Source organism: Runella sp. MFBS21 (assembly GCF_029433105.1).
Lineage (GTDB): Bacteria > Bacteroidota > Bacteroidia > Cytophagales > Spirosomataceae > Runella.
Window position 1 is genome coordinate 1 of record NZ_JARNTW010000009.1, and the last position, 57,671, is coordinate 57,671.

The following is a 57,671-nucleotide window of genomic DNA, read 5'->3' on the forward strand; positions in this document are numbered from 1 at the left end:
CTTATTGAACATACTGACATTCAAAATGCCGCTAAATGCCGTTCTGATAAGGGTACTTTGTTACATATTTTTGGTAAAATCGCTACCGCTTTGTGCATTTACATCTTTTTCAACTCTTGATTCGCATTAATTGTTCATTAGTGGAATCTACCTGACTTAAACCAACCAACTTCCCATTTTTATAAATATTATATTGCTTAGAGATAGTTTGATTCTGAACAATTTTTAGTTGTTTATCTTGAAAATTGCTCAAATATTTCTCTAAAGTGGGAGTAGTAAGGAGAACTTGTACTATTTGAGTCGTATCTGATTCGGTAAGAGAATCATGCTCGTTACGATGGTTACAAGCGCCTAGGCAGCCCATGAAAGAGATGAAAATTAGGATAAGTGATGGTTTCATAAGATTTAGGTATGGAAGCTATATTTTATGGGTGGATTAGCTTTTTTCTAAAATGAAATTACTCACCATTTTATGGCTATTTCTATACACTATGCTTTTTGAAATCTACCAAAATTATGGCCAAGTATTGACAAAAAAATATATTTGAAGAAGTAATCCAAAAATTCGGCATTTTATCTGATTTTAGTTAATCCAAAATAATACTGCCGTTTGATTCTACAAATCTGTCCATTTCTTGATCATTTAAGAGATAGAAAAATGAAGTATTAATTGGCTGAAAACCAAAGACTATGATAGATACACATTCGTTTATTTTAACTTTGTAATAGGTGATTTTTTGAAACTGTGTTTTGTTTATTACTATTGGTTTTTTGTATAAATCTTTTAATTGGGTAGCAATCATTTTTGTATCATTGGTACTCCAATCCAAAAAACTAATACCATAAATTCCCTTTTCTAATAGTTCGTCTTTTTTTTGATTTTCATTCATAGTATATCTGTTATCATCATAACCCTTTCGATAATAAGCAACTATCTTTCTAGATTGTGCCAAAGCCGTATCAGCAAGTAAAGCTCTTCTTTTGAATTTTAAATCGTACGAATAAATAGCGTCTTTGGCTGAAATAGGAAAAGAAATAATGTGGCCTTTGTGTACTAAAGAAGTACTTGGGCAAGAATTAGCTGGGTCACAACTACTTATAAGTATAACTACTGATATACTTATTAATATATTTATGGAAACCAAGTTCATACAAATAAAAAAGTGAAATAATAAAATACCTACTTGCTACAAAAATATTTTGACTCGGCTTTTTCTTATCGTTTTATAAGGTTTCCAATGATTTATCATTTAGTGGACATCCTATAAAATTTATTTTTATCCGTAAAATCTAAAATTAGATTTTGCCAAAAATTCTATGGAAGATGTGGCAGCATTTCCAGAAGAAGGAATTTATTAGTCTATGAGCTTAAATATATTGTTTTTTGACTGTGATTTTACTTCTAAAATAAACAGCGATGCCAAAAAAACCTCATAATTCTAGCTGCTATCATAAGCCGTTCCATTTGATTTGCTTTACTCCATTTTTTGAGAAAGTTACCGACAATACGGGAGGGTCAAAGGCAAGTAAGGAAGTCTCTATTAAGTCTTTGCTAATCTTTTTGGCGGTTTGTTGGGGAACCAAATATTTCTTTAATTTTTTGGTGAGATACTTCGCAAACGCCTCATTTCCTTGCATTAGTTTTCCGAGACCATTGTCAACTAAGAAAAAGTAGCCTTTGTGCTTGAATACAAAAAAAGGCTTAAAACTTTCGGTAATTGCCTCAAACGTGGCGATAGCCTCCACCTGATAAAGAATAGTGTCCTGAACCACCGCCATAGACAGATGTACGACTCTGTGAGTAGGGACTTTTTCGGTATAGTGATTGAGAACACCTAAAGTTAACGTGTCGTTAAAGGTTATTTCTCTGGAAAAGAAGGGGTCTTTCTTACTTTGAGCAGAGCTATAAGAGCCTATAAAAAAAATAAAATAGCAAATCCAAAGTAGCGTCTTCATAGTCTGCACCATTGGCGGGGGCAACAATAAATACACGATAAAACTTTTGGAGAATGTTCAGAAACGTTGAGTGAATAGGACGCCCGAAAAAGTAAATTTGGGGAAGTATGATTACTTCAATTCCAATTGTTCACAAGCTTTTTCGGCGGCCGATTGTTCGGCTTTTTTCTTAGAATAGCCACTACCTTGGGCAAATACCTCGCCGTCAAGGGTCACTTGAGAAATAAATTCGCGGAAGTGGCGGCTGCCTTTTTCTTCCACAATCGCAAAGCGTACTTCTTTACCTTCACGCTGTGCCCATTCGATAAGGCGGCTTTTGAAGTTGGCGTTGTTGTTGATAAGTGCGTCTAAATCGTAGTGAGTGAGGAGTTCTTTGGTGATAAATTTCCGCGTAAAACGAAAACCTTTGTCCAGATATACCGCACCTACGAGCGCTTCGAGGGCATCGCCATACATAGAAGAATTGGGCGGCATTCCTTTGCGGTTGCCGTCAAACTCAATCAGGCGGTCGAGGCCGATTTTACGAGCGATACCATTGAGGGTTTCACGATTGACAATCCGCGAGCGGATTTCGGTTAAGAAACCTTCATCTTTGTAAGGGAATTTTTTGAAGAGGTACTCCGCTATCACCATACCGAGTACTGAGTCGCCTAGATACTCCAATCGTTCGTTTGATTCTCTAAAACCTTTGATATTGGTTTCTTTGGAAGCGGAAGTATGGCGAAAAGCTAGCTGATAAACCTCCAAATTTGAAGGTTTTTCGCCGATGATTAATTCTACGGCCTTTCTAAATTTCTTTTCGGGGGACATATTCCCCGGTTTAAAGAAATCAATAATGGGATTTAACACCGTAGCCAAAGGAGGTGAATTTAAAGTTTTTACAATCTACAGTTTTTGATTGAAAAAATCAATCCTTACTGTTAAAATTATTTACCCCTCAAATTTACGAAATACCACGCAGGTATTGTGTCCACCAAAACCAAAAGTATTGCTGATAGCAATATTTACCTTACGAGATTGTGCCTCATTGAAAGTCAAGTTCAACCGAGGATTGATATCAGGGTCATCGGTGACGTGATTGATGGTAGGAGGGATTTTTTGCTCTTGGATTGCCAAAATAGAAGCTACTGCCTCTACAGCGCCTGCTCCTCCCAACAAGTGGCCCACCATTGATTTTGTAGAACTAATGTTGATATTGTAAGCGTGGTCACCAAAAAGCCGTTCAATAGCCTTGATTTCTTGGGGATCTCCAATAGGAGTAGAAGTACCGTGAGTGTTGATATAATCAACTTGCTCAGGGGTGATTTCGGCATCTTCAAGGGCATTTTTCATGCACATGTAAGCACCTATACCGTCGGGGTGAGGAGCTGTAATGTGATAAGCATCCGAAGACATACCTCCGCCCAAAATTTCGGCATATATTTTGGCACCGCGTGCGATAGCGTGTTCGTATTCTTCCAAAATCAAACACGCACCACCTTCTCCTAAGACAAAACCGTCGCGGTCTTTATCGTAAGGACGAGAAGCGGTACTGGGGTCATCGTTACGTTCTGACATTGCTTTGAGGGCGTTGAAGCCTCCTACACCAGCTTGAGTAATAGCCGCTTCTGACCCACCTGATACGCAAATATCGATTTTGCCAAGGCGAATATAGTTGAAAGCGTCAATCAAGGAGTTGTTGGAAGAAGCGCAAGCCGATACCGTAACGTATGAAGGCCCTAACAGACCGTGCCGGATAGATAAAATCCCTGAGGCACTATCTGCGATCATTTTAGGAATAAAAAATGGGTTGATGCGGGGAGTGCCGTCACCTTTGGCGAAGCTAATGATTTCTTCTTCAAAAGTTTTGAGACCTCCGATTCCGCCACCCCAGATACAGCCTACTCGGTGTAGGTTGACTGGCAAATCGGTCGGAATACCTTTTTCGAAGTCAATAGGTTTGAGGTATTCATCCAAACCAGCATCTCTGATGGCTTCTGCGGCCGCAACTACCGCAAATTGGGTATATAAATCCATTTTACGGGCTTCCTGACGGGGAATAAACTGCGACATGTCTAGCCCCTTGACTTCACAGGCAAAGCGGGTTTTGAACTTAGTTGCGTCAAATCGGGTAATAGGCCCAGCCCCGCTGGTACCACTAAAAAGTCCCTCTTTGTATTCCGATAGCGTATTGCCGATAGGAGTTAAAGCCCCCATCCCTGTCACTACCACTCGTCTTAAAATCATAAAATGGATCTATAAATTAAGAAAAATAAGCTTACTTGACGTTTTCTTCGAGGTATTTGACAGCCTGACCTACCGTTCCGATGTGTTCAGCTTGGTCATCAGGAATCGAAACGTTAAATTCTTTTTCGAATTCCATAATCAATTCTACCGTATCGAGCGAATCAGCGCCGAGGTCGTTGGTGAAGCTAGCTTCTTCAGTCACTTCTGACTCATCAACGCCTAATTTATCAACGATAATTTTCTTTACTTTTTCTGCAATCTCTGACATTTTTTTGAGGAGTTTGGTTCAAAAACGCTGCAAAGTAATGTATTTCAAAGCAGATTGTCAAATATAAAATTTCTTCCTTTGTATCATCTCCTCCACAACATCCGCTACCATATACCGAATAGAACGTCTATTTTTGATGGATTCGCGAATAAAAGTAGCAGAAATATCTAATAAAGGTGCCGAAAAAAAACGTACCGCAGGGTGATTCCCAAATTCATGAGGAGGGACATTTGGGCGTGGATATACATATAATCCGTAATATTCTAAGATAGCTTCATAGTTTTTCCAGTTTCTAAATTGTGCTAAATTGTCTTCTCCGATGATAAGCTTAAAAGTATGCTGGGGGTATTTTTCTTGTAGTTTGGTCAGTGTATCAATCGTATAGCTTGGCTTGGGCATCGAAAATTCTACATCACTTACTTTTAGTTTGTGGTTGTCGGCGATGGCTTTGTCTACCATATCATAACGGTCAAACTCGTGCAGCAATCCTTTGTTCTTTTTAAAAGGATTTTGGGGAGATACCACAAACCACACCTGTTCTAAATCGGTAGAAGTTGCCATGGTATTGGCGATAATGAGATGGCCTACGTGAATAGGGTTAAAAGACCCAAAGAATAATCCTATTTTCATTGTTTTGAGTACCAAAATAAAGTGGCAAAATAGATTTTTAAGGAGCTAAACGGGTGGATACTGCGTCATCCGCATTCTATTTTGTAGTTTTGTCTGGTCAAAGTTAAGACTATTTAAAATGTTAGAAAAAATCAAAGTTTTATCTAAGGCTTATGCCGAAGATACGGTTGCTAATCGTCGACATTTACATACTCATCCCGAATTGTCGTTTCAGGAGTATAACACGGCTCTATTTGTAGCCTCAAGATTGAGAGATATGGGGCTTGCTCCCCAAGAAGGAGTAGCCGACACGGGGGTAGTTGTAATGATTGAAGGCAAAAACCCCGACAGTCGCGTTGTGGCACTTCGTGCGGATATGGACGCTTTGCCAATCATCGAAGCAAACGAGGTTTCGTATAAGTCACAAAACCCCGGCGTGATGCACGCTTGTGGGCATGATGTACACACGTCGTCGTTGCTCAGTACGGCGCGTATTCTGAATGAATTGAAAGACGATTTTGAAGGAACAGTAAAATTGATTTTTCAACCTGGTGAAGAAAAAATCCCAGGAGGAGCTTCTTTGATGATAAAAGAAGGAGTACTCCAAAACCCTACCCCTGCGAGTATTTTGGGACAGCACGTAGCCCCTAATGTGCCTGTAGGTAAAATTGGCTTTAGAGAAGGGATGTACATGGCTAGTACCGACGAACTTTACTTAACTGTAAAAGGAAAAGGGGGGCATGGGGCTATGCCTGATACGCTCATTGATCCTATCCTGATTGCATCTCATATCATCGTAGGGCTACAGCAGGTGATTAGCCGTAATCGCAAGCCAGCCGCACCGTCAGTATTGTCTTTCGGTAAGGTGATTGCTAATGGCGCCACCAATGTCATTCCCAATGAAGTATATATAGAAGGGACGTTCCGTTGTATGGACGAAGAATGGAGAGAAGAAGGCTGGAAGCGAATCACCAAGATAGCGCAAGGATTGGCCGAAGCCATGGGCGGAAGCTGCGAAGTAGAGGTTAGAAAAGGATACCCTTTTCTCAAAAATCATCCCGAACTTACTCGGCGTACCAAAGCTGCTGCCGTAGCTTACATGGGTGCCGAAAACGTGATAGATTTGGATTTGTGGCTCGCAGGAGAAGATTTTGCGTTTTATTCGCAAGTAACTGACGCGTGTTTTTATCGACTAGGAACCCGCAACGAGGCGCGGGGTATCGTATCGGGGGTGCATACGCCTACTTTTGATATCGACGAATCTGCGTTGGAAATTGGCCCTGGTTTGATGGCTTGGTTGGCATTAGAAGAATTAAAAATTAGCTGATATTTTGGCAATGAATAAAATCCTCCCTTTGATTTGTTTTTTGATTCCTTGGATGTCTTTTGCCCAAGAAAACACGGCAAAGCCTACGCCTTTTGCTGTTTCCAAACATCCCTTTACTTATACAGGGCGGCAGATGATTGTAGGTCAAGCCATCGGAGGATTAGAAAAAGAATACCGTTTGCTTGAAGACGGGGGAATTTATCGACGCATGAATACTTCTCAGGAGTTTGAAGTCTTAGGTGAACAAACCAAACAAAATATCGAGACGGCATTTAAAGCCTTAAAAGATGTGAATTTTGAGGAGATAAATTTTAAACACCCAAGTCGTAGTTCATACTTTATTATTCTGAAAACGGGTTCAAAAGAGCATAAGGTCATATGGGGAGATGCCAAGCATCCAGCCCCTGAATCAGTGCTGAAAGTTTATAAAGCTTTTATGGGGATGATTCCTGCAAGTATGCGATTATGAAAGCCTTTGCTTAAGTTCAAGAACTTTATTTATAAATTTCAATAGTAAACCTGCCTCTTCTCAGAGTAATATACGTATCAACAGTGACTAAAAACCTGCATTTTACTATAAATCAATTGATAACATCTAAATTATATTATGCGTCTTAAAGATAAAGTAGCCCTTATTACGGGTGGCAGCAGCGGAATTGGCCGCGAAACGGCATTGTTATTTGCACAAGAAGGAGCTGCAGTGGTGGTGGCTGATATCAACGAAGCTGCTAAAGAAACCGTAGAACTCATCGAAAAACAAGGTGGAAAAGCGGCCTATATTCGTACCGATGTTTCTAAAGCTTCTGATTGTGAAAACATGGTGGCTTTTGCTGAACAAACTTTTGGCAAGCTCAACATCATTTTCAACAATGCGGGTATCATGCACAGCGATGATGACAATGCCATCACAACTGAAGAATCAGTGTGGGATCTCACTATGAATATCAATGTAAAAGGAGTCTTTTTTGGATGTAAATATGCTATTCCTGCCCTTCGTCGTGCTGGAGGAGGGAGTATCATCAATACAGCCTCTTTTGTAGCATTGTTGGGTGCTGCTACTCCCCAAATCGCCTATACTGCTAGTAAGGGAGCGGTGTTGTCGATGAGTCGTGAACTGTCGGTGATTCATGCTCGTGAAAATATCCGTGTTAATGCGCTTTGTCCTGGCCCACTGCGGACTGAGCTTTTGATGAAATTTTTGAATACTGAAGAGAAAAAACAGCGTCGCTTGGTTCATATTCCTATGGGACGTTTCGGCGAAGCCAAAGAAATGGCTTATGCGGCACTCTACCTTGCCTCTGATGAATCTTCTTATGTGACGGGTACAGAGTTTTTGGTAGACGGTGGTATCACCGCTGCGTATGTTACGCCCGAATAACTTGCCACTTTTTCTTTTTATATAAACAAAGCCGCTGTCAATTGACAGCGGCTTTGTTTATATAAAACATTGTAAAATGTCGATTATTTATTTTTGCCCTTGCAAGATTTTAGCATGCCGTGATGAATCTTTAAACAACTCTAGGGCCGTTTTTACTTCTGGGTCGTTTCGAAACACAAATTCCCTTTCTCCTTTTTGGAGATAGTAATGAGATACGATTTCGCGTTCTAAAGTGTGTTTGATTTCTTTTTTGAAGTTGGCCAAATCGGCGTCTTTACTGTGGGTAAGTTTGGTTTTAAGGGCTTTGAACTGCTCTTGAATGGCATCAAAATATTTTTCTTTCTTAGCCGATGCTTCCAGCTCCGACAAATCTTTCTCTACTTGGGTTGTATAGTCATATTCCTTGTCTTTGAGCCAAGTTACGAAGTTTTGATAATCACTGTCGCTAAGTTCAAACTCTTTGGCGGGTTTGATAGTCGGATGGTCAGCACGGTATTTGAGAGCATAATCAAAAATAAGACCTTTGGCACTGAGACTAGTGACAATGGGTGAGCGACTGGGAAGCTCTGTCACTATATCTGGTTCTACGCCACCGCCATCATATACCACGCGACCATTGCGAGTTTTGAAGGCGACTTTAAGAGAATCTGGAATCTTACCAACACTACCGTCGGCATTGCGATGACTATAATCAATTGCCTGAATACATCTGCCACTTGGAATGTAATATTTAGCGACGGTTACTTTGAGCTTGGTATTGTAGGATAAGTCGCGGGTCGTTTGGACGAGACCTTTGCCATAAGTACGTTGTCCAATCAACACGCCACGGTCGTAGTCTTGCATTACGCCCGATACAATTTCAGCAGCTGAGGCACTACGGCCGTTTACCAATACTACCAACGGAATATCGGTATCTACGGGAGCCATGGGAGCCGTGTAGGTTTTGTTCCACTCTGTTACCTTCCCCCGGTTTGATACCACCTCTGCATCTTTAGGGATAAAGAGATTACAAATCAAAACGGCTTGGTCTAGCAGCCCACCGGGGTTTTCGCGTACATCCAAGACCAGTTTCTTCATCCCCTTGCCTTTCAGTTCGATTAAAGCTGTTTTTACTTCGCGAGCAGCGGTTTGGTTGAAATCTTTGAGGTCGATATAGCCCACTTCGTCGTTGAGCATTCCATAGTAAGGAACATTTCCTGTTTTCACAAATTCACGCGTCACATTGATGTCGATTGGCTCTTTGCTACCTACTCTTTTGACCGTCAATTTGACGGACGAATTCGCCTGTCCTTTCATGAGTTTGTCGGGGTTGGCATCTTTGCGAGTCGTTAGGTCTATCCCGTCGATTTTGACGATTTCGTCTCCAATGTGCAAGCCTGATTTTTCGGCAGGGGAGTCATCCAAAATTGAAAAAACGATATTTTTGCCTTTGACGCTCGAAATCACCGCTCCAATACCCGTGTACTGACCTGTGGTCATGGTACGATAGTCTTCTATCTCATCTTCGGCATAAAAATTAGTGTAAGGGTCAAGGTTTTTGAGCATCGACTCTATGCTCATTTTGGTAAGTCTGTTGGGATTGATTTCGTCTACATAATAGCGGTTCAGTTCTTTGAACAGGGTAGCGTAGATATCTAAGTTACGAGCGATTTCAAAAAAACGCTCATCGTTGCGGAAGGCAAAAAATCCCAATCCAGCAACACAAACAGCGGCTAAAGAGAATTTACGTAAATGTTTCATGGTTGTCAAATCCAAAGAAAAGTTTGTGGCAGGTCGATTGAGTGTTTATACTTCATGTTAAAATAACGAAAAATCACTACGAAGTTATGTATTTCTAACAAAAAAACGAGCGATGCCCCAAAAGACATCGCTCGCATACAAGCAAGGACCTAAAACCTTACTTTATAAAGTTTACTTACCAGCTTCAAACAATTGGAAGAATTGATCCAATTTTGGTAAGATGATGATTTCAGTGCGGCGGTTTACGCTACGGCTTTTGGTGTCAGAGTTAGCGACTTTGGGGACAAATTCGCCACGACCACCCGCAGTCATACGCTCAGGGGCAACTCCGTATTTTTTCTGAAGTGACCGTACCACTGAAGTAGCACGCTTCACGCTCAAATCCCAGTTGTCTTCCAATACTGAGGCACTGTTGTAAGGAATATTGTCGGTATGGCCTTCTACCAAAATGTCGAAGTCTTTGCGGTCGTTTACGACTTTAGCGATTTTACCCAACACACTTTCAGCTTGTGAAGTGATATCGTAGCTACCATACTTAAACAACATTTTGTCTGAAAGAGAGACATAAACAACTCCTTTTTTCACTTCGATGTTTACATCTTCATCGTTGATATTTTCCAAAGAGCGCTTAAGTGCCATCACGAGTGCCAAGTTAAGAGAATCTTTGCGGCGCAAGTTAGAGTTAAGGTCTTGGATATAAGAACTTTGGCGGTTAAGTGCATCCAATGATTTTTTGATACTTTCGGCACCATCTTTACTTACAATTGACAAGTCAGAAAGACGGTCAAGCAAGTTGGTGTTGGTACGCTTTAAGTAAGCGATTTCATCTTCAAGAGCTTTCAATTTTGCTCTTTCATTGGTGATGTCGCCATCTTTCAATTTGATTTGGCCTTGCAAATCGCTCACGTCATTTTTGAGTTTGGCAGTAAGCGCGTCACAATCAGCTTTGTTTTTGTCGAGCAAGGCTTGAAGCTCAGCTTTGTCTTTGGTTAATTGAGCTAATTGTTTCTTATTGCAAGATGCAAACAAAAGAACAGATAAGGAAAACAAAATAATTTTTCTCATTTTGTATGAGGTTAAAGTGGATGTTTGTAGTTAGGTTTTATTGAAAATTATTAGGATATTTTTACAAATTTACTGCAAAAGTAAGCCCATTTCTATAACTTTTTACTGTTAGTTGGGATAGATTTTTTAAAAACCCTCTTATTTCAATACCAATACGCCAATTTGTGCGTTTAGGGCTACGCCTATCTGGGCTTTTTAACGATTTGTTTAGCTCTTTTAAAGTAAATTTAAAAGAAAGTAAACTAATGAAGGAAGTATACGCCCCAAAATTACTAAAAAATGCCTTTTAAATGTTGTCAAAACAAAAAAAACTTCAAGCAGTCGCAGCGGCCCACAAGCTCCCTTGGGTAGGGCACACCTTGGCATTTGTTAAGAATCCACTTGGGTTTCTAGAAAAAATCCAAAGCCGTTATCATCATGAAAAGGTGGTAAAACTGAGCCTCGTCGGAAGGGAGTTTCATTTGGTACTTACTCCTGAGGACGTCAAACATGTGCTGCAAGAAAACAACCGCAACTATCATAAAAGTGAAGCCTATTCGGTATTGGCTATTTTTTTAGGGAATGGTTTATTGACAAGCGAAGGTGATTTTTGGCGGCGGCAGCGTAAATTGGCACAACCTGCTTTTTACAAACAACGCCTCGCTCTAATGGTAGAAATGATGGGGAGCGAAACGAAAGGTCTGTTGGATAAGTGGGTGTCTGAAAAAGAAAATATACCAATAGATATCACAAAAGATATACTAAATCTAACGCTAGGCATCGTCACGAAAGCACTCTTCAGTGCAGATGTCAAACATCGATTGGAGGGAATTTCGGAGGCTCTCAACGACATCATGCACTATGCCGATGATATTCTAAAAAGTTTTGTTCGCTTTCCACTTTCGTTTCCTACTCCCGCCAATCGGCGCTTTAAGCGTGCGGTCCAAAAAGTGGAGGGAATCATCTATGATATTATTGATGCACGTCGACAAGAATTGAAAAGAAACCCAAAAGTAAGATATGATGACTTGCTCGATATGCTCATTCATACCAAAGATGAAGAAACTGGCGAGACCATGACCGACAAACAACTCCGCGACGAGGTCACCACGATATTTATGGCAGGGCACGAAACTACCGCCAATGCTCTTTCATGGGCCTTGTATTTGCTAGCCCAGCACTCTGAGGTAGTAGCTAAGATGAGGCAGGAGCTAAACGCGGTGCTGGGTAAAAACGGAACGCCTACTTTCGAAAATATTCGTGAACTCAAGTACCTCTTACAAGTAGTACAAGAAGTGATGCGATTATATCCTCCGGCGTGGATCATGGGAAGGAAAGCTCTAAAGAGCGATTTGTTGAGTGGGTATCCTATTCAGGCCAACTCTTTTGTGCTCATTTCAATTTATTTGCTTCATCGCCATCCTGATTATTGGGAAAGACCCAATGATTTTGATCCAGATCATTTTTTGCCCGAACCCACCAAAAGTAGACCTACTTATGCTTACATTCCTTTTGGGGGAGGTCCTAGAATGTGTATCGGCAACAACTTCGCATGGATGGAGATGCAAATTGTGATAGCGGTATTAATTCAAAAGTATGATTTTGTTTTGGACAATACAGAAAAAGTAGAACCTGACCCCCTGGTAACGTTACGTCCCAAAAAGAACCTAAAAATATACCTAAAACCAATAGATGCCTAACTCTCTGAAAAAGGCCTCAATTTGGTACAAAATCAAAGATATTGTTATTTTAGAGGTGGTGATTTTGGAGTATCGCTGGTTTGGTTAGACCATTTTTGCAAAAAATTCCTATTTTTACGCCCGTTTTCAACTCAAATCCGAATTTTAGACATACAATGAGACAAATACTTTTCCGTGAAGCCTTGCGTGAGGCCCTATCTGAAGAAATGCGCCGTGATGCGAGCGTATTCTTGATGGGAGAAGAAGTTGCCGAATATAATGGAGCCTATAAGGTGAGTCAAGGAATGCTTGACGAATTTGGGCCAGAGAGAGTTATTGATACCCCTATCGCCGAATTGGGCTTTGCGGGTATTGGAGTAGGAGCGGGTATGAACGGACTGCGCCCTATCATTGAGTTTATGACTTTCAATTTCTCTTTGGTAGCTATCGACCAAGTAATCAACTCGGCCGCTAAAATCCTTTCTATGTCGGGTGGGCAATATAGCTGCCCTATCGTATTTCGGGGACCTACCGGTAATGCGGGGCAATTGGGAGCGCAGCACTCACAAAACTTTGAAAATTGGTATGCCAATACACCTGGCTTGAAGGTGGTCGTTCCTGCTAATCCATATGATGCCAAAGGCTTGCTTAAAGCGTCTATTCGTGACAATGACCCGGTGATTTTCATGGAGTCAGAGTTGATGTATGGTGACAAAGGCGAAGTGCCCGAAGAAGAATATATCATTCCATTGGGTAAAGCGGAAGTGAAAAAAGAAGGAAGTGATGTGACGATTGTTTCTTTTGGAAAGATGATTCCTCGCGTGGTAAATCCTGCTATCGAAGAGCTTTCTAAAATGGGTATCAATGCAGAACTTATTGATTTAAGAACTGTCCGCCCTATTGATTATGACACAGTTATCAATTCTGTAAAGAAAACCAATCGTTGTGTAGTAGTAGAAGAAGCATGGCCATTGTCGTCGATTGCTTCAGAGCTGGCATATATGATTCAGCGCAAAGCTTTCGATTATCTTGATGCGCCTGTCATTCGTGTCAACAGCATGGACGTGTCATTGCCCTATGCACCTACATTGATTGAAGCGATATTGCCTAATGTAAAGCGTACAATTGATGCGGTAAAAGCAGTAACTTACCAAAATTAATTGCTTTGAGTTCGATTTTAGAAATATCCCAAACGACTAAAATTTTTTGGTATAATAGAAGGCCCCTGTCCAAGGGGCTTTTTGTTTGGCACGATTTTTTTAGGAATTTAAATATCATAAACCAATATTTTTGGAGTTATTTATCCAAAAATCTTTTTACCTATGAAACATTACCTCCAAACTCTTTTGATTGTAGCGGCCACTCAAGTGAGTGTCATTGCCCAAACAAGCATTCCAGCCGACAGCATCTTTAACAAGTATTATACCGCTACGGGTGGTAAGGCACTTTGGGATGGCGTTCAGACCTATTCTATCAAGCAAGCTTATCGGGCGGGCACCGCCAATGACTACGATTTAGAAATAAGGGGCTCTATGCCACTTCAAGCAATGTCCAAAATTCGGACTATCATGAAGCGCGATTTTGTATATGGTATGAAAGGCACCGATGGCTGGGTAAAGATACCTATTGGAAGCCGTGACAAAGTGACCCAATTCCAAACAAGCGCCTTAAGCGATAAAGAAAAAGAAACAATGCGTCGGGAATTAGGCGACATTCTGGTTCCTTTTTACAATTATGCCCAAAAAGGTTACATCGCTACTGTAGTGGGCCAAGAAACCATCAATGGAAAGCAGGCTTATAACGTAGAATTGGAAGGCAAAGGCGTAAAATACAATCTCTATTTTGATGCTCTCAAAGGAGAATTAATTAGAGAAAAGCTGACGCTACCTACCAATGAAATCCAGACTAGAGACCATACTCAATACACTAAGTCAGCTTATGGATTGTCATATCCTTCTGAATCGACGTTTGTGAGTAGCATCGATAAAAAAACAATGAAAGTAACTACTACAATAGAGTTCAACGCCAAACTCCCCGATGACTCTTTTGTGAAGTAGTAGAATAATTTATTTCCCAAATTATCCACCTTAACTATGTGCTTTTAGAAGCGCAGTGTTAGCATTTTATAGCATTTTGAGAAAAGTCGGTAGAATCCTCCTATTTATTTTCCTTGGGCTATTGCTAGTTTTTGGGACTGCTATTGTTTGGTTGCAAACGGGAGCAGGCCAAGACTGGCTTACGCGTCGGGTAGTGTCCTATTTGCGACAAAAACTCCAAACGCGGGTAGAAGTAGCTCAAGTGAGGTTTCAATTGCCCGACTGGATAGAGTTAAAAGAGGTGTATTTGGAAGACAAACACCGGGATACGTTGTTGTCGGGAGGGCGTTTGTTTGTGGATTTGGATGTTTGGGGGCTGCTAAGAAATAAAGTGGGTATCAATGAAATACAATTGGAAAATATTGTACTGAATGTCCACCGAACTTTGCCTGATACTACTTTCAATTTTGCTTTTATTACGCAAGCTTTTGCAAGTCCAGATGCTGCTCCTGACACGGCATCGACCCCTTTGGAGATGCGTCTTGATGCTATATCCCTCAAAAACGTCAACTTACAATACCGCGATGCCCTCATCGGGACCGATGCGAAGCTGTGGCTCAAGGATTCAAAAGTGACCTTTTCGGCTTTCAATCCTTCTTATAATCGTTATCATTTGAGTACTACAGTGCTAAATGAAGGCAAAGGCTCCGTGAGAATGTATGCGCCGCTTCGCACCGGTCCGGTAGCATCCGATAGTGTGGTGGTCATCTCTTCGCCTTCTGATTCTTTAGATATAAAGCTGGGCAAAATCCGGGTGGAAAACTATGAGTTAAATTATGTGGATGAAACTCAAAAACTCAAAACCGGGGCAAGAATTGGGACTTTGGAGCTTGAAAGTGAACAGTTGTTTTTAGAAAAATTAGCCGTATCACTCAAAAAACTAGCCTTAAACAATTCAAGTTTGGTGTATAAAACCGATAGCTTGGATGTAGACCTTAGCCAAGTCAATACATTACTTGAAGATTTTAAATTTACCCCAAATTTTATCGAAGGTAAGCTCAAATCTGCTAGTATGGCCGAGAAAAGAGGGTTTGTGTTACGGCAGTTTCAAACCAACTTTGTGTATTCGGATACGCAAGCGTCTCTTCAAAATCTGTTGGTACAAACCAATGAAACAACCCTTCGTAACAAAGCCATACTCCGCTATCGTTCCCCTGAAGAATTATCAAAAAATATCGGAAATGTAGCTTTAGAAATCAACCTTCAGGATAGCAAGCTAGGTTTTAAGGATGTGTTGACTTGGATGCCGTCGCTTCGTAAAACTCCTCCCTTTGACAAAAATCCTAATGCCGTGGTTCAACTCAATGGCGTGGTAGAAGGGAAAGTGAATAATTTTATTTTGAAAAAAATAGATATAAGCACTTTGCAAGGGACGCGTCTAAAAATGGAAGGTAGAATAGCGGGATTACCTGAGCCTACAAAAGTGGTATTAGACTTAAAACTAAGCGAACTAGCTACTACCAAGGCTGACATCGAACGACTTTTGCCTAAAGATGCGCTGCCTACATCGATTGACATACCAGGCCGATTGGCCATGAATGGTACGGTCAAAGGTAAAGCCGATGACCTCAATATCAATACTCAGTTGGAATCAGATTTGGGAGGAGCAACTTTTGACGGCAATTTGAAAAATTTTGCAAAAGCCAAAAATCAAGCTTATCAAGGAACCTTAGTTTTAAAAGAATTTAATGCAGGAAAATTGCTGAAACAGCCCCCAGAGCAGTTGGGCAAGTTGTCGTTGTCGGTAACTGTAGATGGACAAGGCATTGATCCAAAAACGCTGCAAGCTGATTTGAAAGGGACCCTTGAGAGTGCTGATATCAAAGGATATACTTATAATAACCTTAATCTTTCGGGCACTTATCGGCAGCAAGTGGCAGATTTTAAAGCCGACATAGAGGATGCAAATGCTACCCTACGGCTTTCGGCGCAGGCTGATTTGAGCACAGAATTTCCGGTCGTAAAATCGGAAGTAGAGATTGAAAAGCTACGCTTCAAACCGCTGAATTTATACACTGAGGATTTGGGAATAAAAGGAAAGATTAAAGCAGACTTTTCATCTACCAATCCAGAGGACCCTCGCGGAACTTTGAGCGTAGAAAATGGCGTGCTGATACAGGACGGTAAAGAAATACCTCTTCAAGAGGTGCAAGTAAGATTAGAGAATCAAAATGGACAACGTTTAGCTCTCATAGAAGCTCCTTTTGTGAAAGCAAAAGCTACTGGACAGTTTCGCTATGCCGAATTGGCGGATATAGTGTTGACCGAAATCAATCGGTATTTTGCAATTCCTGATGTCAAATACAAACCTATTACAGCACCTTACCAGCTTGTATTGGATGGAAAAGTAGCCAACCACCCTGCTATTAAAGCTTTTGTACCAGAGCTTACCAAAATGGATACCGTTAGGTTTTCGATGCAGCTCAATAGTCAGCAAGATACTACTTTAAAAATAAGCCTCGTGGCGCCTTTGATAGAGTACGATAGCTCAACCGTCGAAAAGGCTACCTTTAACATAGCAGGCGCTAACAATAAAGCCCAATACCATACTCACATTGACAAAATTACGTATGATACCTACCAAATAAAACGTACCGACTTAGAAGGACAAATTGCTAATAACATCGTAGGTTTTAATCTTGTGCTCAAAGATTCGCTTGATAAAGACCGGCATGGAGTAGAAGGAGCACTTGCGGCGGTGGGGAGCAATTATCGCTTGCAGTTGCGTCGACGGGCGTTGCTTTTAGATTACAAGCCTTGGCAGGCCGATTCTATGGGATATGTTCAATTTGGTAAAGAAGGACTATTGGTCAAGCAATTTTTACTGACCCAAAACCGTCAGAGACTTTTCATAAATAGCGAGACAAATATTCCCAATGAGCCTATCAGAGTAGAAATGGATAGTCTCAATTTGCGGCCATTGGTAGCGATTGCCGCCGATTCTATGCTGGTAGGAGGGGTATTGGCAGGAAATGTACTTCTGCAAAACTATACTCAAACGCCTGTTTTTACGGGCAATTTTTCGATTCGTAATCTTAAGTTTACAGATATCTTGATAGGAGACTTGAAGGTGAAAGCTGATAATCAATCGGCTGATAATATTGCTGCTGAAGCCACTCTTCAAAGTCCCCAAAATGATGTAAGGCTTACTGGTAATTACCTTCTTAAAAACAAAAATCCGCTTAACTTAAAACTAGACATTGCTCGCTTAGGGATGCAAACCGTAGAGGCGTTTAGTGTAGGGCAGTTGCGCCGTACGAAAGGAAGTCTGTCGGGTCAAGCTACTATCAGAGGGGCGATTGACAAGCCTCAGATCGAAGGGCGAATGGCTTTTGATAGTGTTTCTTTTAATGTGACCCAACTGGGCGCCACTTATCGAATCAACAAAAGCGATTTGCAATTTAAGGGTTCAGAAATCCTCCTTCAGAAATTTATAGTGAGTGATACCACCAATCAGCCTTTGCAAATCGATGGTAAAATCAATATAGCCAAGGTGCCCCAAGTAGCTTATGATCTCAATATAGCAGGGAAGAATTTTACGGTACTCAATGCCACCCGTAAAGAAAACGAATTCTTTTACGGGAAAGGTATCGTAGATGCAAATCTACACGTAGCAGGCGTAGGCACTACACCTACGATTGATGGGTCAGTGAAGTTGAAAGAAGGAAGTGATATTACGGTTATTTTACCTGATGAATCACTTGGAGAAAATGCCGCCGAAGGAATTGTAGAATTTGTCAATCTCAAAAATCCTGCCGCTATGGTAGTAGATAGCACCAAGGAAGAAGCGCCACATTATAGCTCTGAGATATCACTCAATCTAGAAGCCGATGACCGTTCGCAGCTGACTATTGTGGTGGATGAACTCAACGGTGATAATCTAAAAGTAAGGGGAAATGCTCAGCTTAATGCCGGAATTTCGGAAAGTGGGCAAGTGTTTATTTTAGGACTTTATGAAATCACGCAAGGTTCTTATGATTTGACATTTGAAATCTTAAAGCGTGGATTTACCATCGAAAAAGGCAGCCGTCTTATTTGGGCCGGCGACCCCATGAAAGCTGATGTGGACATTACGGCGGTGTATCCTGTTACTGCCGACCTAAGGGCACTTAACGCTGATGCAGCCAAATATGGTAAAGTGCCACTACAAGTATTGCTCAAAATGCAAGGAAGCTTAGAAAAACCGCAAATCAGTTTTGATATACGTCCTGATGCTACTAAACTATCAAGTGATGATCTTAGTAAGCTAAATAACGATAATATTTTTGGCGAAATGAGAAACAATGCCGTAATGATGAACAAGCAAGTTTTTTCATTGTTGGTTTTGAATAAATTCTCTGGAGAGCAATCTTCCGATTTCTTTTCCAATGTCAATCCTGAGCTTATCGCCCGCGAAAGTGTAAGTAAACTTCTTACTGATCAGCTCAATATGTTAGCTTCTGACTTGATAAAAGGCGTGAAGTTGGATTTTAATCTGAACTCTACTTCGGTAGCTACAGCTACTGGTAATGCCGCCCAAACGGATTTGAATGTGGGCTTGAGCAAAGCGTTTTTGGACGACCGCCTTACTGTCAATGTGGGACGTAATTTTGAGATTGAAAACGGAGCAAGAGCCGCCCGTTCGACGGAGATTGTTGACAATGTCAATATCAATTATAACCTTACTCGTGATGGCCGATATGCCTTCCGTGCTTATCGAAAAAACCAATACCAGGCGGTTTTGGAAGGGTTTATTGTGGAAACAGGAGTGAGTTTTGCGGTAGTAATGGATTACGATAAAATAAAGGAAATTTTCAAAAAATAGTTTTAGAAAACTGAGCTAAGCGTGATTAGAGTATGCAATATCTTTTTTGTGTTGTTGGCGGTATGGCTTTCTAGCTGTTCGGTTTCGCGTTATTTGCCTCCTAATGAGAGCATATACACAGGTGCTGAAGTAAAAATGGTGGCGGATTCGGGCATGGCAGCTAAAGTGTCAAAAACAGTAAAAGAAGAAATAGAGCCTATCATAAGGCCCAAGCCCAATACGATGCTGCTAGGGTTTCCCTATAAAGTATGGTTGTATTATGTATTGGGAGAGCCTAAAAAAGAAAAAAGCTTTCGTGGATGGTTTCGAAAGAGATTTGGGGAACCCCCAGTATTTGCGAGTCGTCGGGCTGTCACCACCAACAGTGCTATCATTGGCAATTATCTCAACAATGAAGGTTATTTTAGATCTAGCGCTACGGGCGAGCTGACCGAAAGCAAGCGTAAATCAAAGGCGACTTATACGGTATATCTGAAACATCGCTATACTATCAATAGTGTACAGTTTGTAAAGCCTGATTCAAACATCAGCGTTTTTTCCAAAAGTCTAGGTGATGTTTCCCCAAAAACACTCCTCAAAGCAGGAAATCCGTATCGGTTGAGTGTGATTGAAGAAGAACGAAACCGTGTAGAACGTGAACTTAAAAAGCAGGGATTTTATTATTTTCGGCCCGATTACCTCATTGTCAAAGCTGATACCAATCTTAATACCCATAAGGTAAATTTGTACGTAGAGCTTAAACCTAACACGACACAGTTGGCTCTAAAAACGTATTTTATTCAAAACATTTACGTTATTTCTGACAATGGAAGCCTGAAAAAAGATACTGTCCCGAGTCTGGTAGGACGAAGAAGCGGTGTCCGAATTGTAGACCCTTCCCAGGCGTACAAACCAAGAATCTTTTTTGATGCTATTGGATTTCGTAGAGGGACGATGTACAGCAGCGAAGTCCATGATGTATCACTTTCGCGACTCATCAACCTCAAAAATTTTAAGTTTGTCAAAAATCAATTTGAACTAGTTCCGCGCTCCGATTCGGCTTTTTTGGATGTATATTATTATCTGACTCCGCTCAAAAAGAAAACGCTTCGCGCTGAAATCAGTGCGGTGACTAAGTCTAATAACCTTACAGGTACTCAGTTTAACTTAACCTGGCTCAATCGAAATCTTTTTCGAGGAGCGGAGCAGCTTCGTCTCAATGCCACAGCTGGTTTGGATGTACAACTTGGGGGTAATCGCAACTCCAATGTCAGAGATTTTTATCGTACAAGTTTTGAGGCCGAATTGTCTTTTCCAAGATTTGTACTCCCTTTTTATCGAGTGAGACCCGAAAAAAGCCAAGGTCTTCCCAAAACAACCTTGACCACAGGTTTTGAGCGGCTGACTCAGCAGGGGCTTTATACCCAAACCTCCATTAAGTTCAATTGGGGGTATAGCTGGCGCAAAAGCACCGAGTTTGAGCATACCTTATTGCCTATTGCGCTCAATATAGTACAGCCTACTAATATCAATGGAGAAGCATTTTTGAATTTGATTACAGACCCCTTTGCCAAACCTCAAGATTTGCTTCGTTATTTCAGGATTTTGGAAAATAGGCTCATTTTAGGAGCTCAATACAATGTTACGTATACGCCGACGCCTCGGCCATTGAGTAAAAACAACTTTGTATTTACTGGCGGAATCGATATTGCTGGTAATGTCGCTGGGCTACTTGCCAAAGGTCGGGAAGAAGTAGGAATGGTATTTGGAATTCCTTATGAACAATACGCTCGCTTCGATTTTGAGATGCGTTATTATCGAGAGGTGAGTAAAACTATGAAATGGGCCAGTCGTGTATTGGCAGGTGTCGGGATTCCTTATGGCAATTCATTATCAATGCCGCAGTTTAAACAGTATTTTGGGGGAGGAACCAACGGTATTCGGGCTTTTAGGGCGCGCACCTTAGGCCCTGGAAGCTATCAGCCCGACTCGGTTACGGCAAGTATTTTTGGAAACGCTTCTTTTGGGGATATTCGTTTGGAAGCGAGTACTGAATTACGGTTAAGATTTAGCCAATATTTTGAAGGAGCGATGTTTGTGGATGCAGGCAATATATGGATGTACCGCAATTATGATGATTCGTTTTATCTCCCAGAAGATAATGCGGTATTTACCAATCAATTTTACAAACAAGTAGCCGTAGGAGGAGGATTAGGGCTGCGGATTGTTACGCCTTTTGTGTTGTTACGTTTAGATTTGGCCACGCCTTTCCGTAAACCTTGGCTTCCAGAAACTGAAAGATGGGTATTCAATCAGTTTGATTTTAGAAACAAAAGCTGGCGCAAAGAAAACCTTGTTTTTAATATTGCCGTTGGATATTCATTCTAACAATAAAAAACGCACATAAGAATTCTCATGTGCGTTTTTTATTGTTAGAATTTTAATTTTTAGGCGGTTACGGCCAAAAGTTGCTCTAAAATAAAACGCCCGTCGGCATTGCCAAGCGCATCATCAGAGGCTCTTTCGGGGTGAGGCATCATTCCAAACACATTTTTACCAGCGTTAGATACCCCTGCTATGTTTTCTAAGCTCCCATTAGGATTGGCGGCTTCGGTGATAAGACCATTGGCGTCACAATATCTAAACAATACTTGATCGTTGTCATTAAGGCTTTTGAGCGTATCCTCATCTGCAAAATACCGTCCGTCTCCGTGTGCAATCGGAATTTTATAAGCAGAGCGGTCGAGACCTGCCGTCAAGATTGTTGATTTGCTTTGTGGATTCAAATATACATTGCGGCAAATGTAGCGTTGAGAACTGTTGCGTAGCAATACCCCCGGTACGAGCCCTGCTTCGGCCAAAATCTGAAATCCGTTACAAATCCCCATCACATATCCTCCCCGATTTGCGTGGGCGATTACTTCGTTCATGATAGGAGAAAAGCGGGCAATCGCTCCCGTACGTAAATAGTCACCGTACGAAAAACCACCCGGCAAAATGATAAAATCGCAACCTTTGAGGTCGTGGTCTTTGTGCCAAAGTTTAACAACTTCTTGTTCTAAATTGACCCGTAAGGTATAAACGGTGTCATCGTCGCAATTGGAGCCTGGAAATACTACTACGCCGAATTTCATATATAATCTAAGATGGAGTAACTAAGCGGATGAATAAGTGACTTTTCGGTCACAAAGTTAAGATTTTCGTTGGGCTATTCGTAACAAAACTTCTTGTAACTTTGAATGTATTTGGAATTGAGTGCGTTAGAAAGAATAAAGAACAACGAATAGATTTTGTTTTTGAATAATTAATGATGTATTATATGATTGATATTCAGTTGTTTAATTTGTTTTTATAAATAAATATTTAAAAACAATTCCTTCCATAGGATTGAGTAGGTTTTGTTTGAGTTTTGGACAACCAAGCACAAGAAAGCGTACGTAAAGCTAACGTCTTTTCTTTATTTGAATTAAATTGATTTCGATGACTTTTGAAGATTTTAACCTCAACCGACAGCTCCTCAATGCCATAGCAGAGGCCGGATACGAAACTCCATCGCCTATTCAAGAGCAGGCCATTCCGTTGGCATTGCAAGGGCATGATGTATTGGGAATTGCACAGACAGGTACAGGCAAAACCGCCGCCTATGTATTGCCTTTGTTGATGCGTATCAAATACGCCCAAGGACAGACTCCTCGGGCACTTATTTTGGCACCTACGCGCGAATTGGTAATGCAAATCCACGAAGCGATTGGCGTATTAGGCAAATATACGGATTTGAGGTGTGTCGCATTGTATGGTGGTTTAGGTCCCAAAACGCAAATTGAAAATATCCAAAAAGGAGTAGATATTATCGTGGCTACCCCAGGGCGTTTTATGGATTTGTACTTGAGAGGGGAGATTGTAGTCAAGCAGCTTTCGACTTTGATTCTTGATGAAGCCGACAAGATGATGGATATGGGTTTTATGCCCCAAATCAATCGAATTTTGGAGGTAATTCCCCGCAAAAGACAAAATTTGCTTTTCTCGGCTACCTTCCCACCTAAGGTTGAGCGCTTGTCTGAAAATTTTTTAGAAGCACCCGTTCGCGTAGAAGTGACCCCCCAAGCCACCACCGCCGAACGCGTAGCGCAGGTGATTTTTGAAGTACCCAACTTTAGAACCAAAATCAATTTGTTGGAGCATCTTGTTCAGGATGCAGCGGTTTTTCAGCGCGGAATGGTCTTTGTACGGTCAAAAGAAGCAGCGGAGAATATTTACAAATTTTTGAAACGCAAGGTAGTTTCAGAAGATGAAGTGAGGGTAATCCATGCTAATAAAGGCCAAAATACGCGTATCAATGCTATGGAAGCCTTTAAGGAAGGCAATGTTCGTATCTTAATCGCTACGGATGTTGCTGCTCGTGGAATCGACGTCACGATGGTAAGTCATGTCGTTAATTTTGATGTACCCCTTATCTATGAAGATTATGTGCACCGTATTGGACGTACGGGACGTGCCAATCAAGAAGGAAAAGCCGTTACTTTTGTAACCATGTCGGATGAATATCATATTGCCAAAATTGAGAAAATCATTCGAATGAAGATTCCACGGACTTCTATGCCCCTAAACGTAGAAGTGCCCGAAACTCCCTTTGAGGAAAAACAGGAAATGCTTCGCGAACTCGACAATCAGCGTCGCAAAGAAGACCCAAATTTTAAAGGAGCATTTCATGAAAAGAAACATAAAAAATTTGTAGATTCGAAGCCTAAAAAAAAGCAAACCCTATCGCCAAAAAAAAACGGTAACAAACGAAAAAAGTGAGGATTGGGATAATAATGTGAAGAATGAAACGTTTTTTATGACGTTCTGATGAGTTGGTAGCGTATGAAAGAGATATTGTCACTTAGTCATTTTGTATTGGGGTCCTTTTGGGCAATCTTAGCCCCTGTGGTAGCATCGGCTCAAGCCATGCAATTTGTGAGTAGTAGCCGCCCTGCCGATACTAGCACACAAGTAGCAAAAGAATCCGCTCCTGCTGTCAAAAACCCTCATCTGCTTCCTCTTTTTGGAGAAACGAGTAAGAGTGTAGAACAAATAGAGTTTGAAATACATTTCTTAAATGATTGTGACCAAAATTTTGCAAGTCGTAGCGAGGCAAGTCAGTTTTTTTCGGCTCGTGGTTGGGATTATCTACAAGAAGGAGAGCTAGATACGGCCTGCTATCGTTTCAATTTGGCCTATCTCCTCGACAATAAAAACAGTGATTGTTTGTGGGGATTGGGAGTGATGTGCTATCATCAAGGCCGCCTTACAGATGCCGAAAGAATGCTCCGAAAAGGCGCTGATATCGATTCCATGAATGTAGGGCTTTTGGTAGATTTAGCTACGGTAGATTTGATCCATTTCAAAGACAGCAAAGACAATTGGGAGTTGATAGAGGCTGACCAAATCTTGAGTAGAGTGCTACGAATCGATAGCACCAATGCCAATGCCTACCTCAAAAAATCGGTCCTTGAATACCATAAAGAAAACTATGATGCTGCGTGGGCTAATCTTCATAAAACTCGGCTCTTAGATGCTGAGCTTCTAGATTATGAATTTATGAAAGAACTGCTCTCCAAAAAATGCGACCCTGAGGGGATTTTTAGTACACAAAATTAAAGTTGCGGCACTGTCACCAAAGGCAGTGCCGCAATTGTTTTTGGTCATGATTCGTGAAATAACCGCTGCTGATACCTACCCACTTCGTCATCAGGTTTTGTGGCCTGAGCAGTCACTCGACTTTGTGAAAGTACCCGAAGATGATGCGGGATTTCATTTTGGGTATTTTGTAGAAAATGAACTCGTATCCGTAATCTCTCTTTTTATAGATACGGGGCATCACGCCCGCTTTCGTAAATTTGCTACGCACCCTCATTATCAAAGAAAAGGCATCGGAACCGCTTTGCTACAAGCGGTATTTGAGGAGGCTGTTTTACAAAAAGCTACTCAAATTTGGTGTGATGCGCGTTTAGAGGCCGCTCCTTTTTACCAACGTTTTGGGATGTACCAAGAAGGAGCAATTTTCTACAAAGGGCCTATTCCTTATGTCAAAATGCTGAGAATATTGTAGTGGGCAAAAATAGGGGAATTTTTTGCCCAAATTTCGACGTTTTTTTTGTGCAATCCTCGTTTTAAAGAGTTTTTGGTTTATATCTAAGTTTTGGGGAAATTGTTCTACAGTGTTTTGTGGAATAATTTTTTAACATTACTTCTTTATAGTTTTGAGTAAAATCTACGTCATAAAATCGAAACACTAGTACCAACATATGAGCAGGGAAGCAACAAAGCCAGTTTTTTCTGAAAAAATAGATGATTGGTTATTAGGTTTTTACAATGCCTTCGAATTTGTAAAATTGGTTTTTAAGGAAGCCTTTTCGGGTGATTTTGAGTTCAATGAATTTGTGCGTCAATGCTATCACATTGGGCTGCGTTCACTGCCTTTGATTTCATTGACGGGTTTTGTAACGGGCTTCGTTTTTACCAAGCAATCTCGGCCTTCGCTTATGGAGTTTGGGGCTACTTCATGGCTTCCTTCTCTGGTGACTATTGCTATTGTGAGAGCGTTGGCACCTTTAGTTACTTCTCTGATTTGTTCTGGTAAAATTGGGTCGGGAATTGGCGCCGAATTAGGTTCTATGAAAGTGACTGAGCAAATCGATGCTATGGAGGTATCGGCCGTAAATCCTATTCGATATTTGGTAGTGACGCGGGTACTAGCTTCCACCATTACCATTCCCATTTTGTCTTTTTATTGCGCTTTAGTGGCTTTGGCCGGCTGTTTTCTTAATGTTACAGTCAATGAAGGTACCAACCTCTACGCATTTTTTGAGAAAGGATTTGACAGTATTGTATTTCTAGACGTGATTACGGCCGTAATCAAAGCCGTTAGTTTTGGTTTTACTATTGGGATGATTGGATGTTATAAAGGCTTCAACGCCAGCAATGGTACCCAAGGTGTAGGAAAAGCTGCTAACTCTTCGGTCGTACTTTCCATGTTTTTGATATTTATAGAAGAGATTTTTATTGTACAAGTCACCAATTGGTTTCGTTAAAAATAGACCCAATCATGGAGAAAACCATTGAAATAAAAGATTTATATAAATCATTTGGAAGCCTTGATGTATTGCTTGGTGTCAATCTGGACGTGTACGAAAATGAGAATGTGGTAGTATTGGGACGTTCGGGAACGGGCAAGTCAGTATTGATTAAAATCATTGCGGGATTGCTTTCGCCTGACCGAGGACAAGTAAAAGTATTTGGGCAGTCGGTGCCTGATTTAGATAAAAAAGAACTCAACGCCTTGCGTTTGAAAATAGGTTTTTCTTTCCAAAATAGCGCTTTGTACGATAGTATGACCGTGCGCGAAAACTTGGAGTTTCCGCTCGTCAGAAACATTAAAAATATGACACGCGCGGAAATCGATAAGGCAGTAGAAGAAGTAATAGATGGAGTAGGGCTCAAAAAGACACTTGATCAGATGCCTTCAGAATTGTCGGGAGGGCAGCGAAAAAGGATTGGGATTGCGCGGACGCTCATCATGAACCCCAAAATCATGCTTTATGATGAACCCACGGCAGGTTTGGATCCTATTACGTGTCAAGAAATCAATGATTTGATGAATGAAGTGAAAGAAAGATACCGAACGAGTTCTATCATCATTACGCACGATTTGACCTGTGCCAAAGAAACGGGCGACCGAGTAGCCGTGCTTTTCGACGGCAAGTTTAAGTATCAAGGTACGTTTGAGGAGGTCTTCTCTAATCCTGACCCTCGTATTCGTAACTTTTATGATTATAATTTTATTGAATCCAAACTTCAAGACTAAAACATATATACAGCATGAAATCTGCGCCAAAGTCTAACAACTATAAAGTAAAAGTAGGTCTATTTGTGGTCTTGGGTGTCCTTATTTTAGTAGCAGGGATATTGATGATTGGCACAATGCGTAAGACGTTTGTCAATAAAATTGATGCTTATGCTATCCTAGACGATGTCAATGGCCTAACTCGGGGAAGCAATGTATGGTTTTCGGGAGTAAAAGTAGGGACCGTTAAACGCATTGATTTTGTAGAAAACTCAAAAGTGAAAGTAACTTTTGGGATTGAAGAGGCTTCCCAAAAATTCATTAAAAAGGATGCCACCGTCAAAGTAAGTTCCGACGGACTTATTGGAAATACGATTATTGTGGTATCGGGTGGTTCCTCCGCTGCCGATATGGTAGAAGATGGCTATCAATTTCACGTATCTAAAGAAGAATCGCAGCAAGAAATGATAAAAACTTTACAAGAAAACAATAAAAATTTGCTAGCGATTACGACCGATTTCAAAGAACTCATTCATAGTATTAAAGGGGGACAAGGGTCTGTGGGTAAGCTCTTGACGCAGGATGATTTATATACTAAATTAAACACTACTTTGAGTGGTTTGGAAGCGGCTACCGTCAACGCCAAAGCAACTACTGCTTCGTTGGCTCAATTTTCCAAAAACCTCAATACAGAGGGTAATTTTGTCAACGATTTGATGACAGATAAGCAGATGTATGGTGATTTGAAGCAAACGGTCAATACTTTAGGTGAAACTTCCCGCATGCTTCGCGAAACTTCTAACTCCGCCAAAGTCATGATGGCCAATCTACAAGAAACGAGTCAAAAAATTAATAACGACAAAAATAGTACGGTGGGGGTGTTGCTTCATGATGCCAAAACCGCCCAAAATGTAAAAGGAATCCTTCAAAATCTTGAAAGTGGCTCGGCCAAACTTGACGAAAATCTCGAAGCTTTACAACATAACTTTCTGTTTAGAAGATATTTCAGAAAGAAAAAACAAAACGACGAAAAAGAAAAAGCAGATACACTTACTCAAGTTACGGCGATTCCGAAATAGTGCTGGCCTTGGTTATGAAAGGTTGGCCTTCTCATTAAGATGTAAAATAATAGCCTTAATGATATCATAATGTTAGAAATGGAAGATAAGTGTCTTATGTGAGCATCAATCAATATTCTTCTCTAAGATGCGTTTCTTACTCTTCCTTTTTTTGTTTGTTGGGCTATCGGTTGCTCAGGCTCAAAACTGGTACAAAGGCAACTTGCATACGCATTCGTTATGGAGCGACGGCGACGATTATCCCGAAATGATTATGGAGTGGTACAAAGCCAACGGCTACCACTTTGTGGGATTATCAGATCATAATACTTTTCAAGAAGGCGAAAAATGGGTAAACGTACCGCGTGTACCAGAGCGTCGTCGTACGTTTGAACGCTATCTGCGCACTTTTGGCCCCGATTGGGTCACTTACAAAAAAGGTCCCAACGACTCTCTCAAAGTACGCCTCAAAAACCTGCAAGAATACCGAAGTTATTTTGATGAAGCCGGTAAGTTTTTGATTATCAAAAGTGAAGAGGTTTCTACCGGCTATGATAGCAAGCCTATCCATATCAATATGACCAATGTACAAAACCTCATTAGGCCACAAAGGGGAAACAGCGTAGCGGAGGTGATGCAAAACAATATTGATTTGGTAGTGGCGCAGCGCCGTCAGACGGGACAGCCGATGTTTCCTCATATCAATCATCCCAATTTTTATTATGCCATTACGGCGCAAGATTTGATGCAATTGCGCTACGAACGCTTTTTTGAGGTGTTTAATGGGCATCCTTTGGTCAATAATTATGGCGATGATAAGCGCGATGGTACCGAAACCATGTGGGATAAAATCAATGTGCATTTCCTCAAACAAGGTCGGCCACTGATGTATGGACTTGCTACCGACGATAGCCATAATTACCAATTTTTTGGCTTAGAATTTAGCAATACCGGCCGTGGTTGGGTAATGGTCAACGCGGCTGATTTATCACCTCGTTCGCTCATAGAAGCGATGGAAGCAGGGCGGTTTTATGCCACGTCTGGCGTGGAGCTTGAAAGATGTGTCCAAACCCCCGAGTCTATTTCGTTTAAAATCAAGGCAGAGCCTAAGATTGAATATACCATACAGTGGATTGGTCTTAAAAAAGGAAAAGACAAAACGGAAGTTTTTAAGGAAATCAAAGGCACCGAATCAAGTTATACCTTGGGTGAAGATGAGTTGATGGTACGGGCTAAAATCATTTCTAACAAACCCAAATACAATCCTTTTGCGGCGGGAGATGTCGAAACCGCTTGGCTTCAACCTGTCGCGAAGCTACAAGCTCCTGCGGTGAAAACGGATGTCGTGGCTCTGCCCAATGCACATGCCCACAATGATTATGAACAATCGCGTCCTTTGTGGGATGCTCTCGACCAAGGGTTTACGAGTGTAGAAGCAGATGTATATCTTATCAATGATACGCTTTTTGTAGCACATGAGCGTCCTACTTTCAACAACGCTACAAATACGCTCGAAAACTTGTATTTCAAACCGCTTCAAGAACGCATCTCACAAAACAATGGACAAATTTATGCGGGCTATAAAGGACCGTTTTATTTGATGATTGATTTCAAAACCGAGGCTGAAAGTACGTATCTTGCTTTAGAAAAATTGTTGCAAAAATACCGTTCTTTGTTTACTTCCTATAAAGGCAATACGCCTAAGGTAAACGCAGTGACGGTATTTATTTCGGGAAATCGGCCTATCGAAACCTTAAAAAAAGCCAAAGAAAGATTAGCGTCTTTGGACGGACGTCCGGCTGATTTGGGTAAAAAAATGAGTGCCAATTTAATGCCTGTCGTAAGCGACAATTACGCCAATCACTTGACATGGCGGGGTAAAGGAGAGATGCCAGAAGCTGAATTTCAGAAATTGAAGACGTTGGTACAAAAAGTACACAGCGAAGGCAAAAAGCTACGTTTGTGGGCGTGTCCCGAAGACCCTGTAGTTTGGAAAAAGTTACGGGAAGCGGGAGCAGATTTCCTAAGTACCGACCAACTAGAGCTGGTAAAAGAGTTTTTGTTGGCAAAGCCTTAGTTCAGAATTTCTAAATAATACTTTTAAAACTCAAACGCCCTTGGTTTCTCATCGGAAACCAAGGGCGTTTGAATTTTACTAACAATCTTATAAAGTAGCGATTAGCTTTTGGTTCAATACTACATAATCATCGTTTTTGGCTTGTTTTGCCAATTCGATAGATTTCATTGCAGTTGTTTTAGCACCTGCTTTATCGCCTGCTTTGGCTTGGATTTTGGCTTTAAGGTGCAATACCCAAAAAGCAGTAGGCTGAGCTTCTACAGCCTTATTTGCCCATTCAAGCGCTTTGCTGATGTCTTTGCCGTTGTCGAAATAGTAGCTTGCTGCTTGGAAATAAGGACGGCTATCTACAGCCATAGCAGTGTTGATTTGCGCCATGATTTTGCTATCAATGTCGGCTTCCACAGGGAATTCGACGGCGGTGTTTTCCCACAAGATTTGAACCGTAGCTGAAGATGCAGTGACGTTAGCCAAAATGACAGTGAAAGATTCAATTTCAAAAGGCAGCTCCATTGCTTTTACTTTGAAGCGAGCTACGTCATCTTCGGTTTTGTAACCAGTAAGACCACCGTTGTTGGCACCTTTGTTGATGATGATTTCCCACTCATTGGCGTTAGGTACAGAATAGATAGCATAAGAACCCGCTTTAACAGGCACACCGCCTACTTTTACATCTTCGCCAAAAGTAATTTTGGTAGCACTGTTGGCGCCCGTTCTCCAGATTTTTCCGAAAGGCACCAAGTCACCAAAGATTTTACGACCTTTCATGACAGGCCGAGAATAGTTGATTTCGATAGAAGAAAGGGCAAAATCTTGCTTGATTGTTTGGGTGGGGCTTGGCGCAGGTGTCTTAATACCTTGGGCAAAAGCACCTACTGAAAGAAGAACACAAAGAAGTACAGCTACTTTTTTCATTGGTTTGTTTAAGGTTTTGTTTAACAAAAACTAAATGCGTATGTCTATCGGCTATTAGTTGAAAAGAAAACTCAATAACGACACAAATGATTCATAAGTGTACATTTTTAAATAAAATATTGAAAATAAAATGGGTTTTGTTGTTGATTTTTAGGGGCTTATGCACGGAAAACCTATCCTGTAGCTTGTTGGCTGACAGTAGGTGTCCTTGTAAACTGTGATGAAAAAAACTGTAAAGAAGTATAGTAGTTGTGTAGGAAAGTGTTGTTTATTTTTTAGTCAAGAAAAAGGAAGTTTTGAAGCCGTCAGGATACATAATGGCTATTAAAGTACAAATCAAAAGAAAATTGTATTCGACTCCATTGCGGCCATTTCCGACCACAAACCATCCTTCGGGATAATGTGCAAGTATGATACCGCCAAGGAGTACCAAAATCGTAATAAATCCTGCCCATTTGAGGTATTTATTGACAACTAATAACAGCGCACAAACGACATGAGAGATTTTGACAGCCCATGCGATAGGAACCCCTAAGGGTGCAAAACCAATTTGGTTAAGAAAGAGATTGCCAAAATCGTTGACTCCATTGTTTAACATGACTGGCATGCTGTGTGTCAACAAGATAATAGCTACTGCTATGCGTAAAATCATCATGGCTTAGGAAAGTTAGAGAATTGGCAAGTTGAGAGGACGATAAAGCCCCAACTTGCCAAACTTAGATTTAGCGTTTCATCGCAGTGCGGTACAGCACTACCGCCATAGCTGCAAACAATAACGTCCCTAATATATGATAACCGCCTTCTCCAAGGCTGTGAGCTAGGCTAGGCTCTAAATTAATATTGGCTAAGGCATTAAAAATAGAGTCATTGACTGATAGCAATGCCACCACAACACCCGCTAAAGCTCCGCCTGCTACGAGGCCCGTCGAAAACAAATTGCCTTTGCCTAAGTCGGCGTCTTCTTCTTCGATGCCTTTACGTTTGCTATTCCAATTGACAAAAGCCTTCACACAGCCTCCTGCAAAAATCGGTAGAGTAGTAGAAAGTGGTAAATATAAACCCACCGCAAACGAAAGCGCATTTACACCCATGATTTCGATTGTGACCGCAATGAATACCCCTACCAACACAAACTGCCAATCGAGATTAAAAGATAAAAGCCCTTTGATAAGGGTCGCCATGAGGGTACCCTGAGGAGCGGGAAATTTATCAGTACCGATGGCATGTTGGATACCTTGAGCTGCTAAATCGGGGGTGGGTGTATCGAGAAGCTTGACCGTAGCTCCAATCACCAAAGACGACACAATGACGCCAATAAAGAGGGCAATTTGCTGATAACGAGGGGTTGCGCCTACTAAATAGCCCGTTTTTAAATCTTGAGAAGTATTGCCGGCATTGGCAGCGGCGATGCAAATCATACCTCCAATAACCAATACGGCAGGTTCGTAGAGTTTGCCAGTAAGACCAAATCCAATAAAAACCAAAGAGGTGGCCATAATGGTAGCAATCGTCATTCCTGAAACGGGTGAAGAACTTGAACCAATAATACCCACAATGCGACTTGCTACCGTGACAAAGAAAAATCCAAATACGACGACCAAAATGGCGATTAGTGTTTTGGTTAAGAAGCCATCACCGGGGATTTGGGGAAGGATAATCATGAGGATGATTAATCCCAAACAGCCCAACAAAACCACTTTGAAAGATAAATCTTGCTCAGTGCGAGCGCGTCCACTTTCATTGCCTGCTTGCATCGAAGCCAAGCTTTGTTTGAAAGAGGAAACAATCGTAGGGATACTTTTCATCAAAGCCATAAAACCACCCGCCGCCACTGCCCCTGCGCCAATCTGCCGAATATAAGCCCGATAAATGGCCGACGCTGTATCGGCAAAGCTATGAGTAGCGGGGTCCCAGCCGCCAGGCCCGCCTGCTGTAGTGAGGCTTTGTAAGTAGCCAAGTTTGATGAGCTGCTCTGCAATCGTATCTGCCGGAACAAGGGTCGCCAATAAAGGAATCAATCCTAGCCAAGCCAACAAGCCTCCTCCTACCAAAACCGCCGAAATACGAAAACCAATGATATAGCCTACCCCAAGGTACTCAGGGGTGATTTCGCCACTGACTACAGCCGACGGAAAAATTTTGTTTGCTTGCGAAGAAGCAAGTTTGGGGACTTCGGCAATGACGTGGAGTATCTTCTGAAAAAAAGCATAAAGCATGGCTACGCCTAGACCTTGATAGGCTGTTTTGGCTAAATCTCCCCCTTTCTCTCCTGCAATAAGTACAGAGCCACAAGCTGTTCCTTCGGGATAGGGGAGGGTACCATGTTCTTGAACAATCAGCGAACGACGTAGGGGTATCATCATAAAAGTCCCGAGAAAACCACCCAAAATGGCCAAGGTCAAGATTGTCCAATAATTGAAAAAATCGGCACCGATACTTTTGCCTTCTTCGGTCATGGATAAAAACAAAAAACCGGGCAATGTAAACACTACTCCCGAAGCAATCGATTCTCCCGCTGAACCAGTAGTTTGGATAATATTATTTTCGAGAATAGTGGTACCCAAAAACTTGCGTCCCAGCGAAATCGCTAAGACTGCAATGGGGATGGAGGCAGATACAGACAGCCCTGCTTTGAGTGATAAATAAACCGTGGCCGCTCCAAAAAGAATACCAAAAATAGCTCCCATGACGACCGATTTAACGGTAAACTCGGCAATGTTGCTTTCGTTGGGGATGTAGGGTTTGAAGTCTTTATTTTCCATGAATTAAGGTTTAGAAAAGTATAGGCAATAAATATAAGAAGCTCTTTTTTTAAATACAAAAGTCGGGTTCATACCCGACTTTTGTAATGGAAAATAACGCAGTGTTATCGTTGAATCATCACCTTTTGCACTTGTGTCTCTACCGAACCTTTTAATTGAATAAGATACAATCCTGCTTTTTCTTGAGAAAGGTCTAATTCAAACACATTCAATCCTTTTTCGGCAAATTTTTTGTGATTTAGGATAATATTACCCCGTAAATCTACCAAAGAGAAATTGATATTTTCGGCCATAGAAGATTGATATTTGATGCTAATAGGCCCTTCTGACGGATTTGGATATACTAGCATCTTTTCCAAAAGCGCTGTTGCTGGCTCCCATTCTGAGGCTATTCGGGCATTGTTGACATTTGTGAGGCGAATATTATCTAAATAAGCAGTCACGTTGTTTCCAGAATTGTTCTGGATATTGACTCTTTTGATAATGGAAGGGTTGCCTAACTGACTCAAGTTCAGGACGATTTCTTGCCAAGTGTTGTTGGCACTTGTGAATGTATAATTGCCAACTGCCGCGCCGTTGTCATCCGCTTGGATGTAGACACTGTAGCTGCTTGCGGTTGTGCTTCTTATCCAAAAACGTAATACCGTAGTAGATATGGTACTAATGCCAGTTTCGTGGCGAAGCGAAATACCACTCCACGCCGTGAAATCTGCTTTTAATGAATTACTACCTACTCTGACGGGAGTGGTGTTGGAGAAATTACGAGTTGTCCCCCACGACCAATCGCTCCAATTTGCCCCAATAGCATCATCATAGATGACGGGACTTAAGCAAGCTTCTGTTCTTACTGTCAAGCCTGAGCTTGCTTGCGAAATGTTTCCAGCGGCATCCTTGGCTTTGACAGTCATGCTGTAATTAGTATTGCAACTAAGACCCGTCACATCCAAAGATGTACTCGTGACATTGCCATTTAGTAAGACCCCTGCTTGATATACTTCATACGCTACTACTGCTACATTGTCGGTTGAGGCCGTCCACGAGAGCGTGAAGCCAGTTTGTGTTTTATTGGTAGCCACTAAACCCGCTGGTCTTGTTGGTGCTTGCGTATCAGGGCAGTTGGAGGTGGTGGCATTGGCGTTGTTGCTAGCAGTGGAAATATTTCCGGCGGCGTCTTTTGCCTTGACCGAAAAAGTATAAGCAGTGCCACAAGTAAGCCCCGTGACGTTGAAAGAATTAGTCGTAACATTTGCATTAAGCAAAGCAGTACCTCGATAAACTTCATAAGCGGTAACGCCTACGTTGTCGGTAGATGCTGTCCAAGAGAGTGTCAGTCCTGTTTGGGAAATATTGGACGCTGTTAAGTTAGTAGGAGCAGTGGGTGCTTGGGTATCAGGGCAGTTGGAGGTGGTGGCGTTGGCGTTGTTGCTAGCAGTGGAAATATTCCCAGCGGCATCTTTTGCCTTGACCGAAAAAGTATAAGCAGTACCACAAGTAAGCCCCGTGACGTTGAAAGAATTAGTGGTAACATTTGCATTAAGCAAAGTAGTACCTCGATAAACTTCATAAGCGGTGACGGCTACGTTGTCGGTGGATGCGGTCCAAGAGAGTGTCAGTTCTGTTTGGGAAATATTGGAAGATGTCAGGTTAGTAGGAGCAGTGGGTGCTTGCGTATCTGAGGGGGAGCCTGTATCAATTCTGATTTGATCAAAATACACCGTTGCATTATTGGCAGAATTGTTCATAAAATTGATACGCTTGATAAGGGCAGGGTTACCGACTTGTGCTCTAGTGACGGTAATTTCTTTCCACTGATTAGCATCAGTACTAAAAGTGTATTCAGAAGTCAAAGGGGAATTATCTTCAGTTTGTACCGAAAAACGAATACTGTTTACTCCTGTACTATATACCCAAAATTTGAAAACAGTGTTGGTATTGGTACTAATGGCGTTGGCTTGTCTTAAAGATAAACCTCCCCAAGCAGTATAATCAACCCGTATGGAGTTGGGTCCCGCTTGCGTAGGATTGGTATTAGAAAAATTGCGAGTCGAACTCCACGACCAATCTTCCCAGCCAGTGGCCAATGCGTCGTCATAGATAAAGGCGCCCGTAGGGCAAGTCGAAGTACTGACATCTAGGGGATTGCTACTTGCAGAGATATTGCCGGCAGCGTCTTTGGCCTTAACCGTAAAGCTGTAAGGAGTGTTACAAATAAGGCCAGTGATGTTTAAGGTCGTGCCTGAAACATTCCCATTCACTAGGGTATTTCCTCGGTACACTTCATAGGCGGTCACGCCCACGTTGTCGGTGGAGGCGGTCCAATTGAGCGTGAGGCTTCCTGTGGAGATATTAGAGGCGGTAAGGTTTGTAGGAATGCTTGGAGCTTGTACATCACAGGCAGAGGTGGTGGCAGAAGCTACATTGCTTGCTTCGGAGCTATTCCCCGCCGCATCTTTGGCTTTAACCGTGAAATTATAAGAGGTATTACAAGTAAGGCCGTTTACGACAAAGCTAGTTCCTACCACATTTCCATTCACCAAAGTTGTGCCTTGATATACTTCATAAGCCGTGACTCCTACGTTGTCGGTAGCGGCGGTCCAGTTTAGAGTCAGGCTTGTTTGCGAAATATTAGACGTCGTCAAGTTAGTTGGGGCGGTAGGGGCTTGGGTATCGGCGGTTGAGGTGACATTCATCAATCGCCCCAAAAGCATGATATAAGCTGCTTGGTTATAAATAGAAGGCTCGGTGATTTCCCAAGAGTTTTCAGGGGAACCGTTGTTCCATTCTTTATAGGCTTTTTGAGGTGGTTGATTGGTGATGTTTGCTACGGAACCAGTATAATTTTTGTTGGGGCCTCCTGTTACATAACCCGGAGCAGGGCCAGCGCTGGAGGTTTGTACATTGTCCCATATCGTACCATTGGTAAACCAAGTATGATAAATCTCGTTGACGCTGTTTTCGGCACCTGCTACAGACATATTGGATAGCATCACCAAATTCATAGGATTGACACCGTTCATCCAGTGAAGATATTGCTCCGCCACTTCTCGATATTGGGCATGATTAGAAGTATTGACATTGAATGTTACGAAATCTAGACTAAGTAGCCCACAGTTGGCTCTGACTTGATTGCTACCCCAATGGTGCTGGTCATTGGCCATATGAGCCCGATAGAGGTCGGTGGCGTTGTTGTAATCATTGAGTGAAAACAAATAATTCATCCCCGCTTTTTGATTGCGGATATTGTTAGCCACGCTTGAAGAAGCACCTGAGAGGGTCGAATACCGTAAAAAGGCCAATTGTTGAGGAATCCAATAGGGCCCCCACCAATTGTCACTATAGGGTTTGACAGAGGTGTATCTTGATTCTACAAAAGTTTTATATTCTGCTTTTCCCGTAGCTTCATAAAGATAAACAGCTGCTACAAAAGCGCTTCCTAATTGACCATCGGCGGTTTGGTCCGAATCACCCGACTTGATGTTTCCGTCGTCGCAAGCGGTTTCGTAAGTAGTGAAGTTGTTGGTAGTAATCTTGGCCCGATTCCAAGCCGCTTCTGCTCGTGTGATGAGGTCGTTTCCATAATTAAGAAGGGGTGCATGGGTTTTGAAAGTTTGTCCAGCTACGGCAAACATCGCTGCGCCTGCGAGCGTGGCTGAAGTACATTCGGGCAGATAATAACGTGGGCGAGTATCGGTACTAATAGGGGATACTTCGTTATAATTATCGACGCCTACTTTCAACAAAAACCCATTGGTTCCAGTTGCATCTTGCATTCTTTTGAGAAAGTCCAGTTCGTATTTTAATTCATCTAAAATATCAGGTGTTCCATTGCCCGACTCGGGGATATTATAATTGTCCTTAAATGCAGCGGGATTGATACGATAGGCTTCAGCTAATTGAATAACGGCGCTTTCGGCAAAGGTCGTGTATTTGTTGACGTCGCCTGCGTCCATCCAGCCTCCATGAAGGTCTTTGGCTGTGGCGGCATTGCCTTTGTTGTAACGACTCGTGGCAAAACGGTCTTGGCTAGCTCCTTCATAACTCGCTCCGTCTGCCCATTTAGAATCAGTGAAAGGTGTTTGTTTAGCAAAATTGAGACGTTGGTAGTAAAAGGTTCTGACGGCGTGTTTCATGGCTTCATCATAAACAGTAGCACCAATGTCGAACCGATAAGAACCTACGTTGTTGGTTACGTCAAATATATAATAAGAGCCAGGACTAGTGACACTCGAAAAATCAAACCACCAGCCTCGGTCCCCAGATTGGGCGTGAGTAGTGCCGCCGTTCCACACTTGGAGTGTGCCGCTAAATACTACGGCGTCGTCATTCCAACGGCGGATTTGATATTGATTGGTTCCCGTGCCAGGATTAAAGGCTTCGGCGGCATTGTAGCCGACTTGGGGATCAACGACGACCGCTACTTTCTTGGAAGTAGGCAAATAGCCAAACTGGTCAATTTTGATATAGGGGGTAGTTTGGGAAGGCGCTGACCAGGCCAAACTCCAAATCATTGAAAAAACAAAAATAAAGGAGAGATAAAAGTGAGTTTTCATACACTGATTTTTATAAAAATAATAATGAGGCTGATATGCTTGAATCGTGTTTGCAGGAAGCTATTCACTCTTTAAAAGAGTGTACGTTGTGTTTGTAACGTCTTTGGGTGCCAAAGAATCTACAAATAAAAAGGCGTGACTTAAGCCAAGGTGTTTGGATTGGTTTGATGCTAGGAATACATTGTAGAAACCATGTTTTTTGTTTTAACTAAATGATTTTAAAGTTATAAAACAGGTTTTCTTAGAAGGGTAATGCTTGTATGTAGCGTTTGATAGAGATAAGATAGGCACCCGATAAGCCAGCGAATGGATGCCTCTTTTATTCTTGAGCAAGATAGAAAGAAGCCAATAGTTTCGAAAGTGAAAGCTCGTAATTTTATTTAAAGGGAAGTAGAGATTTAACTTGGAGGGTTTGCGTCGGAAACGCAGCACCATTTTTGATCCAAATGATAGTTTGGGGCAAGTTATTTCTCGTCCCGACATTATGTCGGGACGAGAATGGTATAAAGTCTCTGACTTTGTAATGCTCTGTACTAAGAGTTGATGATTATTTAGATGTAAAAATAGTAATAGCCTGACAAACCTTACCTCACGTTCAATGCTTGAAGTTTGTCCAAGCCTTAAAGGAAACTAAGGTATTTATTTTTTCTCTTGCCAATCAATCCATACTTTCATGCGACCGGGTTGGCGATTGTCCCAAGAATAATACGGGATTAATGTAAAGTTATCTTTCCCATTTTGGGCTTTGATTGTCGCCACTCCACCCAACAGTGCAGGTTCAAAACTAGTGCTAAATTGGGTGGTTTTTGACAATACAATTTGGTCATAATCCAGGTGACGATTGTCTTGCTCTTCAATACAATAAACCAACGGACCCCGCTGTATGGCACGTTTGCCTATGTTGGCTTTTACCCGAGGGTCAGCAGCTATGATTTTGACGGGCATGTCCATGCGGAGTTTGAGCACATCATTTTTAGCCCAAGTACGATTGACAGTGATGTAGCCCTTTTCGGCTTTGGGGGCGGAGATGGGTTTACCGTTGACTTCAAGGGTATATTTGTCGCACCAAGCTGGGATGCGGAGCTTGACGGCAAAGTCGGCTTTACTACTATCAGGACTTGCTTTTAGTTCTACTTCACCTGACCAAGGATAATTGGTTTTTTGGGCAAACTTTACTTTATGATTGGCAATTTGAACCTCAGTTTCGCTACCTACGTACAAATTGACCCACAAGGCATCTTTGGAAGTGTTGTAAATATAACCTCCTACCGAAGGCATCAATCGCGATACATTGCTTGGGCAGCAGGCAGTTCCGTACCAAGGTTTGCGGTGGTGTAACCCAAAAGAGGCTAGAGGGTTTACATAAAAGAAAAGATTCCCTGTAAGTTGAACGCCAGCCAAAGCACCATTGTAAAGCGAACGTTCTAATACATCTACGTATTTGGCTTCGCCCGAATAGAGATTCATACGTTGATTCCAAAACACCATGCCTACCGAAGCACAAGTTTCGCAGTAGGCCGATTCGTTGGGCAGGTCATAATCAACCGTGAAGCCTTCATTTTTAGTGGAAGAACCAATGCCTCCAGTGATGTACATATTGCGCTCCACTACGTCGGCCCATACTCGTTCGAGGGCTTGGGTGTAACCTTGGTCGCCTGTTTCGGCGGCTACGTCGGCCATTCCTGTGTACAAATACATTGCTCTCACGGCATGACCTTTGATATCGGTCATTTCTCTGACGGGTACATCATCTTGACAATAACGAGCGCCATCAAAATGCTTGTCGGTCCAGATTTGGCCGCGCCCGTGGCCTTTGCCTCGCTGCTCAATAAGCCAATCGGCCAGTTTGAGATAACGATCGTTTTGAGTCGTATGGTAGAGTTTTACTAGAGCCAGCTCAAGTTCTTGATGACCCGTGACCCAAGGCCGATTTTGAAGTCGAAATGTAGAATCAAAATGATTGGCAAAGCGAATTGAAACATCCAAAAGTTTGCGTTTGCCAGTAGCGTCATAGTAGGCTACAGCACCTTCAATAAGATGACCTAAGCAGTAATCTTCGTGCTTTTCCATATCGCTCCAGCGTTTTTCCAGACCTTTGAGAGTATAGAAAGTATTGAGGTAACCGTCTGGTAATTGAGCGGCAGCTATTTTATCAATCCATCCATCAGTTTTGGCTTCAAGGGCTTTGTCGGGAGTAGTTTTGAGCGTATATGCAATTCCCTCAATCACCTTATAAACGTCCGAATCATCAAAGTAAATACCCTTGTGCTGTCCAGTGCGACGAGCGGCATTTTCAAAATTTCGGATACGAGCTGTAGAATCTTCCGTATAAGTCATACAAACAGGCAAAGTAGCCGAGTGTACTTTTTCAATGCGGGGTTTCCAGAAAAAATCTTTAACCGTGACCTTAGAAAAATTGACGGGAGTGATTTGGCGTTGGCTATACCCTTCTACCCCCCCCAACACGAAGAAAATGATGAAGTAAAATCTAGATTTCATAGGAGTTGTTATTCTACCGATACAAAGCACAAAAGGTTTTGTTTTTAACATGAGAGAGACAAAGACATTTTATCAATTATCCCCACTTATAGTGTTACACCCGTGTATCGGTAGAAAACAGCGCTTAGGCAATTCCTATTTCCTGACTTAGCTTGGTTACCATTTCAAAAAGTTCATCGACTTCCGCTTTGACCTCTTCAGTACAAGCTTCTACTTTGCGACGAGTATAAAGCGAAATAGGGAAACCTCGTTTTTGAAGGTAGTATTTGGCTACTGTGGGGTAGGCATAATGAATCACCGGCATGGTTTGTATCAAGAGGTCTTGCACTTTAGTTACATTCTCTTGTTGCTCGGGGTTATTGTAATTATTGCAAAGCCATACAATAACTTCTGGGAAAAAATTGCCTTGAATACATGACAAGCCCGCTGAGCCTTCTTTGAGAGACGCCACTGCATGTTCCATATAAGCGTCGTAAAGTCCAAAATAATGCCCGTCTGTTGCATTGAGTTTGGCTTTTACGTGATTGATGTCTAGCGAGGTATCTTTATGATAAATCACTCGTCCGGTATCTACAAGTTTACCAAGATCGGCAGGTTGTACGAGACGTTTGTACGGAACAGGACACTCATACAATCCTAGCGGAATTTGAGGCGTGAGATCCATGAGTTCTTGCATACGCAGCATAAAAATTTCGTCAGGCTCGTCGGCGGCAGCAATAAGCCCCGTAATTACAATGACTCCCTGTACTCCTTTTTCATAAATGCGTTTTACAAAATTGGCTTGTTGAGCGATAGGCCCACCAAAAGTGCCGGTAGCGACTACTGGTACACGGCCATCTGTAACTTTTACCACATGCTGTGTGATAGCGAGTCTTTCTTCTTCGGTAAGTTCAAACATCTCCGAAGAAAGGCAGTTGGCAAACAAACCTGCGGCTCCCGCTTCGAGATAAAATTCGGTCAATTGGGTAAGTCCCTCGAAATCAATTTCACCATTTTCGGTGAAAGGAGTCAACATCACAGGGATAAACCCTTGGGGAAGTGAATTTTGCATGAGTTAATAATCAAATAGGTGCCAGAGCACAAGTTATTAGTGAGTTTTATTGGGCCAAATATACCGTAAATAAGGCTTAGGCTATCAGAATCTAATGAATCAGCCTTTGGCAATACCTACGGTATTGATTAATTCTCCAATCATGTCGATAGAGATGTGGATTACATCGCCAAGCTCAAGAGTGAAGTCTGACGAAGGAACAAGCCCAGTTCCGGTCATCAAAAAAACACCAGTGGAAAAAGTATTGGAGCGAAATAGCCAACTGACTAATTCTTCTGGTTGACGTTTAAGCTGGTCGAGGGTAGTACGGCCCTCAAAAACCAACTTTGAGGCGCGACTTATTTCAATTGAGATGGCAGTTGACAATGACATAGGTTGAGCAGGAATATGCAAACAAGGCCCTAGTGCTGCCGAGCCATCATAAACTTTGGCTTGTGGCAAATAGAGGGGGTTTTCGCCTTCAATACTTCTTGAACTCATGTCGTTTCCGATGGTATATCCCACGATTTTTCCTGAGGAAGTCGCAAAAAGCGTCCATTCGGGTTCAGGTACGTTCCAAGTAGAATCGGGGCGAATATTAACCGTACCTCTTGGATGAACCACCTTTTGGGCTATCGATTTAAAAAATAATTCAGGACGCTCGCCCTCATATGCACGCTCATAAAACACATCGCCTCCGACTTCTTTAGCCTCTTCCATACGAGCGATTTTACTACGGTAGTAAGTCACGCCTGAAGCCCATACCTCTTGCGTACCAATGGGCGCTAAAAGATTGGAAAAATTTACAAAATCAGCAGGTGATATGGCTTGTATGATCGTTTTTAAATAATCATACAAGTCGTCTCTGTTAATAAGAACGTCCCAGTCAGAATGTGGGAGATGGTAATAATGTGTTTCATAATTAACGTAAAAGCCAATTGACGTACGATATAGTTTCATAAAAAAATGAAGGTGGTATAGCTGTATTGGGCTAATTAAAATGGCTTGGACAACGATAATTGGCAACTTGTTATAACTACTTAATTTCTTTTAAAATAGGCTATTGTGCACTAAACATCTTTCTGAGCAATATCTCTTTATTTTTTTGAAAAATTAAAATTGTCAAATTGACAATTATTTTATTCTTTTGCACAAGTAAGAATCAGTTTTTACTACTTTTAAAAGTATTATTCCTTTTTGAAAAAACTTAAAACCGTTTATTTTATGTCTCTTACACTCGGAAATACCGAATATTTCAAAGGCATCTCCAAAATTCAGTTTGAAGGTCGTGACTCTGACAATCCACTTGCTTTTAAGTGGTATGATGAAAATCGTGTGATTGGTGGCAAAACCATGAAAGAGCATTTGCGTTTTGCGGTAGCCTACTGGCATACATTCTGTGGTACAGGTGCTGACCCTTTTGGACCCGGTACCAAAGTTTTTGCTTGGGATGCTAAGGCAGATGCCGTAGAGCGTGCCAAAGATAAAATGGACGCTGCATTTGAATTTATTACCAAGCTTGGCGTACCTTATTATTGTTTTCATGATGTAGATTTGGTAGATGAAGGGCCTAATATCAGTGAGTATGAGCGCCGTATGCAAGCAGTAGTAGATTATGCAAAAGAAAAACAAGCAGCAAGCGGAGTAAAATTGTTGTGGGGAACCGCCAATGTTTTCTCAAATCCTCGTTACATGAATGGTGCTTCTACCAATCCTGACTTCAATGTATTGGCACATGCAGGCGTCCAAGTAAAAAATGCCTTAGATGCTACAATTGCCCTTGGAGGAGAAAATTACGTATTTTGGGGAGGCCGTGAAGGCTACATGAGCTTACTCAATACCAACATGAAACGTGAGTTGGATCATTTGGGTCGTTTCTTGACGGTAGCTCGCGATTATGCCCGCAAAAACGGCTTCAAAGGAACTTTCTTTATTGAGCCTAAGCCATGCGAACCTACTAAGCATCAGTATGATTATGATTCGGCTACGGTGATTGGTTTCTTACGCCAATATGGTTTAGATAAAGATTTTCAACTCAATATCGAAGTAAACCACGCTACTTTGGCCGGGCATACTTTCCAGCATGAGCTTCAAGTAGCAGCTGATGCGGGTATGTTAGGGAGTATTGATGCCAATCGTGGAGATTATCAGAATGGTTGGGATACGGATCAGTTTCCCATTAATTTGAGCGAGTTAACAGAGGCCATGTTGGTGATATTAGAAGCAGGTGGAATCACGGCGGGTGGAATCAATTTTGACGCCAAAACACGTCGTAACTCTACTGACCTTGACGATATTTTCATTGCACACATTGGCGGTATGGATGCGTTTGCTCGCTCGCTCGTAATTGCTAATGACATCTTAGTAAAATCTCCTTACCAAAAATTACGCACTGACCGTTATGCGTCTTTTGATAGCGGTACTGGCAAAGCGTTTGAAGAAGGTAAACTTTCTTTAGAAGACCTTCGGGATTACGCAATTGCCGCGGGAGAGCCTAAGCAAATAAGTGGTAAGCAAGAATTGTTTGAAAATATCTTGAATCAGTATATCTAATCAAAAATTAGATTGAATCATAAAAAAGGTGATAGCATATGCTATCACCTTTTTTATGAAAGTACTAAACCAGCTCCGCATCCATGGTGATGTCGGTATTCAACAATTTTGAAATTGGACAATTCTCCTTGGCATTTTGTGCCGCTGCCGCAAATTGCTCCGCCGACATACCTGGTACAGTAGCTTTTACGGACAAATGAATGTTAGGAATAGCGCCGTTTTCGAAGGTGACGGTAGCTTTGGTATCAATGTTATCGGCCGTAAAACCTCCTTCGTTGAGTACAAAGCTCAGTTTCATTGTAAAGCATCCTGCATGTGCTGCTCCCACAAGTTCTTCGGGATTGGTACCTATACCATCTGCAAAACGAGTGTTAAACGAATATTGGGTACCGTTTAAAACCGTACTTTGAGTAGATACTGTACCATGTCCTTCTTTGCCAGTTCCTTGCCAATTGGCTGATGCACTTCTTTTCATGATTTTTGAATTTAAAAGATATGAATGGATTGATTGATAAAATCAAATTATTAGAAAGCTAAAGTACTTTCAATTGCTGGATAAATAAGAGAAAATGTTATTCCCCGGTTATCGTACATACTCGCTAACAAGTGTTTTTAATGCCCTTTGATAAGCGACAATAATGCAAACAAATTAATAAACCACAGAGCCATAGAAACATCTCGCCATCGACCAAGCGCTATTTTGAGAATGGTCCAACTTAAAAAGCCAAATATAATACCTTGGGTAATAGAATAGCTAAAAGGTATCAACACCAATGCTAACAAACTCGGGATGGCTTCATCGAGCTGTGACCAATTGATTTTGGCAATAGGTTTCATCATAAATGCCCCTACCAATACCAAAGCGGGTGCGGTAGCTATGCTCGGTATCATGGACAGCAGAGGCGATAAAAACATAAAAGGTAAAAAAAGTATGCCTGCCACTACAGCCGTAAGGCCTGTTCGCCCGCCTTGTTCGATACCCACCGCTGATTCTATATAGGCTGTACCAGGACTTGTACCTATGAGGCCAGCGAGAGTGGTAGCGATGGCATCGGTAAGGAGTGATTGCTTAATATTTCGTGGATCCCCGTTGGCATCATATAGATTGGCGGCTTCGGCTACTCCTACAAAAGTAGAGAGGCTATCAAACAAATCTGTGAAAGCAAAAGCGAAAATAACTGGCCAAAGCGACAAGGATAAAGACCCTGCCAAATCAAGTTGAAAAAGAAGACTAAAGTTGGGAGGAGCCGAAAAACCGCTCCATTGCACCAAGATTTTTTGACCAAAATTAATAGCAGAAGCATCGCCCCACCATCTGCCGATGGGTACTGCGGCTAGGGTAGTCAAAATGATACCGATAACAATTCCGCCCGTGACTCTTTTAATCACTAAAATAGCGGTGATTGCCAACCCAAAAAGGAAAGAGAGTAAGATAGGGTCTTTGAGGTTGCCGATGCTGACCAAAGTAGCAGGATTGCTAACGATGAATTTGGCATTGGTAAGGCCAATCAAAGTAATAAATAAGCCAATCCCTGACGAAATAGCATATCGAAGAGGTTTGGGAATAGCTCTTACTATATGAGTACGAATGTTGAAAAAAGACAATAACAAGAAGATAATTCCTGCCCAAAATACCGCTCCTAACGCCGTCTGCCAAGCTACACCCATACCTTTGACTACGCTAAAAGTAAAAAAGGCATTTAGCCCCATCCCTGGAGCCACTAGCAGAGGGTTGCGGGCGTAAAGCCCCATCATGACGCTACAAAAAAAAGACAACAAAACCGTGGCCGTCAATACGCCGTCAAAGGGCATTCCAGATTGGCTAAGAATGGCGGGATTGACGACTATAATGTACATAGTGGCCAGAAAAGAAGATATGCCCGCGACTATTTCTGTTCGAAGGTTGGTGCCGTTTTGTGACAATAGAAAGTAACGTTGGAGCATACATTGAGACGGTTTTGGGAAGCGGTAAAAATAAGAATGCCGTTGTTGAAAATAAAGTCTTGGGGAAGATTTACCTCAACAACGGCAACAAAATAATCAATATTCTTAGAATGGTAATCTCAGACGCTCTACAGGAGTATCATTTACAAGATGGCTTTCTACAATTTCTTCTACGTCAGATAGCTCTACTTTTCCATAAAATATTCCTTCTGGGTATACTACCAACGCAGGCCCAAAAGCACATACATCTAAACAGCCAGCTCGTTGTGCGCGGATGTCAATATGTAAATTTTTGTCTTTTAGTGAGTTTTTGAAGGCATCTACGAGAGCCATGCCATGTTCTGTGCCACAGCATTTTTTGCCACCATCTTTTTGGTTGGTACAGATAAAAACGTGCTTTTTATATTTCATAATTGTTTGATTGGTAAACTAAGTAACAAATAAAAGTTGGGCGTCAGGAAAATAGCAGTTATCTACCTTTCCAACGCCCAACTTTAGTAATAGGATGACTTATCTTTTGGCTACAGAAGGAGCTTTAATGAGGGTAATATAATCGGCCAAAATCCGACTACTCTCATTCATATAAATATCCTTTTTCTTCTTTTTGTCGATTGGCTTTGCCGCAGTTTGGGCGTCCTCGTCTTCCTCGTCCTCGTCAGTTTCAAGTTTTTTGAGTGCTTCACGCTTTTTCTCTGCTTCTTCGCGTTCTTTTTTGCGTTTGGTTTCTTGAAGCGATACGATTGTGTTTTGACGAGCTTTGCGGAAAAGGTCTATTTCTTCCACAAAAGTCTTCATTTCTTGCTCTGATTTTAGACGTTGTTGGTATTTATCACGCAGTTTTGCGACTTGCTTTTCATTGAGCGCTTTGGTAATATCAAAACGAGCAGAGGAGATTTGATCCCAAGGCAAAGCCGTAGGCTGAGAACTCTCACCGTATTCTTCGGCGCTAAATGCCGAGGGGAATTCGATGTCAGGTGTTACGCCTTTACGTTGAGTACTACTACCATTGATTCTGTAAAACTTCGCTACTGTGATATTGATTTGGCCTAATTTGTCGCTATCGCGTATCCATTGGTTTAGATCTACCATGGTTTGAACAGTGCCTTTACCATAGGTTTGTTCTCCTAAGATAATACCACGTTTGTAGTCTTGGATTGCTGCTGCAAAAATCTCCGATGCTGAGGCGCTGAAACGATTGATAAGCACAGCCACAGGGCCATCATAAGCAATAGCTGGGTCGGGGTCAGTTTGTACTTCTGTATCACCGCTTGATTCGCGTACTTGTACTACCGGCCCTTTCGAGATAAAAAGACCTGTCAACGAAATTGCTTCAGTCAAAGAACCACCGCCATTGTTGCGTAGGTCGATGACCAATCCGTCGATATTCTCAGTTTTCAAAGAATCTATGAGCTTATGTACATCACGGGTTGTACTGGCAAAATCTTTATCACGTTTGCCGGCTCCTTCAAAATCACGATAGAAAGAAGGAATATTGATAACCCCAATCTTGTAATCATGCTTATCTTGGGTAATCGTCACGATTTCTTTTTTAGCTCGTGATGTTTGTAAGTTTACTTTTTCCCGAATAAGCTGTATTTCTTTTGGGGGGTCATTAGCAAGCGCATCGGCGGCCAAAACTTGTAATCTCACTACGGTACCTTTGGCACCTTTTATTTTTTTGACGGCGTCATCCACATACCAGCCTACAATGTCTTCATATTTTCCTTCAGCGCCTTGTGCTACTCCGATGATGCGATCGTCTTTTTTGAGACGTTTATCTTTGAAGGCAGGACCTCCAGGTACTACTTCTACTACTTTGATGTAATTGCCGTCTTCGCGCAATACCGCCCCAATACCTTCCAAAGCCTGATACATATCTTGCTTGAAGCGGTCCGAATCCATTGGCGAGAAGTAGCGAGTGTGTGGGTCTAGCACTTCACAAAATGAGTTCATATACATCTGAAATACTTGCTCACTTTTAAAACGCCCTAGGTTACGCTCCCGATTTTTGTAGCGGTCTTTTAGCAGGGTTACAATAGAACTATCTGCTTTACCGGAGAGTTTGAGTTCTAATGCCTCATTTTTAATAAGCTTACGCCATACTTCGTTGAGCTCATCCGTATTTTTAGCCCACGTTACTTTTTCGCGGTCGGTATTGAAAGATTCGTCCACCGTAAAATCAAACGAAGGATTGGCTAGCAGTTTATCAATGTAAGTACTACGTTCGCGATAGCGTTTGCGGAATGTATTATAAATATCATACGCCGCTACTAAGTCACCATTGTTGAGAGACTCATCTAGCTGGAAACGATATTTGTCAAAGTACTGTATATCCGATGACAGGAAGTACAGTTTCCCACGGTCAATCTCATTGAGGTAGTTTTCATACATCTTTGAGGAGAGTGAGTCATTGACAGTAAATTTCCGATAATGATAGCCCGAAAAGATTTTGGTCACATAAGCTTCTACTTTTTCTTGTGTGACGGTCGGCTTCAAATCATCGTCGGATGCAGTAAAAGGGCGAGAATTGCGCGTAGAGCGCGCGTCGTCGGGTTGCAGACCGAGCAGCAACACGGGAGCTAAGGCGATTAAAATGCTTTTCATTTTCATAAACTGATTTATTGACTTTGGTGTGAGATTTTGGGGGTGAAAAGACGCCACACTACGCCCACAAAACCAATCAAAATCACTTAACTATTTCTAACAACTCTACTTCAAAAATCAGGGCAGAATAAGGCTTAATCGTTGCACCAGGTGAGCGTTCGCCATAGGCGAGGGCTTGCGGTACATACAATTTCCATTTTGAACCTACGGGCATTAGCTGAAGGGCTTCGACCCATCCCTGAATTACGCCTCCCACCGGAAATTCGGCAGGTTGACCGCGCTGCACAGAGCTATCAAAAATCGTTCCATCAATCAGAGTTCCATGATAGTGTGTTTTGACGGTACTGTTGATTGTAGGCTTAGGTCCATCTCCTGCTTTCAAGATTTCGTATTGTAAGCCACTTGGTAGTGTAACGATTCCTGGCTTCTTTTTGTTTTCTTCCAAGAATTTCTCCCCTTCAAGCTTATTGCTTTCGTATTTTTTGGCTTCGGAAGCTTGGCGCTCAGCTTGTAGCTTAGAAAAAAACTTGCCTAACACCATCTGTGCTTGTGACTCGTCAAAGTCGGTCTTGTTTGTTTTTAAAACGTCCTGAATACCTTTAGATAATAAGTTTATATTGATGTTTTCTAATCCTTGGCTTTTAAGCGTTTGGGCAATGTTCATTCCTATTCCGTAGGCAACTGAGTCCAGCTCACTGCTCATTTTGGAACTAGCGGGTGCGGCAGGAGTAGGGGCTTTTTTTACAGCAGTGGCGGGTTTGGCGGGAGTTTTTGCAGGGGTGGGTGTTTTTTTAGTTTGAGCAATGGATACGCAAGTTGAAACAAGAATCAAACAAAACAACGAGGTGAGACGCTTCATGCAATTGTAATTATTTTTGGGATGAATTTAGTTTTTTAATAGTTTTCGTAAATAAACGTAAAATTTACAGAAAAAAGTTTGGCAGAATGAATTATTTGAAATTAATCCCGCATATTGGGTTAGCCTTTGAATTAATTTTTTAAGCTTTTACGTTATTGAGCCACTTTTACACTTCATTCGATTTCTCGGTGCACCACGACATCGCTTTGCATTCGGTCTATTTACAGCGAAATATTGTGCTGGATATTGTGCTGCCGTCCCATTATCATTCATCTGGAGAATTTTATAAAGTGCTTTATATGAATGACGGCCAAGACCTTGAACGCCTTCATCTGCTCGAAGTGCTGAAAAAATCGCACCACTCATCGGCGCTTTCATCATTTATCGTGATAGCGGTTCATTGTGGGGAGCGTATCATGGAATATGGCACTGCCTCCCAAGCAGACTATAAGGAGCGGGGAGCTAAGGCTGGTGACTATACTTCTTTTATTTTACATGAACTGATGCCTCACATTGAATCTAAGTACCGTGTTTTGAAAGGCCCTGAGCATACCGTATTTTGTGGATTTTCGCTGGGTGGATTGTCGGCCTTTGATATTACGTGGCATCACCCTTCTCATTTTGGAAAAGCGGGCGTATTTTCGGGTTCTTTTTGGTGGCGGCAAAGGGCTTTTGATGAATACTATGACGACTATCACGACCGTATCATGCATCGCTTGGTAAGGGAGTCTCCTTGGTTTCCTCCTCATTCAAAACCACACTTTTGGCTTCAAACTGGCACCGAAGATGAGACAGATGACCGCAACAACAATGGCGTGATTGACTCCATAGATGATACCCTAGATTTGATTGCAGAACTCGAAAAAAAAGGCTATCGTCTTGGAGAGGATGTCTGCTATGTAGAAGTGCTGGGTGGCCAGCACAACCAAGAAACTTGGGCGGCTATCATGCCGGAGTTTTTACGGTGGGCTTTTGGTAGATAGTTTTTTTGTTTGAAGTCACTATTTAGCTTTTTTGTCAGATAGCCGACATTTGGTATGATAGAAAGAAAGCAGTTTTGTGTCGTAAAAAAACATTTATGTCATGAAAACAAAAATTTCTTTGTTTATCGCACTATTGATGCTTGGAATCGCTAATGCTCAACAAAATCTAAATTACCGTACAAAACAATTTAACTTAGACAAAGGAGTTGCTTTGTCGGGCTATGACCCGGTTAGTTATTTTCTTAAAAATCCCACGAAGGGTTCTAAAACGTATGTATTTACGCAAGACGGGGTTAAGTATTATTTTGCGAATGCGGCCAACCTAGAGACTTTCAAGAAAAACCCTGCTGCTTATGAACCTCAATATGGCGGCTGGTGTGCTTACGCTATGGGTGCCAAGGGCGAAAAAGTCGAAGTAGACCCTGAGACTTATAAAATCGTGGAAGGTAAATTGTATTTGTTTTACAATCGGCTCTTCAACAATACCCTTACTGACTGGAATAAGGATGAAAGCAATCTGAAAAGAAAGGCAGATGTCAACTGGATGAAATTTGTAAAATAATTGCTTTCAACTAATTTTAGAACAGAGACATGGAAATTAGAAAGATTATTTCGTGGATAGCCCAAATAACGGCAGCAGTAATTTTACTACAAACTTTATGGTTTAAGTTTACGGCAGCCCCCGAGAGTGTTTATATATTTTCAACTTTGGGTGTAGAGCCTTATGGGCGAATTGGTTCAGGAGTCATAGAGTTAGTAGCGGGATTACTTTTGTTGACTCCCCGATTTTGTAGTCTCGGAGCTTTGATAGCACTAGCTACGATGAAGGGAGCTATTATCTCACACCTTACATTGCTAGGAATAGAGATATTGGGTGATGGGGGAGAGCTATTTGGATTGGCAATCATTACTTTTGTTTGTTGTGGAGTAGTAATATTTTTAAATTTTGAACAGCTTCGTGGTTTTGCACGAAAATGGGGAATACTCTTTTAAATAGAGGGGCGCTTTTTTAGGACTTCTTAAACACATTTCTATCGTATGTTTTCCAAACAAAAGTTGCCGCTGTGGCTCATTAAAATATTTAATTATGAATACTGGACATGGTGGGTATTTTTCTTGCCCTTAGCGCCTTATTGGATGTATTTGGCTTTTCGAAATCGCTCACTTACTTATTTTACCACCGTCAACCCTTGTATCCCTGATGGAGGAGTCTTTGGGGAGTCCAAAAAAGACATCCTTGATTTGATAGATAAGTCTTACCGCCCCGCAGATATTTTTGTGTTTAAGGGAGAGAATTGGGAACATGTAAAGCTAAAGCTCACACTGGCCAAAATCAATTTTCCGGTAGTGGCAAAACCTGACGTAGGAGGACGTGGTTTTAAGGTATATAAGCTAGAAACACCGGAAGCACTTAAAACTTACTTGGAAGCGTCATCGCAGCCTGTGATAGTACAAGAATTTATTGATTATGACATTGAGCTAGGTGTCATGTATGCCCGTATGCCCAATGCCTCTTCAGGTCAAATCACCTCGATTGTTCATAAAGAATTTCTTCACATAACGGGTGATGGGAAATCGACCGTCGAACAATTATTAAGCCAAAACCTACGCGCACGGTTTTCGATGGACGAACTTCGCGAACGCCTCAAAGAGCAGTGGCACACTGTACCCAAAAAAGGAGAAACAATGTTTCTACAGCCTATCGGGAATCATTGTTTAGGAACGAAGTTTTTGAATGGCAATCACCTCATCAACGAACAATTGGTAAAAGTCTTTGATAAAATCGCTATCCCAATCGATGGGTTTTACTATGGTAGGTTTGATCTGAAAGTGCCTACATGGGAAGATTTGTATGAAGGGCGCAACATCAAAATTCTAGAACTGAACGGTGCTACTTCCGAGCCTGGGCACGTCTATGACCCAAACTACACGCTTTGGAAAGCCTACAGAGATATCATGTACAATATGAAAACCGTGGCCGATATTAGTGCTTACAATATGCGTAGAGGTATAAGACCCACTCCGCTGAGGGAATTAATTCAGACCTCAAGGACATTTTTTGCAATGAGCGGACAGCTATAGGTAGAGTAAATAGTTTTTGTATATTTACCACTACTTATAACCTACTGATAAAAAAATACTTGCCTAATGGCCTCTCAATTTCCGCTCGAAACCCGCTACTGGTATCTGCGTGATCACCAGTTGTTTAGGCACCTCAATTCCGCCGAACTCCGTCAAATTTGTCTGATTACAAATTTTAAAACTGCCAAAAAAAGCGAGATTATTTATTTTGCTCATGACGAGCAAAATAGGGTATATTTACTCAAAAAAGGTATCATCAAAATCGTAGAGCTTGACGAGGATGGCACTGAGACGGTCAAGGATGTGCTTCAAAAAGGAGACCTCTTTGGACAGCTTACACTCGACGATACCGAAATGGAAGAATATGCCATTGCGCTGTCTGATTATGTCACTTGCTGTAGTTTCTTAATCGAAGATTTCGAGGAAGTGATTAGACAGCACCCTTCATTGGCTATAAAATTTACAAAATTAATTGGGCTGAGATTTCGACGTCTAGAAAATCGTTATTCCAACCTTATGTTTAAGGATGTACGTACGCGATTGCTTCTTTTTTTGGAAGATTGGGCCGAAAAAGAAGGTACAGTCGAAAACAATGCGATTATGCTCAAAAACTACCTTACTCACCAAGACATGGCGGGATTGGTATGTAGTACGCGCCAAACGGTCTCACAATTGTTCAATGAATTTAAGCAGCACGGTCTGATAGACTATAATCGTAGCTCAATCATTATTCCTGATTTAAAACGACTTAAAAGTTTCGTGAACTAATCGTAGCCAAATGTCAGGAAGCCGACATTCGGAGTGAGGTAAGTTTTTGATATTTGTAATGTAAACTTTAAAACTTATTCCATGAAACGATTATGGCTTATCACATTGCTCGCAGCATTTTTGGTGGCTTGTCAAAAAACGGAAGAACTCACTCCCGTAAGTAATGACCCAAATTCTCCTACCAAACCTTTGGACAAATTTGATACAGCCGGACAAAAGCTAGTAGCACAGGGCGCTTTTATGTCGAATGTGCATCCTACGTCGGGCAATATCAAGCTGTATCAAAAAGACGGCAAACAAACGCTGGTTTTTGAGAATTTTAAAACTGACCCTGGCCCCGATTTGCGTATCTATCTTTCAGAAGATAAAGTAGCCTCTAAATTTGTGGAAGTAAGCCGTCAGGTAAATGTGGGGAATTATTTTGTGGAGCTTCCTGCCAATGCCGATACCAAAAATCAAAAGTTCGTCTTAATATGGTGTAAAGCCTTCTCTGTACTATTTGGAAATGCAGAGTTAAAATAGATTCTTCCTTTAAGTTTTTAAAACCTAACATCAATGAAAAAAAGTGTTTTTCTGCTGCTGTTTTGCACAGCATATAGCTATAGTTATGCCCAAAGTCCCTATTCAAAGAAAGTAACTACTGCTGATGTGGCGATTTCGGCAGGAGGAGGTTTCTCGGGAGCACTTTCCTATAGTCAAATGTATGGAATAGGAAAATCCAGCAGGTTTAAAATAGGTTGGGGAGCAAGATTGACGTCGTTTTTTGGTAAAAATCTAGATTATGCCACTGCCCCAGCTCGTCTTACTTCGGGCCAAACAGGCCCCCAAGTGTTGTTTGTGGAAAATATACTTTCTAATATTGATACGTTGAAGCTATCAAGTACCCAAACCAACGCCCTTAACTTGGTCATTCATTTGGAATACAATATTAAGAAGCTAGCCATAGGTTTTAATATTGATGCTGTGGGAGTAACTTTTGGGGCACAACAACAAGGGACTTTTATGACCAAATCGACGGGTTCTCGATTACACAATACCCAGCAATCTGCCAAACCTACGGCCTTTAATTTGCTGCTTGTCAGCGACAATGATTTAGGAAGTCTTAATTCTGAGTTGTATGCGCGCTATTGGCTCAAAGAAAAGCTAGGGCTGAGATTTGGAGCAAGTTTTCAGTTTACCGAATATACTACTTCCCAAAAACTTACGTTCGAAAATGACCGTTTTCGCAACAAAATTTTGATGCCATTTGTAGGGTTATCTATTAGATTATAATCAATTGGCTCTCACACCCCTAAAAAGCTATGAAAAAAATCTTGATATTTGTATTTTGCGTAAGTATATCGGGATATGGGATTTGTCAAACTTGGCGCCCTACTTCTGCTGATATTGGGTTTAAAATCAAGATGCTAGGAGTGACGGTTGAAGGGAAATTTAAAGGGCTATCAGCCACGATTCATTTTGACCCTAATGGTCCCGCCTCAAATAGTATCGTAGCGAGTGTTGATGCAGCTACTATCGATACCGACAATAGCCTACGTAATCGGCATTTGCGCGAAAAAGAAGATTTTTTTGAAGTATCCAAGTACCCTAAGATTTTACTTAAATCAACCAAAATCGTAAAAACAGCCAGCGGATATATGGGCTATTTTGAAGTGACCATCAAATCAATCACTAAAGAAGTAAAAATGCCCTTTACCTTTTCTGAAACAAACAATAAAGCGACTTTTGTAGGAAATGTGAATATCAATCGTCGAGATTGGGCGATTGGAGGCAATACCCTTGGCATGTCTAATGATGTGGCTATCTATGTTATCGTTAACACCATTCAACAATGAACTTGCTTCTAAAAACCAACCGAGACATTCTGTCTCAGATTGATGAGTTGCTCCAAGTGATTTCTTATTCGGCTTATTCTTCGCCTTTGGAGGTATTGCATGGAAGTACGGTAGGGCAGCACATACGGCATACACTTGAGTTTTATCAATGTCTATACCAACAAGCACCCCTAGGATTTGTAGATTATGACGCGCGTCTGCGTGATTTAAGACTAGAGACGGATTTAGCTTTTAGTAGGTCGTTGATTCACCAACTCAAAAATTGGCTCAGTGAGTCATTATTAAATACTCCCTTGTCTATGAAGGTTTTTTTGGGGAACGAAGACCAGTCTATCATTCATACGTCGCTGTGTCGGGAATTGTTGTATATGATTGAACACGCTATTCATCATTTGGCTATCATTAAGATTGCCATTACTGGTCAATTTCCTAAAATCCAGATTCCTGCTCATTTTGGAGTAGCCTACTCAACGCTCAGATATCGAGAAAGTGCTCTGAAATAGATAAGGATGAATCAAAAAAGAATTTTATTCTTCTATAACTGCATCACAACATGTGTTTTGTAACATATCTTCCATACCAAGAGGGTTTTATACTCACTTCTAATCGTGACGAACACGTAGGTAGACCTAAAGCCTCTCCTCCCAAAAAATATTATATCAATGGCAAAACGGTGTTTTATCCTCAAGATACATTGGCCGGAGGAACCTGGATAGCTACCTCTTCCAATGCAACGCTCTGCCTGCTCAATGGGGCCTTCCAAAGACATGAACACCGTCCTCCCTATCGGCAGAGTCGAGGATTGGTCGTTTTAGATTTTTTTAAATACGACAATCTCACCCTTTTTCAGAACCAATACCTTTGGAACGGGATAGAGCCATTTACGCTAGTGGTAGTGGAGGAAAAAGACGAGATTCGGCTGACAGAATTGCGCTGGGATGGCCAGAAAATGTACGTTAAGGAATTGGACTCCAGCCAAAGCCACGCTTGGTCGTCGGTGACGCTCTATAGTGATGATGTAATCAAACAACGGGAAGAGTGGTTTGAAAAATGGCAGCACAACAACCTCTTTTATACTGGTGAAGATATCATGCAATTTCATGATTTGGGAGGAAATGGAGATATTACTAACGACTTGGTGATCAATCGTAATGATGAGCTTAAAACGGTAAGTACTACCCAAGTTCAAAAAACTTCGGAGGATTTTTTGATTAAATATCATGACCGCCTCAACGAGCAAGAATACAAATACCGGATTTTTGCTAGCGAAAATGTATGTTAGCGTTTTTAGTTTTGAAAAGCCAATTGCCCTTGTTTGGCCGAGTCAAAAGGAATGTTGATGATAAAGATAGTTCCTCCTTGGGGTTGATTTTCAAACGAGAAAGTACCTTTAATGTCGCTAGCGCGTTGTTTGATATTTTGTAGCCCCATACCTTCCGTTGTTTGAAGCTTCAAGATACCTTTACCGTTGTCAGACACCGATAGCATAAATCGAGTTCCTGAGCGTTGGAGATTAATATAGGCTTTGGTGGCTTGGGCGTGTTTGAGGACGTTGTTGCAAAGTTCAAAACTAATCAGGTAGAGATTAAATTCGGTTTCTGGCGAGAGGCGTTTGGGAATGTCTTTGCCGATTTGGAGGGTAAATTGGGTAGTGCCTGCGCGGTTGAGTTTATGAACAAGGCGTTCTAAAGCCATCCACAGACCTTCTTTTTCTAAATCTTCGGGAAGCATATTGTGAGATAACGTACGCACTTGCCGACAAGCATCTACCATCATTTCTACTACATTGTCATAGATTTCGCGTTCGTTGCGGTCTAGTTGAGAAGGGTCTAAAATTTGCAAACTGAGCTTTGCCGCCGAGAGTAGTCCACCAAGATTGTCATGGAGCTCAGTGGCTACCCGTTTTCTTTCGGTGGTTTGACCTTTCAGAAAAGCTTCCTCTATTTCCCTTTTTTTGCGGGCAAGCTCACGGTTTTTTTTGGTCAAAATGCGGCTATATACAATCAGGGCAATCCCAAATGCACTCACAAGCAGCAGCCCCGCTAAAAGACCATTACGGGTGCGGTTTTGGAGGGCAATCTGCTGCTCAAGGCGGGCATTGTCTACTTCATATACGCGCTGCATATCTGCCAACGCCACCAAGCGCCGAGTAAGTCCTAAGCTATCTCTCAGGGCAGATACGAGGCGGTAAGCTCTTAAGGCTTCAAGCTCGTTGCCAAGT

At 41.7% G+C, this 57,671-nt stretch carries 48 protein-coding genes (1 of these 48 running past the window's edge); 26 read left to right on the forward strand and 22 right to left on the reverse strand.

Translation table 11 applies throughout. The features are described 5' to 3' along the window. Positions 1–587: 587 nt before the first annotated feature. The 6 genes from P1X15_RS17720 to nadD form a co-directional block, all read right to left on the reverse strand. Complete coding sequence (locus P1X15_RS17720; protein ID WP_277339474.1) at positions 588–1,151, reverse strand: hypothetical protein; 564 nt, start codon at positions 1,149–1,151, stop codon at positions 588–590. 298 nt (positions 1,152–1,449) lie between these two features. Beyond that, positions 1,450–1,956: a hypothetical protein gene (locus tag P1X15_RS17725; protein WP_277339475.1), complete on the reverse strand. Its 507-nt coding sequence runs from the start codon at positions 1,954–1,956 to the stop codon at positions 1,450–1,452. 111 nt (positions 1,957–2,067) lie between these two features. Further along, positions 2,068–2,766, reverse strand: coding sequence for a ribonuclease III (gene rnc / locus P1X15_RS17730; protein WP_051211275.1), 699 nt, complete (start codon positions 2,764–2,766; stop codon positions 2,068–2,070). A gap of 120 nt (positions 2,767–2,886) precedes the next feature. Continuing rightward, positions 2,887–4,182, reverse strand: coding sequence for a beta-ketoacyl-ACP synthase II (fabF, locus tag P1X15_RS17735; protein ID WP_277339476.1), 1,296 nt, complete (start codon positions 4,180–4,182; stop codon positions 2,887–2,889). Between the two features lie 31 nt (positions 4,183–4,213). Continuing rightward, complete coding sequence (locus tag P1X15_RS17740) at positions 4,214–4,450, reverse strand: acyl carrier protein (protein WP_028668431.1); 237 nt, start codon at positions 4,448–4,450, stop codon at positions 4,214–4,216. 57 nt (positions 4,451–4,507) lie between these two features. Then, complete coding sequence (nadD, locus tag P1X15_RS17745; protein ID WP_277339477.1) at positions 4,508–5,080, reverse strand: nicotinate (nicotinamide) nucleotide adenylyltransferase; 573 nt, start codon at positions 5,078–5,080, stop codon at positions 4,508–4,510. 118 nt (positions 5,081–5,198) lie between these two features. On the opposite strand from nadD, the gene P1X15_RS17750 reads away from it, so the two are divergent. The 3 genes from P1X15_RS17750 (at position 5,199) to P1X15_RS17760 (ending at position 7,764) form a co-directional block, all read left to right on the forward strand. Further along, positions 5,199–6,386, forward strand: a complete 1,188-nt coding sequence (locus tag P1X15_RS17750; protein ID WP_277339478.1) for a M20 family metallopeptidase — start codon at positions 5,199–5,201, stop codon at positions 6,384–6,386. A gap of 10 nt (positions 6,387–6,396) precedes the next feature. Beyond that, positions 6,397–6,855, forward strand: a complete 459-nt coding sequence (locus P1X15_RS17755; RefSeq protein WP_277339479.1) for a hypothetical protein — start codon at positions 6,397–6,399, stop codon at positions 6,853–6,855. 138 nt (positions 6,856–6,993) lie between these two features. Continuing rightward, positions 6,994–7,764 (forward strand): glucose 1-dehydrogenase, encoded by a 771-nt coding sequence (locus P1X15_RS17760; RefSeq protein ID WP_277339480.1) that lies wholly within the window; start codon positions 6,994–6,996, stop codon positions 7,762–7,764. Positions 7,765–7,851: 87 nt separating this feature from the next. Here the strand turns inward: P1X15_RS17760 and P1X15_RS17765 are convergent, their stop codons facing one another. Further along, a complete protein-coding gene (locus P1X15_RS17765; RefSeq protein ID WP_277339481.1) occupies positions 7,852–9,504 on the reverse strand; it encodes a S41 family peptidase in 1,653 nt (550 codons plus the stop codon). A gap of 171 nt (positions 9,505–9,675) precedes the next feature. Then, positions 9,676–10,569 (reverse strand): OmpA family protein, encoded by an 894-nt coding sequence (locus P1X15_RS17770; protein ID WP_028668437.1) that lies wholly within the window; start codon positions 10,567–10,569, stop codon positions 9,676–9,678. A gap of 290 nt (positions 10,570–10,859) precedes the next feature. Here P1X15_RS17770 and P1X15_RS17775 point away from each other — a divergent pair, with 290 nt between their 5' ends. The 5 genes from P1X15_RS17775 to P1X15_RS17795 all read left to right on the forward strand — a co-directional run bounded on the left by P1X15_RS17775 (position 10,860) and on the right by P1X15_RS17795 (position 21,494). Beyond that, positions 10,860–12,248, forward strand: a complete 1,389-nt coding sequence (locus tag P1X15_RS17775; RefSeq protein ID WP_277339482.1) for a cytochrome P450 — start codon at positions 10,860–10,862, stop codon at positions 12,246–12,248. A 155-nt stretch (positions 12,249–12,403) separates the two neighbouring features. Further along, a complete protein-coding gene (locus tag P1X15_RS17780; protein ID WP_277339483.1) occupies positions 12,404–13,387 on the forward strand; it encodes a pyruvate dehydrogenase complex E1 component subunit beta in 984 nt (327 codons plus the stop codon). Between the two features lie 162 nt (positions 13,388–13,549). Continuing rightward, positions 13,550–14,284: a hypothetical protein gene (locus P1X15_RS17785; protein ID WP_277339484.1), complete on the forward strand. Its 735-nt coding sequence runs from the start codon at positions 13,550–13,552 to the stop codon at positions 14,282–14,284. 76 nt (positions 14,285–14,360) lie between these two features. Beyond that, on the forward strand, positions 14,361–19,127 hold the full coding sequence (locus P1X15_RS17790; protein WP_277339485.1) for a translocation/assembly module TamB domain-containing protein: 4,767 nt from the start codon (positions 14,361–14,363) through the stop codon (positions 19,125–19,127). A gap of 21 nt (positions 19,128–19,148) precedes the next feature. Beyond that, complete coding sequence (locus tag P1X15_RS17795) at positions 19,149–21,494, forward strand: BamA/TamA family outer membrane protein (RefSeq protein ID WP_277339486.1); 2,346 nt, start codon at positions 19,149–19,151, stop codon at positions 21,492–21,494. 59 nt (positions 21,495–21,553) lie between these two features. Here the strand turns inward: P1X15_RS17795 and purQ are convergent, their stop codons facing one another. Then, entirely contained in the window at positions 21,554–22,240 is a 687-nt protein-coding gene (gene purQ / locus P1X15_RS17800) for a phosphoribosylformylglycinamidine synthase subunit PurQ (protein ID WP_277339487.1), read from the reverse strand. A gap of 346 nt (positions 22,241–22,586) precedes the next feature. On the opposite strand from purQ, the gene P1X15_RS17805 reads away from it, so the two are divergent. From P1X15_RS17805 to P1X15_RS17835, 7 genes are all read left to right on the forward strand, one after another. Then, on the forward strand, positions 22,587–23,906 hold the full coding sequence (locus P1X15_RS17805) for a DEAD/DEAH box helicase (protein ID WP_277339488.1): 1,320 nt from the start codon (positions 22,587–22,589) through the stop codon (positions 23,904–23,906). A 63-nt stretch (positions 23,907–23,969) separates the two neighbouring features. Beyond that, complete coding sequence (locus P1X15_RS17810; protein ID WP_277339489.1) at positions 23,970–24,746, forward strand: tetratricopeptide repeat protein; 777 nt, start codon at positions 23,970–23,972, stop codon at positions 24,744–24,746. A 46-nt stretch (positions 24,747–24,792) separates the two neighbouring features. Continuing rightward, entirely contained in the window at positions 24,793–25,197 is a 405-nt protein-coding gene (locus tag P1X15_RS17815; RefSeq protein WP_277339490.1) for a GNAT family N-acetyltransferase, read from the forward strand. A 196-nt stretch (positions 25,198–25,393) separates the two neighbouring features. Then, entirely contained in the window at positions 25,394–26,179 is a 786-nt protein-coding gene (locus P1X15_RS17820) for an ABC transporter permease (RefSeq protein WP_277339491.1), read from the forward strand. 14 nt (positions 26,180–26,193) lie between these two features. Beyond that, a complete protein-coding gene (locus tag P1X15_RS17825) occupies positions 26,194–26,952 on the forward strand; it encodes an ABC transporter ATP-binding protein (protein ID WP_277339492.1) in 759 nt (252 codons plus the stop codon). A 14-nt stretch (positions 26,953–26,966) separates the two neighbouring features. Continuing rightward, positions 26,967–28,010 (forward strand): MlaD family protein, encoded by a 1,044-nt coding sequence (locus P1X15_RS17830; protein ID WP_277339493.1) that lies wholly within the window; start codon positions 26,967–26,969, stop codon positions 28,008–28,010. 127 nt (positions 28,011–28,137) lie between these two features. Further along, positions 28,138–30,066 (forward strand): histidinol-phosphatase, encoded by a 1,929-nt coding sequence (locus P1X15_RS17835; RefSeq protein WP_277339494.1) that lies wholly within the window; start codon positions 28,138–28,140, stop codon positions 30,064–30,066. An 87-nt stretch (positions 30,067–30,153) separates the two neighbouring features. Here P1X15_RS17835 and P1X15_RS17840 read toward each other — a convergent pair whose 3' ends face one another. From P1X15_RS17840 to P1X15_RS17870, 7 genes are all read right to left on the reverse strand, one after another. Beyond that, positions 30,154–30,981: a DUF2911 domain-containing protein gene (locus P1X15_RS17840; protein WP_277339495.1), complete on the reverse strand. Its 828-nt coding sequence runs from the start codon at positions 30,979–30,981 to the stop codon at positions 30,154–30,156. A 268-nt stretch (positions 30,982–31,249) separates the two neighbouring features. Beyond that, positions 31,250–31,636, reverse strand: a complete 387-nt coding sequence (locus P1X15_RS17845) for a DoxX family protein (protein WP_277339496.1) — start codon at positions 31,634–31,636, stop codon at positions 31,250–31,252. Positions 31,637–31,703: 67 nt separating this feature from the next. Beyond that, the gene (locus P1X15_RS17850) at positions 31,704–33,743 is read right to left on the reverse strand and encodes an OPT family oligopeptide transporter (RefSeq protein WP_277339497.1); all 2,040 of its coding nucleotides are present in this window, start codon (positions 33,741–33,743) and stop codon (positions 31,704–31,706) included. Between the two features lie 104 nt (positions 33,744–33,847). After that, complete coding sequence (locus P1X15_RS17855) at positions 33,848–38,293, reverse strand: fibronectin type III domain-containing protein (RefSeq protein ID WP_277339498.1); 4,446 nt, start codon at positions 38,291–38,293, stop codon at positions 33,848–33,850. Between the two features lie 639 nt (positions 38,294–38,932). Continuing rightward, positions 38,933–40,792: a glycoside hydrolase family 127 protein gene (locus P1X15_RS17860; RefSeq protein ID WP_277339499.1), complete on the reverse strand. Its 1,860-nt coding sequence runs from the start codon at positions 40,790–40,792 to the stop codon at positions 38,933–38,935. 124 nt (positions 40,793–40,916) lie between these two features. Then, the gene (locus tag P1X15_RS17865; RefSeq protein ID WP_277339500.1) at positions 40,917–41,843 is read right to left on the reverse strand and encodes a dihydrodipicolinate synthase family protein; all 927 of its coding nucleotides are present in this window, start codon (positions 41,841–41,843) and stop codon (positions 40,917–40,919) included. Between the two features lie 99 nt (positions 41,844–41,942). Next, positions 41,943–42,782 (reverse strand): fumarylacetoacetate hydrolase family protein, encoded by an 840-nt coding sequence (locus P1X15_RS17870; RefSeq protein ID WP_277339501.1) that lies wholly within the window; start codon positions 42,780–42,782, stop codon positions 41,943–41,945. A gap of 264 nt (positions 42,783–43,046) precedes the next feature. Between P1X15_RS17870 and xylA the strand changes: the two genes are divergently transcribed. After that, positions 43,047–44,375, forward strand: a complete 1,329-nt coding sequence (gene xylA, locus P1X15_RS17875; protein ID WP_277339502.1) for a xylose isomerase — start codon at positions 43,047–43,049, stop codon at positions 44,373–44,375. Positions 44,376–44,439: 64 nt separating this feature from the next. On the opposite strand, the gene P1X15_RS17880 is transcribed toward xylA, so the two are convergent. The 5 genes from P1X15_RS17880 to P1X15_RS17900 form a co-directional block, all read right to left on the reverse strand. Further along, on the reverse strand, positions 44,440–44,850 hold the full coding sequence (locus P1X15_RS17880; RefSeq protein WP_028668461.1) for an OsmC family protein: 411 nt from the start codon (positions 44,848–44,850) through the stop codon (positions 44,440–44,442). Between the two features lie 137 nt (positions 44,851–44,987). Then, complete coding sequence (locus P1X15_RS17885; RefSeq protein ID WP_277339503.1) at positions 44,988–46,319, reverse strand: NCS2 family permease; 1,332 nt, start codon at positions 46,317–46,319, stop codon at positions 44,988–44,990. A gap of 105 nt (positions 46,320–46,424) precedes the next feature. Next, a complete protein-coding gene (locus tag P1X15_RS17890) occupies positions 46,425–46,730 on the reverse strand; it encodes a ferredoxin (protein WP_028668463.1) in 306 nt (101 codons plus the stop codon). A 99-nt stretch (positions 46,731–46,829) separates the two neighbouring features. After that, positions 46,830–48,923, reverse strand: a complete 2,094-nt coding sequence (locus P1X15_RS17895) for a carboxy terminal-processing peptidase (RefSeq protein ID WP_277339504.1) — start codon at positions 48,921–48,923, stop codon at positions 46,830–46,832. A gap of 82 nt (positions 48,924–49,005) precedes the next feature. Next, positions 49,006–49,782: an FKBP-type peptidyl-prolyl cis-trans isomerase gene (locus P1X15_RS17900; protein ID WP_277339505.1), complete on the reverse strand. Its 777-nt coding sequence runs from the start codon at positions 49,780–49,782 to the stop codon at positions 49,006–49,008. 155 nt (positions 49,783–49,937) lie between these two features. Between P1X15_RS17900 and P1X15_RS17905 the strand changes: the two genes are divergently transcribed. From P1X15_RS17905 to P1X15_RS17950, 10 genes are all read left to right on the forward strand, one after another. Continuing rightward, positions 49,938–50,765 carry an esterase family protein gene (locus P1X15_RS17905; protein ID WP_277339506.1) on the forward strand — a complete coding sequence of 276 codons (828 nt, stop codon included), beginning with the start codon at positions 49,938–49,940 and terminating at the stop codon, positions 50,763–50,765. A 100-nt stretch (positions 50,766–50,865) separates the two neighbouring features. Then, entirely contained in the window at positions 50,866–51,327 is a 462-nt protein-coding gene (locus tag P1X15_RS17910; protein ID WP_277339507.1) for a YHS domain-containing (seleno)protein, read from the forward strand. A 29-nt stretch (positions 51,328–51,356) separates the two neighbouring features. Beyond that, positions 51,357–51,758, forward strand: a complete 402-nt coding sequence (locus P1X15_RS17915) for a DoxX family protein (RefSeq protein WP_277339508.1) — start codon at positions 51,357–51,359, stop codon at positions 51,756–51,758. A gap of 45 nt (positions 51,759–51,803) precedes the next feature. Then, complete coding sequence (locus tag P1X15_RS17920; protein WP_277339509.1) at positions 51,804–52,847, forward strand: ATP-grasp domain-containing protein; 1,044 nt, start codon at positions 51,804–51,806, stop codon at positions 52,845–52,847. Positions 52,848–52,913: 66 nt separating this feature from the next. Further along, on the forward strand, positions 52,914–53,615 hold the full coding sequence (locus tag P1X15_RS17925) for a Crp/Fnr family transcriptional regulator (protein ID WP_277339510.1): 702 nt from the start codon (positions 52,914–52,916) through the stop codon (positions 53,613–53,615). 81 nt (positions 53,616–53,696) lie between these two features. Continuing rightward, entirely contained in the window at positions 53,697–54,137 is a 441-nt protein-coding gene (locus P1X15_RS17930; protein WP_277339511.1) for a DM13 domain-containing protein, read from the forward strand. A 33-nt stretch (positions 54,138–54,170) separates the two neighbouring features. Continuing rightward, positions 54,171–54,887, forward strand: a complete 717-nt coding sequence (locus P1X15_RS17935; protein WP_277339512.1) for a hypothetical protein — start codon at positions 54,171–54,173, stop codon at positions 54,885–54,887. A gap of 29 nt (positions 54,888–54,916) precedes the next feature. Then, complete coding sequence (locus P1X15_RS17940; protein ID WP_277339513.1) at positions 54,917–55,450, forward strand: YceI family protein; 534 nt, start codon at positions 54,917–54,919, stop codon at positions 55,448–55,450. After that, a complete protein-coding gene (locus tag P1X15_RS17945) occupies positions 55,447–55,953 on the forward strand; it encodes a DinB family protein (protein ID WP_277339514.1) in 507 nt (168 codons plus the stop codon). Before P1X15_RS17940 ends, P1X15_RS17945 begins: the two co-directional genes overlap by 4 nt. Positions 55,954–56,003: 50 nt before the next feature. Further along, the gene (locus P1X15_RS17950) at positions 56,004–56,732 is read left to right on the forward strand and encodes an NRDE family protein (protein WP_277339515.1); all 729 of its coding nucleotides are present in this window, start codon (positions 56,004–56,006) and stop codon (positions 56,730–56,732) included. A gap of 5 nt (positions 56,733–56,737) precedes the next feature. On the opposite strand, the gene P1X15_RS17955 is transcribed toward P1X15_RS17950, so the two are convergent. Continuing rightward, a protein-coding gene (locus P1X15_RS17955; RefSeq protein WP_277339516.1) for a sensor histidine kinase crosses the window boundary here: on the reverse strand, positions 56,738–57,671 show its end. The gene runs 974 nt beyond the window's last position; 934 of the gene's 1,908 nt are visible here — the last part of the coding sequence; its start codon lies off the right edge, out of view — the gene reads right to left on this strand; it ends in the stop codon at positions 56,738–56,740.

Excerpts from the sequence above, each read along its gene's own strand:
- P1X15_RS17930 (WP_277339511.1), top strand. The coding sequence starts at position 53,697 with ATGAAACGATTATGGCTTATCACATTGCTCGCAGCATTTTTGGTGGCT.
- P1X15_RS17865 (WP_277339500.1), bottom strand. The coding sequence starts at position 41,843 with ATGCAAAATTCACTTCCCCAAGGGTTTATCCCTGTGATGTTGACTCCT.
- nadD (WP_277339477.1), bottom strand. The coding sequence starts at position 5,080 with ATGAAAATAGGATTATTCTTTGGGTCTTTTAACCCTATTCACGTAGGC.
- P1X15_RS17915 (WP_277339508.1), top strand. The coding sequence starts at position 51,357 with ATGGAAATTAGAAAGATTATTTCGTGGATAGCCCAAATAACGGCAGCA.
- P1X15_RS17780 (WP_277339483.1), top strand. The coding sequence starts at position 12,404 with ATGAGACAAATACTTTTCCGTGAAGCCTTGCGTGAGGCCCTATCTGAA.
- purQ (WP_277339487.1), bottom strand. The coding sequence starts at position 22,240 with ATGAAATTCGGCGTAGTAGTATTTCCAGGCTCCAATTGCGACGATGAC.
- P1X15_RS17940 (WP_277339513.1), top strand. The coding sequence starts at position 54,917 with ATGAAAAAAATCTTGATATTTGTATTTTGCGTAAGTATATCGGGATAT.
- P1X15_RS17880 (WP_028668461.1), bottom strand. The coding sequence starts at position 44,850 with ATGAAAAGAAGTGCATCAGCCAATTGGCAAGGAACTGGCAAAGAAGGA.
- fabF (WP_277339476.1), bottom strand. The coding sequence starts at position 4,182 with ATGATTTTAAGACGAGTGGTAGTGACAGGGATGGGGGCTTTAACTCCT.
- P1X15_RS17815 (WP_277339490.1), top strand. The coding sequence starts at position 24,793 with ATGATTCGTGAAATAACCGCTGCTGATACCTACCCACTTCGTCATCAG.
- P1X15_RS17895 (WP_277339504.1), bottom strand. The coding sequence starts at position 48,923 with ATGAAAAGCATTTTAATCGCCTTAGCTCCCGTGTTGCTGCTCGGTCTG.
- P1X15_RS17860 (WP_277339499.1), bottom strand. The coding sequence starts at position 40,792 with ATGAAATCTAGATTTTACTTCATCATTTTCTTCGTGTTGGGGGGGGTA.
- rnc (WP_051211275.1), bottom strand. The coding sequence starts at position 2,766 with ATGTCCCCCGAAAAGAAATTTAGAAAGGCCGTAGAATTAATCATCGGC.
- P1X15_RS17835 (WP_277339494.1), top strand. The coding sequence starts at position 28,138 with ATGCGTTTCTTACTCTTCCTTTTTTTGTTTGTTGGGCTATCGGTTGCT.
- P1X15_RS17910 (WP_277339507.1), top strand. The coding sequence starts at position 50,866 with ATGAAAACAAAAATTTCTTTGTTTATCGCACTATTGATGCTTGGAATC.
- P1X15_RS17855 (WP_277339498.1), bottom strand. The coding sequence starts at position 38,293 with ATGAAAACTCACTTTTATCTCTCCTTTATTTTTGTTTTTTCAATGATT.
- P1X15_RS17775 (WP_277339482.1), top strand. The coding sequence starts at position 10,860 with ATGTTGTCAAAACAAAAAAAACTTCAAGCAGTCGCAGCGGCCCACAAG.
- P1X15_RS17785 (WP_277339484.1), top strand. The coding sequence starts at position 13,550 with ATGAAACATTACCTCCAAACTCTTTTGATTGTAGCGGCCACTCAAGTG.
- P1X15_RS17805 (WP_277339488.1), top strand. The coding sequence starts at position 22,587 with ATGACTTTTGAAGATTTTAACCTCAACCGACAGCTCCTCAATGCCATA.
- P1X15_RS17720 (WP_277339474.1), bottom strand. The coding sequence starts at position 1,151 with ATGAACTTGGTTTCCATAAATATATTAATAAGTATATCAGTAGTTATA.
- P1X15_RS17950 (WP_277339515.1), top strand. The coding sequence starts at position 56,004 with ATGTGTTTTGTAACATATCTTCCATACCAAGAGGGTTTTATACTCACT.
- xylA (WP_277339502.1), top strand. The coding sequence starts at position 43,047 with ATGTCTCTTACACTCGGAAATACCGAATATTTCAAAGGCATCTCCAAA.
- P1X15_RS17765 (WP_277339481.1), bottom strand. The coding sequence starts at position 9,504 with ATGAAACATTTACGTAAATTCTCTTTAGCCGCTGTTTGTGTTGCTGGA.
- P1X15_RS17885 (WP_277339503.1), bottom strand. The coding sequence starts at position 46,319 with ATGCTCCAACGTTACTTTCTATTGTCACAAAACGGCACCAACCTTCGA.
- P1X15_RS17925 (WP_277339510.1), top strand. The coding sequence starts at position 52,914 with ATGGCCTCTCAATTTCCGCTCGAAACCCGCTACTGGTATCTGCGTGAT.
- P1X15_RS17830 (WP_277339493.1), top strand. The coding sequence starts at position 26,967 with ATGAAATCTGCGCCAAAGTCTAACAACTATAAAGTAAAAGTAGGTCTA.
- P1X15_RS17740 (WP_028668431.1), bottom strand. The coding sequence starts at position 4,450 with ATGTCAGAGATTGCAGAAAAAGTAAAGAAAATTATCGTTGATAAATTA.
- P1X15_RS17810 (WP_277339489.1), top strand. The coding sequence starts at position 23,970 with ATGAAAGAGATATTGTCACTTAGTCATTTTGTATTGGGGTCCTTTTGG.
- P1X15_RS17770 (WP_028668437.1), bottom strand. The coding sequence starts at position 10,569 with ATGAGAAAAATTATTTTGTTTTCCTTATCTGTTCTTTTGTTTGCATCT.
- P1X15_RS17935 (WP_277339512.1), top strand. The coding sequence starts at position 54,171 with ATGAAAAAAAGTGTTTTTCTGCTGCTGTTTTGCACAGCATATAGCTAT.
- P1X15_RS17840 (WP_277339495.1), bottom strand. The coding sequence starts at position 30,981 with ATGAAAAAAGTAGCTGTACTTCTTTGTGTTCTTCTTTCAGTAGGTGCT.
- P1X15_RS17920 (WP_277339509.1), top strand. The coding sequence starts at position 51,804 with ATGTTTTCCAAACAAAAGTTGCCGCTGTGGCTCATTAAAATATTTAAT.
- P1X15_RS17890 (WP_028668463.1), bottom strand. The coding sequence starts at position 46,730 with ATGAAATATAAAAAGCACGTTTTTATCTGTACCAACCAAAAAGATGGT.
- P1X15_RS17870 (WP_277339501.1), bottom strand. The coding sequence starts at position 42,782 with ATGAAACTATATCGTACGTCAATTGGCTTTTACGTTAATTATGAAACA.
- P1X15_RS17755 (WP_277339479.1), top strand. The coding sequence starts at position 6,397 with ATGAATAAAATCCTCCCTTTGATTTGTTTTTTGATTCCTTGGATGTCT.
- P1X15_RS17900 (WP_277339505.1), bottom strand. The coding sequence starts at position 49,782 with ATGAAGCGTCTCACCTCGTTGTTTTGTTTGATTCTTGTTTCAACTTGC.
- P1X15_RS17760 (WP_277339480.1), top strand. The coding sequence starts at position 6,994 with ATGCGTCTTAAAGATAAAGTAGCCCTTATTACGGGTGGCAGCAGCGGA.
- P1X15_RS17825 (WP_277339492.1), top strand. The coding sequence starts at position 26,194 with ATGGAGAAAACCATTGAAATAAAAGATTTATATAAATCATTTGGAAGC.
- P1X15_RS17750 (WP_277339478.1), top strand. The coding sequence starts at position 5,199 with ATGTTAGAAAAAATCAAAGTTTTATCTAAGGCTTATGCCGAAGATACG.
- P1X15_RS17725 (WP_277339475.1), bottom strand. The coding sequence starts at position 1,956 with ATGAAGACGCTACTTTGGATTTGCTATTTTATTTTTTTTATAGGCTCT.
- P1X15_RS17945 (WP_277339514.1), top strand. The coding sequence starts at position 55,447 with ATGAACTTGCTTCTAAAAACCAACCGAGACATTCTGTCTCAGATTGAT.
- P1X15_RS17820 (WP_277339491.1), top strand. The coding sequence starts at position 25,394 with ATGAGCAGGGAAGCAACAAAGCCAGTTTTTTCTGAAAAAATAGATGAT.
- P1X15_RS17850 (WP_277339497.1), bottom strand. The coding sequence starts at position 33,743 with ATGGAAAATAAAGACTTCAAACCCTACATCCCCAACGAAAGCAACATT.
- P1X15_RS17845 (WP_277339496.1), bottom strand. The coding sequence starts at position 31,636 with ATGATGATTTTACGCATAGCAGTAGCTATTATCTTGTTGACACACAGC.